This is a genomic window from Geobacillus sp. BK01, assembly GCF_052220245.1.
GTDB lineage: Bacteria > Bacillota > Bacilli > Bacillales > Anoxybacillaceae > Geobacillus.
The window spans coordinates 1-54,976 of record NZ_JBQPTH010000015.1 but is presented as its reverse complement, the minus strand read 5'-3'; the positions used below and the strand labels follow the sequence as shown (position 1 = coordinate 54,976).

At 51.0% G+C, this 54,976-nt stretch carries 69 protein-coding genes, 1 rRNA gene and 2 other annotated features (1 of these 72 cut by a window edge); all 70 genes read right to left on the bottom strand.

Features of this window, described 5'->3' with window-relative positions; all coding sequences use genetic code 11:
• Nucleotides 1–989, bottom strand: the 5' portion of a protein-coding gene (locus ACTVDO_RS13480) for an Mrp/NBP35 family ATP-binding protein (RefSeq protein ID WP_020958391.1). 28 nt of this gene lie to the left of the window's left edge; only the first 989 of its 1,017 coding nucleotides appear in the window; it begins with the start codon at nt 987–989; its stop codon lies beyond the left edge, outside the window.
• A gap of 180 nt (nt 990–1,169) precedes the next feature.
• Nucleotides 1,170–1,886: an N-acetylmuramoyl-L-alanine amidase CwlD gene (cwlD, locus tag ACTVDO_RS13475; protein ID WP_020958390.1), complete on the bottom strand. Its 717-nt coding sequence runs from the start codon at nt 1,884–1,886 to the stop codon at nt 1,170–1,172.
• Between the two features lie 66 nt (nt 1,887–1,952).
• Nucleotides 1,953–2,393: a YbaK family protein gene (locus ACTVDO_RS13470; protein WP_020958389.1), complete on the bottom strand. Its 441-nt coding sequence runs from the start codon at nt 2,391–2,393 to the stop codon at nt 1,953–1,955.
• A 123-nt stretch (nt 2,394–2,516) separates the two neighbouring features.
• Nucleotides 2,517–2,909: a 30S ribosomal protein S9 gene (rpsI, locus tag ACTVDO_RS13465; RefSeq protein WP_020958388.1), complete on the bottom strand. Its 393-nt coding sequence runs from the start codon at nt 2,907–2,909 to the stop codon at nt 2,517–2,519.
• A gap of 22 nt (nt 2,910–2,931) precedes the next feature.
• Nucleotides 2,932–3,369, bottom strand: a complete 438-nt coding sequence (rplM, locus tag ACTVDO_RS13460; protein ID WP_020958387.1) for a 50S ribosomal protein L13 — start codon at nt 3,367–3,369, stop codon at nt 2,932–2,934.
• A gap of 331 nt (nt 3,370–3,700) precedes the next feature.
• Nucleotides 3,701–4,462, bottom strand: a complete 762-nt coding sequence (truA, locus tag ACTVDO_RS13455; RefSeq protein ID WP_020958385.1) for a tRNA pseudouridine(38-40) synthase TruA — start codon at nt 4,460–4,462, stop codon at nt 3,701–3,703.
• 12 nt (nt 4,463–4,474) lie between these two features.
• On the bottom strand, nt 4,475–5,272 hold the full coding sequence (locus ACTVDO_RS13450; RefSeq protein WP_020958384.1) for an energy-coupling factor transporter transmembrane component T family protein: 798 nt from the start codon (nt 5,270–5,272) through the stop codon (nt 4,475–4,477).
• Nucleotides 5,265–6,137 carry an energy-coupling factor ABC transporter ATP-binding protein gene (locus ACTVDO_RS13445; protein ID WP_020958383.1) on the bottom strand — a complete coding sequence of 291 codons (873 nt, stop codon included), beginning with the start codon at nt 6,135–6,137 and terminating at the stop codon, nt 5,265–5,267. The genes ACTVDO_RS13450 and ACTVDO_RS13445 overlap by 8 nt, the downstream gene beginning before the upstream one ends.
• Nucleotides 6,113–6,952, bottom strand: coding sequence for an energy-coupling factor ABC transporter ATP-binding protein (locus ACTVDO_RS13440; protein WP_442901694.1), 840 nt, complete (start codon nt 6,950–6,952; stop codon nt 6,113–6,115). The genes ACTVDO_RS13445 and ACTVDO_RS13440 overlap by 25 nt, the downstream gene beginning before the upstream one ends.
• Nucleotides 6,953–7,070: 118 nt before the next feature.
• Nucleotides 7,071–7,433: a 50S ribosomal protein L17 gene (rplQ, locus tag ACTVDO_RS13435; protein ID WP_020958381.1), complete on the bottom strand. Its 363-nt coding sequence runs from the start codon at nt 7,431–7,433 to the stop codon at nt 7,071–7,073.
• A gap of 112 nt (nt 7,434–7,545) precedes the next feature.
• The gene (locus tag ACTVDO_RS13430; protein WP_020958380.1) at nt 7,546–8,490 is read right to left on the bottom strand and encodes a DNA-directed RNA polymerase subunit alpha; all 945 of its coding nucleotides are present in this window, start codon (nt 8,488–8,490) and stop codon (nt 7,546–7,548) included.
• Nucleotides 8,491–8,661: 171 nt separating this feature from the next.
• On the bottom strand, nt 8,662–9,051 hold the full coding sequence (rpsK, locus tag ACTVDO_RS13425; RefSeq protein WP_008881919.1) for a 30S ribosomal protein S11: 390 nt from the start codon (nt 9,049–9,051) through the stop codon (nt 8,662–8,664).
• A 25-nt stretch (nt 9,052–9,076) separates the two neighbouring features.
• A complete protein-coding gene (gene rpsM / locus ACTVDO_RS13420) occupies nt 9,077–9,442 on the bottom strand; it encodes a 30S ribosomal protein S13 (protein WP_020958379.1) in 366 nt (121 codons plus the stop codon).
• A 21-nt stretch (nt 9,443–9,463) separates the two neighbouring features.
• The gene (gene rpmJ / locus ACTVDO_RS13415; RefSeq protein WP_003247619.1) at nt 9,464–9,577 is read right to left on the bottom strand and encodes a 50S ribosomal protein L36; all 114 of its coding nucleotides are present in this window, start codon (nt 9,575–9,577) and stop codon (nt 9,464–9,466) included.
• Between the two features lie 34 nt (nt 9,578–9,611).
• A complete protein-coding gene (infA, locus tag ACTVDO_RS13410; protein ID WP_008881922.1) occupies nt 9,612–9,830 on the bottom strand; it encodes a translation initiation factor IF-1 in 219 nt (72 codons plus the stop codon).
• 207 nt (nt 9,831–10,037) lie between these two features.
• The gene (gene map, locus ACTVDO_RS13405; protein ID WP_020958378.1) at nt 10,038–10,778 is read right to left on the bottom strand and encodes a type I methionyl aminopeptidase; all 741 of its coding nucleotides are present in this window, start codon (nt 10,776–10,778) and stop codon (nt 10,038–10,040) included.
• Complete coding sequence (locus ACTVDO_RS13400) at nt 10,775–11,428, bottom strand: adenylate kinase (RefSeq protein ID WP_020958377.1); 654 nt, start codon at nt 11,426–11,428, stop codon at nt 10,775–10,777. Before ACTVDO_RS13400 ends, map begins: the two co-directional genes overlap by 4 nt.
• Before the next feature lie 43 nt (nt 11,429–11,471).
• Entirely contained in the window at nt 11,472–12,764 is a 1,293-nt protein-coding gene (secY, locus tag ACTVDO_RS13395) for a preprotein translocase subunit SecY (protein WP_020958376.1), read from the bottom strand.
• The gene (gene rplO, locus ACTVDO_RS13390) at nt 12,764–13,204 is read right to left on the bottom strand and encodes a 50S ribosomal protein L15 (protein ID WP_020958375.1); all 441 of its coding nucleotides are present in this window, start codon (nt 13,202–13,204) and stop codon (nt 12,764–12,766) included. Before rplO ends, secY begins: the two co-directional genes overlap by 1 nt.
• A gap of 25 nt (nt 13,205–13,229) precedes the next feature.
• Complete coding sequence (gene rpmD / locus ACTVDO_RS13385) at nt 13,230–13,418, bottom strand: 50S ribosomal protein L30 (RefSeq protein ID WP_020958374.1); 189 nt, start codon at nt 13,416–13,418, stop codon at nt 13,230–13,232.
• 13 nt (nt 13,419–13,431) lie between these two features.
• Nucleotides 13,432–13,932 carry a 30S ribosomal protein S5 gene (gene rpsE / locus ACTVDO_RS13380; protein ID WP_020958373.1) on the bottom strand — a complete coding sequence of 167 codons (501 nt, stop codon included), beginning with the start codon at nt 13,930–13,932 and terminating at the stop codon, nt 13,432–13,434.
• Nucleotides 13,933–13,951: 19 nt separating this feature from the next.
• A complete protein-coding gene (gene rplR, locus ACTVDO_RS13375; RefSeq protein ID WP_442901693.1) occupies nt 13,952–14,314 on the bottom strand; it encodes a 50S ribosomal protein L18 in 363 nt (120 codons plus the stop codon).
• A 33-nt stretch (nt 14,315–14,347) separates the two neighbouring features.
• Entirely contained in the window at nt 14,348–14,884 is a 537-nt protein-coding gene (gene rplF / locus ACTVDO_RS13370; RefSeq protein WP_020958371.1) for a 50S ribosomal protein L6, read from the bottom strand.
• Nucleotides 14,885–14,916: 32 nt separating this feature from the next.
• A complete protein-coding gene (gene rpsH, locus ACTVDO_RS13365; RefSeq protein WP_020958370.1) occupies nt 14,917–15,315 on the bottom strand; it encodes a 30S ribosomal protein S8 in 399 nt (132 codons plus the stop codon).
• 33 nt (nt 15,316–15,348) lie between these two features.
• On the bottom strand, nt 15,349–15,534 hold the full coding sequence (locus tag ACTVDO_RS13360; RefSeq protein WP_003247599.1) for a type Z 30S ribosomal protein S14: 186 nt from the start codon (nt 15,532–15,534) through the stop codon (nt 15,349–15,351).
• 29 nt (nt 15,535–15,563) lie between these two features.
• Nucleotides 15,564–16,103, bottom strand: coding sequence for a 50S ribosomal protein L5 (rplE, locus tag ACTVDO_RS13355; protein ID WP_020958369.1), 540 nt, complete (start codon nt 16,101–16,103; stop codon nt 15,564–15,566).
• Nucleotides 16,104–16,130: 27 nt separating this feature from the next.
• Nucleotides 16,131–16,442, bottom strand: coding sequence for a 50S ribosomal protein L24 (rplX, locus tag ACTVDO_RS13350; RefSeq protein WP_020958368.1), 312 nt, complete (start codon nt 16,440–16,442; stop codon nt 16,131–16,133).
• Nucleotides 16,443–16,478: 36 nt separating this feature from the next.
• Nucleotides 16,479–16,847, bottom strand: a complete 369-nt coding sequence (gene rplN, locus ACTVDO_RS13345; protein WP_020958367.1) for a 50S ribosomal protein L14 — start codon at nt 16,845–16,847, stop codon at nt 16,479–16,481.
• Nucleotides 16,848–16,896: 49 nt separating this feature from the next.
• A complete protein-coding gene (rpsQ, locus tag ACTVDO_RS13340) occupies nt 16,897–17,160 on the bottom strand; it encodes a 30S ribosomal protein S17 (protein ID WP_020958366.1) in 264 nt (87 codons plus the stop codon).
• Nucleotides 17,161–17,182: 22 nt separating this feature from the next.
• Nucleotides 17,183–17,383 (bottom strand): 50S ribosomal protein L29, encoded by a 201-nt coding sequence (rpmC, locus tag ACTVDO_RS13335; RefSeq protein ID WP_020958365.1) that lies wholly within the window; start codon nt 17,381–17,383, stop codon nt 17,183–17,185.
• Nucleotides 17,383–17,808: a 50S ribosomal protein L16 gene (rplP, locus tag ACTVDO_RS13330; protein WP_011229627.1), complete on the bottom strand. Its 426-nt coding sequence runs from the start codon at nt 17,806–17,808 to the stop codon at nt 17,383–17,385. The genes rpmC and rplP overlap by 1 nt, the downstream gene beginning before the upstream one ends.
• 2 nt (nt 17,809–17,810) lie before the next feature.
• Nucleotides 17,811–18,467, bottom strand: a complete 657-nt coding sequence (gene rpsC / locus ACTVDO_RS13325; protein WP_020958364.1) for a 30S ribosomal protein S3 — start codon at nt 18,465–18,467, stop codon at nt 17,811–17,813.
• Nucleotides 18,468–18,470: 3 nt separating this feature from the next.
• Complete coding sequence (gene rplV / locus ACTVDO_RS13320) at nt 18,471–18,812, bottom strand: 50S ribosomal protein L22 (RefSeq protein WP_020958363.1); 342 nt, start codon at nt 18,810–18,812, stop codon at nt 18,471–18,473.
• 19 nt (nt 18,813–18,831) lie between these two features.
• On the bottom strand, nt 18,832–19,110 hold the full coding sequence (gene rpsS / locus ACTVDO_RS13315; RefSeq protein ID WP_003247570.1) for a 30S ribosomal protein S19: 279 nt from the start codon (nt 19,108–19,110) through the stop codon (nt 18,832–18,834).
• 33 nt (nt 19,111–19,143) lie between these two features.
• Nucleotides 19,144–19,974: a 50S ribosomal protein L2 gene (gene rplB, locus ACTVDO_RS13310; RefSeq protein ID WP_020958362.1), complete on the bottom strand. Its 831-nt coding sequence runs from the start codon at nt 19,972–19,974 to the stop codon at nt 19,144–19,146.
• Between the two features lie 27 nt (nt 19,975–20,001).
• Nucleotides 20,002–20,289: a 50S ribosomal protein L23 gene (gene rplW, locus ACTVDO_RS13305; protein WP_020958361.1), complete on the bottom strand. Its 288-nt coding sequence runs from the start codon at nt 20,287–20,289 to the stop codon at nt 20,002–20,004.
• Nucleotides 20,289–20,912 (bottom strand): 50S ribosomal protein L4, encoded by a 624-nt coding sequence (gene rplD, locus ACTVDO_RS13300; protein WP_020958360.1) that lies wholly within the window; start codon nt 20,910–20,912, stop codon nt 20,289–20,291. Before rplD ends, rplW begins: the two co-directional genes overlap by 1 nt.
• A gap of 29 nt (nt 20,913–20,941) precedes the next feature.
• Entirely contained in the window at nt 20,942–21,577 is a 636-nt protein-coding gene (gene rplC, locus ACTVDO_RS13295; protein WP_020958359.1) for a 50S ribosomal protein L3, read from the bottom strand.
• A 25-nt stretch (nt 21,578–21,602) separates the two neighbouring features.
• The gene (gene rpsJ / locus ACTVDO_RS13290; RefSeq protein ID WP_008881945.1) at nt 21,603–21,911 is read right to left on the bottom strand and encodes a 30S ribosomal protein S10; all 309 of its coding nucleotides are present in this window, start codon (nt 21,909–21,911) and stop codon (nt 21,603–21,605) included.
• Between the two features lie 383 nt (nt 21,912–22,294).
• Nucleotides 22,295–23,482: an elongation factor Tu gene (tuf, locus tag ACTVDO_RS13285; protein WP_020958358.1), complete on the bottom strand. Its 1,188-nt coding sequence runs from the start codon at nt 23,480–23,482 to the stop codon at nt 22,295–22,297.
• A gap of 123 nt (nt 23,483–23,605) precedes the next feature.
• Nucleotides 23,606–25,684 carry an elongation factor G gene (fusA, locus tag ACTVDO_RS13280; protein WP_442901692.1) on the bottom strand — a complete coding sequence of 693 codons (2,079 nt, stop codon included), beginning with the start codon at nt 25,682–25,684 and terminating at the stop codon, nt 23,606–23,608.
• A gap of 185 nt (nt 25,685–25,869) precedes the next feature.
• The gene (rpsG, locus tag ACTVDO_RS13275) at nt 25,870–26,340 is read right to left on the bottom strand and encodes a 30S ribosomal protein S7 (protein WP_020958356.1); all 471 of its coding nucleotides are present in this window, start codon (nt 26,338–26,340) and stop codon (nt 25,870–25,872) included.
• A 40-nt stretch (nt 26,341–26,380) separates the two neighbouring features.
• Complete coding sequence (gene rpsL, locus ACTVDO_RS13270) at nt 26,381–26,803, bottom strand: 30S ribosomal protein S12 (protein ID WP_020958355.1); 423 nt, start codon at nt 26,801–26,803, stop codon at nt 26,381–26,383.
• A gap of 90 nt (nt 26,804–26,893) precedes the next feature.
• On the bottom strand, nt 26,894–27,142 hold the full coding sequence (locus tag ACTVDO_RS13265) for a 50S ribosomal protein L7ae-like protein (RefSeq protein ID WP_020958354.1): 249 nt from the start codon (nt 27,140–27,142) through the stop codon (nt 26,894–26,896).
• Between the two features lie 134 nt (nt 27,143–27,276).
• A complete protein-coding gene (gene rpoC, locus ACTVDO_RS13260; protein ID WP_020958353.1) occupies nt 27,277–30,876 on the bottom strand; it encodes a DNA-directed RNA polymerase subunit beta' in 3,600 nt (1,199 codons plus the stop codon).
• A gap of 112 nt (nt 30,877–30,988) precedes the next feature.
• Nucleotides 30,989–34,561, bottom strand: a complete 3,573-nt coding sequence (gene rpoB / locus ACTVDO_RS13255; RefSeq protein WP_020958352.1) for a DNA-directed RNA polymerase subunit beta — start codon at nt 34,559–34,561, stop codon at nt 30,989–30,991.
• 405 nt (nt 34,562–34,966) lie between these two features.
• A complete protein-coding gene (locus ACTVDO_RS13250; RefSeq protein ID WP_020958351.1) occupies nt 34,967–35,569 on the bottom strand; it encodes a class I SAM-dependent methyltransferase in 603 nt (200 codons plus the stop codon).
• Nucleotides 35,570–35,675: 106 nt separating this feature from the next.
• Nucleotides 35,676–36,044 (bottom strand): 50S ribosomal protein L7/L12, encoded by a 369-nt coding sequence (gene rplL, locus ACTVDO_RS13245; RefSeq protein WP_020958350.1) that lies wholly within the window; start codon nt 36,042–36,044, stop codon nt 35,676–35,678.
• A 49-nt stretch (nt 36,045–36,093) separates the two neighbouring features.
• Nucleotides 36,094–36,594 (bottom strand): 50S ribosomal protein L10, encoded by a 501-nt coding sequence (rplJ, locus tag ACTVDO_RS13240; protein WP_020958349.1) that lies wholly within the window; start codon nt 36,592–36,594, stop codon nt 36,094–36,096.
• A gap of 51 nt (nt 36,595–36,645) precedes the next feature.
• Nucleotides 36,646–36,797, bottom strand: a sequence feature (ribosomal protein L10 leader region).
• Between the two features lie 46 nt (nt 36,798–36,843).
• Nucleotides 36,844–37,545, bottom strand: a complete 702-nt coding sequence (gene rplA, locus ACTVDO_RS13235; protein WP_020958348.1) for a 50S ribosomal protein L1 — start codon at nt 37,543–37,545, stop codon at nt 36,844–36,846.
• Between the two features lie 201 nt (nt 37,546–37,746).
• Complete coding sequence (gene rplK / locus ACTVDO_RS13230; RefSeq protein ID WP_008882034.1) at nt 37,747–38,172, bottom strand: 50S ribosomal protein L11; 426 nt, start codon at nt 38,170–38,172, stop codon at nt 37,747–37,749.
• Between the two features lie 240 nt (nt 38,173–38,412).
• A complete protein-coding gene (nusG, locus tag ACTVDO_RS13225) occupies nt 38,413–38,946 on the bottom strand; it encodes a transcription termination/antitermination protein NusG (RefSeq protein ID WP_020958347.1) in 534 nt (177 codons plus the stop codon).
• Nucleotides 38,947–39,059: 113 nt separating this feature from the next.
• Nucleotides 39,060–39,242, bottom strand: a complete 183-nt coding sequence (gene secE / locus ACTVDO_RS13220; protein ID WP_020958346.1) for a preprotein translocase subunit SecE — start codon at nt 39,240–39,242, stop codon at nt 39,060–39,062.
• A 40-nt stretch (nt 39,243–39,282) separates the two neighbouring features.
• The gene (rpmG, locus tag ACTVDO_RS13215; protein ID WP_071990863.1) at nt 39,283–39,432 is read right to left on the bottom strand and encodes a 50S ribosomal protein L33; all 150 of its coding nucleotides are present in this window, start codon (nt 39,430–39,432) and stop codon (nt 39,283–39,285) included.
• A 106-nt stretch (nt 39,433–39,538) separates the two neighbouring features.
• Nucleotides 39,539–40,222 (bottom strand): RNA polymerase sporulation sigma factor SigH, encoded by a 684-nt coding sequence (sigH, locus tag ACTVDO_RS13210; RefSeq protein WP_020958345.1) that lies wholly within the window; start codon nt 40,220–40,222, stop codon nt 39,539–39,541.
• Between the two features lie 36 nt (nt 40,223–40,258).
• Nucleotides 40,259–40,771: an NYN domain-containing protein gene (locus ACTVDO_RS13205; protein WP_020958344.1), complete on the bottom strand. Its 513-nt coding sequence runs from the start codon at nt 40,769–40,771 to the stop codon at nt 40,259–40,261.
• A 3-nt stretch (nt 40,772–40,774) separates the two neighbouring features.
• A complete protein-coding gene (gene rlmB / locus ACTVDO_RS13200) occupies nt 40,775–41,512 on the bottom strand; it encodes a 23S rRNA (guanosine(2251)-2'-O)-methyltransferase RlmB (RefSeq protein ID WP_020958343.1) in 738 nt (245 codons plus the stop codon).
• Nucleotides 41,512–41,934, bottom strand: coding sequence for a Mini-ribonuclease 3 (locus tag ACTVDO_RS13195; RefSeq protein ID WP_020958342.1), 423 nt, complete (start codon nt 41,932–41,934; stop codon nt 41,512–41,514). Before ACTVDO_RS13195 ends, rlmB begins: the two co-directional genes overlap by 1 nt.
• A 3-nt stretch (nt 41,935–41,937) precedes the next feature.
• A complete protein-coding gene (gene cysS, locus ACTVDO_RS13190) occupies nt 41,938–43,347 on the bottom strand; it encodes a cysteine--tRNA ligase (RefSeq protein WP_020958341.1) in 1,410 nt (469 codons plus the stop codon).
• The gene (gene cysE, locus ACTVDO_RS13185; protein ID WP_256380470.1) at nt 43,325–44,017 is read right to left on the bottom strand and encodes a serine O-acetyltransferase; all 693 of its coding nucleotides are present in this window, start codon (nt 44,015–44,017) and stop codon (nt 43,325–43,327) included. The genes cysS and cysE overlap by 23 nt, the downstream gene beginning before the upstream one ends.
• A 43-nt stretch (nt 44,018–44,060) precedes the next feature.
• Nucleotides 44,061–44,297, bottom strand: a binding site (T-box leader).
• Between the two features lie 77 nt (nt 44,298–44,374).
• Nucleotides 44,375–45,844, bottom strand: coding sequence for a glutamate--tRNA ligase (gene gltX, locus ACTVDO_RS13180; RefSeq protein WP_020958339.1), 1,470 nt, complete (start codon nt 45,842–45,844; stop codon nt 44,375–44,377).
• Between the two features lie 196 nt (nt 45,845–46,040).
• Nucleotides 46,041–46,523 (bottom strand): 2-C-methyl-D-erythritol 2,4-cyclodiphosphate synthase, encoded by a 483-nt coding sequence (gene ispF, locus ACTVDO_RS13175; protein ID WP_020958338.1) that lies wholly within the window; start codon nt 46,521–46,523, stop codon nt 46,041–46,043.
• A 14-nt stretch (nt 46,524–46,537) separates the two neighbouring features.
• Nucleotides 46,538–47,224, bottom strand: a complete 687-nt coding sequence (gene ispD, locus ACTVDO_RS13170) for a 2-C-methyl-D-erythritol 4-phosphate cytidylyltransferase (RefSeq protein WP_020958337.1) — start codon at nt 47,222–47,224, stop codon at nt 46,538–46,540.
• Nucleotides 47,225–47,245: 21 nt separating this feature from the next.
• A complete protein-coding gene (locus ACTVDO_RS13165) occupies nt 47,246–48,340 on the bottom strand; it encodes a PIN/TRAM domain-containing protein (RefSeq protein WP_442901691.1) in 1,095 nt (364 codons plus the stop codon).
• A 204-nt stretch (nt 48,341–48,544) separates the two neighbouring features.
• Nucleotides 48,545–49,918, bottom strand: a complete 1,374-nt coding sequence (gene radA / locus ACTVDO_RS13160; protein ID WP_020958335.1) for a DNA repair protein RadA — start codon at nt 49,916–49,918, stop codon at nt 48,545–48,547.
• 76 nt (nt 49,919–49,994) lie between these two features.
• Entirely contained in the window at nt 49,995–52,430 is a 2,436-nt protein-coding gene (gene clpC, locus ACTVDO_RS13155) for an ATP-dependent protease ATP-binding subunit ClpC (RefSeq protein WP_442901690.1), read from the bottom strand.
• Nucleotides 52,427–53,518, bottom strand: a complete 1,092-nt coding sequence (locus ACTVDO_RS13150; RefSeq protein ID WP_020958333.1) for a protein arginine kinase — start codon at nt 53,516–53,518, stop codon at nt 52,427–52,429. Before ACTVDO_RS13150 ends, clpC begins: the two co-directional genes overlap by 4 nt.
• A gap of 4 nt (nt 53,519–53,522) precedes the next feature.
• Nucleotides 53,523–54,071, bottom strand: a complete 549-nt coding sequence (locus ACTVDO_RS13145; RefSeq protein WP_020958332.1) for a UvrB/UvrC motif-containing protein — start codon at nt 54,069–54,071, stop codon at nt 53,523–53,525.
• Nucleotides 54,072–54,085: 14 nt separating this feature from the next.
• Entirely contained in the window at nt 54,086–54,547 is a 462-nt protein-coding gene (ctsR, locus tag ACTVDO_RS13140) for a transcriptional regulator CtsR (RefSeq protein WP_020958331.1), read from the bottom strand.
• Nucleotides 54,548–54,828: 281 nt separating this feature from the next.
• Nucleotides 54,829–54,945, bottom strand: a 5S ribosomal RNA gene (gene rrf / locus ACTVDO_RS13135).
• Nucleotides 54,946–54,976 lie beyond the last annotated feature (31 nt).

Here is a 54,976-nt window from a genome sequence, read left to right as displayed (position 1 = left end):
ATATCCATATAAATGCTCCCAATCGGGTGATCCTCGGCATAAACGGACGGGGCAAAATCGTCGTCATTCCAATCCGGTTGCTGAAGCGGTAGCTGTCCTAACAGCTCTGTTTGCAGTTCTTTTGCCAGCTTTTCTCCACCGCCCTTGCCAAAGACATATTCCCTCTCGCCTGTTTTCCGGCTTTCATAATATGACATATTTTCGATTACACCGATAATCTCATGCTCGGTACGCAGCGCCATGGCTCCAGCGCGGGCAGCGACAAACGCGGCAGTTGGGTGTGGGGTTGTAACAATAATTTCTTTGCACGACGGCAGCATCGTATGTACGTCCAACGCGACGTCGCCGGTGCCTGGAGGCAAGTCAAGCAACAGGTAGTCTAAATCGCCCCATTCGACTTCTTTAAAAAAGTTGTTGAGCATTTTTCCAAGCATCGGGCCGCGCCAAATAACCGGGGCATTGTCCTCGACGAAAAAGGCCATCGAAATGACTTTTACCCCAAACCGTTCAACCGGTATGATCTTATCGCCCCTTACTGTCGGGCGCTCGGTGATTCCCATCATGTCCGGTACGCTAAATCCGTAAATATCGGCGTCGATTAACCCGACTTTTTTACCGAGCCGGGCGAGCGCGACCGCCAAATTGACAGAGACGGTCGATTTCCCGACCCCTCCCTTGCCGCTGGCAATGGCGATATACGTCGTTCCTTGTTTGTTCTCGCTATATTCCTCAACGACTTCCCGCGGCAGTTCGGCAAACCGCAGTCCGACAGAGGCGGCGCCTGCCTCTTTCAGTTGCTGGACGATCGCCGTTTGTACGCGGAGCTGGTCAGGCGTGCCGGTTTTGGCGAGCGCGATTTTTACGCTGACATGATTTTTTTCTTCCTTGATTTTAATTTCTTGAATGGCGTTCGTTTCCTTAAACGTTTTGTTTAAAAATGGATCTTCCATCTTTTCAAGAATGGCTCGCACTTCGTTTTCCGTCAGCATCGTATTCACCAACCTTTTTCAAATCAATGACTGTTTCTATATATTTACTATACCATAAACTGCTGGGAAACCGCCATCTTCGGCTTTCCCCCATTTACTCAACGGCAGTGGAGATTCCCGTTTCCCTTTGGCGAACCATGTTTCGTTACCGCTGCCGCCGCCCCCCACAAAAAAACCCCGCTATTCGCGAGGCGTGTGTTCGTTGGAAAAGTAACGCAACACTCCTTTGTAAATTGAAGCAGCGAGTTGCGTCTGGTAATGGTCAGAGGCGAGCAATTCCCGCTCGTCTGGGTTCGATAAAAACCCGACCTCAACAAGCGCACCGGGCTTTTTCGCGTATTTCAGCAAATAGACCGTATCGATCATTTTCGCCACCCGATGGGTGTTTTCCAAGTTGCGCCGCAGCTCGGCTTGGATAAATTTCGCCAACCGTTCATTTTCAATGAACGAACCGTAGTAAAACGTCTGCGCTCCCCGCCAGCGTGGGGATGGAATGGCATTTAAATGAATGCTGATGAATAGATCGGCATTGGACTCATTAATGAATGCTGTTCGTTCATGCAAGTCCTCTGTTTTCCGTCGGCTGTAGCCGCGTGTTGACGGACTTGCCAAATCGCGGTCCGTCTCCCGTGTCATCAGGACGAGCGCTCCTTGCTGCTGCAGGTAGTCGCGCAGCTTTTTCGCCACGTTGAGAGCGATCTCCTTTTCCAGCACCTCGCCGCCGACAGCTCCGCCGTCCGGCCCGCCATGGCCGGGGTCTAGTACGATAATTCTCCCGGACAGTGGAAGGTTCCACGGTTTTGTCGATGTGAGATCGGAAAATAAAGATGGGAATAACAAAACCCCCGCCATGGCAGTCGCAACAAAGGCGACAAGCCACTTCCACTTTTTTTTCATCGTTTCTCCCCCCGCGCGTTTCCCTTCTCTATCTTATATGGGACAAGGTGCGGGAATAGAACTCATTTAGTGAAGTTTTAGACGGCGCCGTTTTTTTCCCCGTTCAAATCCTTCGGTCCACCAACCGCCGATATATTGCTCACAGGCATAATAGAGCGACTGGCTGAGTAAATCGTCGTCAATATTGCCCCAAAAGCAGAGAAAGTCAAACAGCGTGTCAACCAAATATTTCTCCTCTTGAACGCAACGTCGACGCACGCTGTCGGCCGGTTCCCCATAATAGCCGAACCGGCTGTAATGGGCACCGAGCAAGTACGCTTCAATAGCCAGGTCAATACAGCCTTCCTCGACAACAGACGGGAAAATCCGATACGTATGGTAGAAAGGGACAAAATGTTCCAACACTTTGGCCCGCAGTTTCTCGAGCGACAATTCCCGCAACATTTTCCGCTCATAGCGAAGCTGCTTTTCCTGCCTTTTTTCCGCTAATGAAGTAATGACTGCCATCGTGTTTCACGCTCCTTTACGATGTAGTGTTTAACGATCAAACACAAACATGCGCGTTGGGCAAAGGCAGAAATAAGCAAAAAACCCAGCCAAATTGGCTGGGTCGAAATAGGCACATATAGGTTAGCGTTTCGAGAACTGCGGAGCGCGGCGAGCGCCTTTGAGCCCGTATTTTTTCCGCTCTTTCACACGGGCATCACGCGTCAGCAGGCCAGCGCGCTTCAATACCGCACGGAATTCCGGATCCACTTCAAGCAGCGCGCGGGCAATACCGTGGCGAATGGCACCCGCTTGGCCGGCAAATCCGCCGCCTTGGACGTTCACTAAAACGTCATAACTGCCGAGCGTTTCCGTTAAGACGAGCGGCTGTTTGACCATTTCAATGAGCGCTTCCGACGGAATGTATTCACGAATGTCTTGTTTATTGACGATGATGCGTCCATCGCCCGGGACGAGGCGGACGCGAGCCACCGAGCTTTTGCGACGACCTGTACCGTAATATTGTACTTGTGCCAAAATAAATACCCTCCCTTGTCAATTATCCACGAAGTTCGTATGCTTCCGGTTTTTGCGCTTGATGCGGATGTTCGCTTCCGCGATAAACGTGCAGTTTTTTGAACATTTGGCGGCCAAGGCTGCCTTTTGGAAGCATGCCGCGCACTGCCCGTTCAATCATTTGTTCCGGATAGTTCGTGCGCATTTCGAGCGCTGTTCTGACTTTCAAACCGCCCGGGTGCAGGCTATGGCGATAATACAGCTTTTTCGTTAGTTTTTTCCCAGTCAGTTCAACCTTATCAGCATTGATGACGATCACATGATCCCCGCAGTCGACATGCGGAGTGAACGTCGGTTTATGTTTGCCGCGCAACAGCGCCGCTACTTCGCTAGCTAAACGTCCCAACGTTTTGCCAGCTGCGTCGACAACGTACCATTTACGCTCTACTTCATTCGGTTTCGCCATGTAAGTCGTACGCAATGTAGTTCCCTCCTAAACAAAAAATGAACGAGTAAGTTGGTTGTTTATTTCAACACGATTGCTGTCCGGGGCTAATCGTGGAAAATACATGCCATATGATATGATAGCTTGACGACGCGCCAATGTCAAGAAAATGTTACACGAGGATTCGTTGTCATGGAACCCCCACTTATCCAAGTGGAAGGGGCCCGTTTCTCCTTCGGGGGCAGTGCGCGCCAAATAAGGTTTCCCCATCTCACGAGGACATTCGGCTTCCTTCCCATTGGGAACGACAGGCAGCGCCCATCCTCTCGAGATAAGGAGCTTTTGGCTAATTTCGGCATCCCTCAGCTCATAACGGAAAATTTTCGTGGTCATAGTACACACGCCATAAATACAGCCCTTCGGCCGGTGCGGTTGGGCCGGCAAGCCGCCGGTCTTTCGCTGCAAGCAATGCCTCGATGTCAGCCGGAGGCCGTTTTCCTTGCCCGATTTCAAGTACCGTGCCGACGATGATGCGCACCATATTGTACAAAAAGCCGTTGCCGACAAAACGAAACTGAAGCATCGGGCCATCTGCTTCAATTTCGGCTTGGTAAATGGTACGCACGCGGTCTTCGATTACCGTTTTGGCCGAACAAAAGCTCGTAAAATCGTGTGTCCCTTTGAACAAGCCGACCGCCTCGTTCATGGCCTCTACATGGAGCGGGTACGGATACCATGCGCAATAATGGCGGCGGAACACGTCGCGCTCGGCGGCGGTCCAGACGTTATAGCGGTACTCTTTCGCTTTGGCGGAAAAACGGGCGTGAAACGTGCTGTCTGTCTCGTCTACCGAACGGACGGCGATATCATCCGGAAGCTGGGCGTTTAACGCCTTTTTCCACTGCTCAGGAGAAAGAGAAAGCGGCGTATCGAAATGAATGACTTGCCCGTAGGCGTGAACGCCGGCGTCCGTCCTCCCGGAAGCCGCGATGCGCACGTCATTCCCTTTATGCATCCGTTTAAGCACTCCCTCAAACTCGCCTTGCACCGTCCGTTTTCCCGGCTGAACTTGATAGCCGGAAAACTGCGTGCCATCATACGCTACTACGCATTTCATCCGTCGTGTCATGGCGGTCCTCCGCTACGAGCGTAATAAAAAGAGCAATGCAGCCAACAGCGCGGTCGCGGCTAAAAATGCCGTGTCCAACGGCTTCCAGGCGAGCTGCCGGAATTTTGTTCGCCCTTCTCCACCGCGGTAGCCGCGCGCTTCCATCGCCGTCGCCAGCTCATCGGCCCGTTTGAACGAACTAATAAACAGCGGTACGAGCAGCGAAACGATCGCTTTCACCCGTTCAGAAAAACGGCCGCCGGAAAAATCAACGCCGCGCGCTGCCTGCGCTTTCATAATTTTTTCTGTCTCTTCCATAAGTGTCGGGATGAAGCGAAGCGAAATCGCCATCATTAAGGCGAGTTCATGGACGGGCACACGCATTTTTTTAAGCGGCCCAAGCAAGCTTTCGACGCCATCAGTCACTTCAATCGGCGTTGTCGTCAGTGTCAGCATCGTTGTCATGAGCACAAGCAGCAAAAACCGTATGGAAATAAAGATTCCTTGCCGAATGCCGCCTTCATAAATGGACAGCGCGCCAATCCGGTAGAGGACATCCCCTTCTTTCGTCATCAATACATGCAATAACAACGTAAACAACACAACCCATAAAATCGGCTTTAGGCCGCGCATAATGAACGAAAGCGGGATGCGCGACAGCGCTGCAAAAGCAAGCGTAAACAACGATAACACCACATACGTCACCGCATTGTTCGCCAAAAAGACGATCAGGACGTAGGCAAATACGATCAGCAGCTTCGCCCGTGGGTCTAAACGGTGGATCAGCGAATGGCCGGGCACGTATTGCCCGATAATCAACTGATTAGTCATGGACGCTCACCTTAGAGAACAGTTGCCGGATGGCGTCCACCGTCTGTTCGATCGTCAGGCATGGCGATGAAATGGTGACGCCAAACCGTCTTTCTAGCTCCTGCTTCAATTTGACTGTTTCCGGTACACTTAACCCGATGGCATCAAGCCGCTCGGCATCGTAAAAAATGTCTTCCGGCGTCCCTTGGCCCCATACTGTTCCTTCGTGCATCACGATGATTTGATCAGCGTATTGGGCGGCATCTTCCATACTATGAGTGACCAACACGGTGGTTAGCTGTTTTTCGCAATGAAGACGATAAAACATCTCCATAATCTCTTTGCGCCCGCGCGGGTCGAGTCCGGCAGTTGGTTCATCAAGCACGATCACTTCCGGCTCCAGCGCCAGCACGCCGGCAATGGCGACGCGCCGCATTTGCCCGCCGCTTAAATCGAACGGCGATTTGACGAGCACATCTTCGTTCAGTCCGACGAGCTTGATGAGTTCCTTTGCCTTTCGTTTCGCTTCTTCCTCGGGCACACCGAAATTGAGCGGGCCAAAACAAATATCTTTCTCGACCGTTTCTTCAAACAGTTGATGTTCCGGGAACTGAAACACAATCCCGACTTTTTTGCGCAACGGTTTGAGCTGCTTCGGCCGTTTGCTGCTGGTAATCGTCTCTTGGCCGATTTTCACCGTGCCGCCTGTCGGCTGCAGCAAGCCATTTAAATGCTGAAGGAGTGTCGACTTGCCCGAGCCGGTATGGCCAACAATGGCGACATACTCCCCGTCCCGAATCGCCACATTCACATCATACAGCGCCCGGCGGGCGAACGGCGAACGGGCATTGTACACATGCTCTACTTTTTCGAATACAATGTCCATAGCTCCTCGACCAACTCCTCCGTCGTGAAGTATCCCGTCCGAAGCGGGATGCCTTGTTCTCGCAAGCGGCTACCCATTTTTACAGCAAACGGCAAGTCAAGCCCGATACGCTCAAGCTTGTTTCCAAGCCGGAAAACGTGTTCCGGCGTCCCTTCTGCCATGACTTCTCCTTTGTTCATGACAATAATGCGGTCTGCTTTCGCCGCCTCTTCCAAATCATGCGTGATCGATACCACTGTGATGCGTCGTTGGCGGTTCAGGCCGCGCACCGTATCGAGTACTTCCTTCCTCCCGCGCGGATCAAGCATCGATGTCGCTTCATCCAAAATGATCATATCGGGGCGGAGCGCCAAAATGCCGGCGATGGCCACGCGCTGCTTTTGCCCGCCGGAAAGCCGGTGCGGCTCGTGCTCAAGAAACGGCTCCATATGCACCTGGCGGACGGCTTCACGGATGCGCTCAACCATTTCATCGCGCGGAATGCCGTTGTTCTCAAGGGCGAAAGCAATATCGTCTGCGACAGTCGTCCCTACAAATTGGTTATCCGGATTTTGAAACACCATACCGACGCGGCGGCGTACCTCCCAAACATTCGTTTCATCGAGGGGGCGCCCGAACAGGCGAATGGCGCCCCGCTCCGGCTGAAGCAGGCCGATTAGCAGCCGGGCAATGGTCGACTTGCCGGATCCGTTATGGCCGACAATCGCCAACCACTCTCCGCGCTCGGCTTGGAAGCTAACGTTTTGCACCGCATACTCCGATTGGTTCGGATAACGGAAATACACTCCTTCGATCGAAAGGATCGGTTCGGCCATAATGGTTTCTCCTTGCCTCGTCACGTTCTCAACTGTCTCTTGCTAACGGGTAGTAAACAAAAAAAGGGCATAGATCCAGTTCAAACGAAACTGTCTCGCCCTTGTTGAAATGAAACCGTTACACAAGTTCAATAATGACCATCGGCGCCCCGTCTCCGCGGCGAGGACCAAGTTTCATAATGCGCGTATAGCCGCCTTGGCGATCTTGGTAGCGCGGCGCAATATCGCTGAACAGCTTTTGCAGCGCGTCTTGACCGGTTTCACTGTTGGCGACTTCCTTGCGAATAAAAGCCGCTGCTTGACGGCGGGCATGCAAATCGCCGCGTTTGCCGAGCGTGATCATTTTTTCGATGACCGAGCGCAATTCTTTTGCCCGTGCCTCAGTCGTTTCGATGCGTTCATTGATGATTAAGTCTGTCGTTAAATCGCGAAGCAATGCTTTTCGTTGAGAAGTCGTGCGTCCTAATTTTCTGTACGACATCGAATGTCCCTCCCTTTTAAAATAATGTGTTCCTCATTGCCGTCATGATCGGTTGACACCGAAGAAATCTATGGCTAAAGCGCGTTTCCGCTTTGCCAGCGGAGGCTGGCGCTTAATCGTCTTTACGCAGGCTGAGCCCCAACTCGGCCAATTTCGCCTTCACTTCTTCCAGCGATTTGCGGCCGAGGTTGCGCACTTTCATCATATCTTCTTCCGTTTTTTGCGTCAGCTCCTGAACGGTGTTAATGCCGGCACGTTTCAAGCAGTTGTAGGAACGGACAGAAAGATCGAGTTCCTCGATCGTCATTTCGAGCACTTTTTCTTTTTGGTCGTCCTCTTTCTCTACCATGATCTCGGCATTTTGCGCTTCATCCGTCAGGCCGACAAAAATGTTTAAGTGCTCGGTTAAAATTTTCGCCCCAAGGGAAATGGCCTCTTTCGGCCCAATGCTTCCGTCGGTCCACACGTCAATCGTCAGTTTGTCATAGTCTGTCACCTGACCGACCCGTGTGTTCTCGACTTGATAGGAAACTCGGGAGACCGGCGTATAAATGGAGTCGATCGGAATCACGCCGATTGGCTGATCTTCGCGCTTGTTCGCTTCAGCCGGGACATACCCACGCCCCCGTCTCGCGGTCATGCGTATGCGCAGGCGACCGCCTTCCGCCAGCGTAGCAATATGAAGGTCCGGGTTTAAAATTTCTACATCGCTGTCATGAGTAATATCGGCAGCCGTGACAACTCCCTCACCCTGCACATCGATTTCCAACGTTTTCTCTTCGTCCGAGTAAATTTTCAATGCTAACTTTTTAACATTCAAAATGATGGCTGTCACATCCTCGACGACGCCCTCAATCGTTGAAAATTCGTGCAGTACACCGTCGATTTGCACCGATGTCACAGCCGCACCAGGGAGTGAAGACAATAGGATACGACGTAAGGAGTTCCCTAAGGTTGTACCATATCCACGCTCAAGCGGTTCGACCACGAATTTGCCGTATTTGGCATCTTCGCTCAGTTCGACCGTTTCAATTTTCGGCTTTTCAATTTCAATCATCGGTTATTATACCCTCCTTCAAAACGTCGAGACCCCGACCAAACGGTACACGCCTAATAACATTCCCCCATGAATCTATATCTACGCTTGCCGGCGGACGAAGCCGGCTTCCCTGTTAAGGTCTTTATCATATCCCATTATTGACAATGGTTCACATTCTATACAGGGACGTTACACGCGGCGACGTTTTGGCGGACGGCATCCATTGTGCGGGATTGGAGTGACGTCTTTGATTGCCGTAATTTCCAATCCGGCTGCCTGCAATGCCCGAATCGCTGCCTCACGGCCAGCCCCAGGACCTTTCACGTTCACTTCGACCGTTTTCATGCCATGTTCCATCGACGCTTTCGCTGCTGCTTCCGCTGCCATTTGCGCCGCAAACGGCGTCGATTTGCGCGAACCTTTGAACCCTAATGCGCCAGCGCTCGACCAAGCAATGGCGTTGCCATGAACGTCCGTAATCGTGACGATCGTGTTGTTGAAAGTCGAACGAATATGGGCGATGCCTGTATCAATATTTTTTCTTACCCGGCGTTTGCGAGTATTTGTTCTACGTGCCATTCGTCAAATGACCTCCTTTGCGTGATTATTTTTTCTTGTTTGCTACCGTACGGCGCGGACCTTTACGTGTGCGGGCGTTGTTTTTCGTGTTTTGACCGCGAACCGGCAACCCGCGGCGATGACGGAGACCGCGATAGCAGCCGATTTCCATTAACCGTTTAATATTGAGCGATACTTCACGGCGCAAATCGCCCTCTACTTTTAAACGGCCAACGATTTCGCGAATGCGGCCCAATTCTTCTTCCGTTAAGTCACGAACGCGCGTGTCCTCCGATACGCCTGCTTCTTCTAAGATTTTTTGCGCCGTCGGTTTACCGATCCCATAAATGTATGTTAATGAAATGACTACCCGTTTATCGCGCGGAATGTCGACACCTGCAATACGTGCCATCGTTGTACACCTCCTTGGAAATTACCCTTGACGTTGTTTATGTTTTGGATTTTCACAAATGACCATGACTTTGCCGCGTCTGCGAATAACTTTGCATTTTTCGCAAATCGGTTTAACAGATGGTCTCACTTTCATGTTATTTACCTCCCTATTAAACGGAGTGCATTCTTTATTTATACCGATACGTAATCCGTCCACGCGTTAAATCATACGGCGACAATTCCACCGTCACTTTATCGCCAGGCAAAATGCGAATGAAGTGCATGCGGATTTTGCCGGATACATGGGCCAACACGGTATGCCCATTTTCTAATTCTACACGAAACATCGCATTTGGCAATGTTTCAATGACGGTTCCTTCCACTTCAATTACATCGTCTTTAGCCATCGAGCGGCTCTCCCTCCTTCGAATGGGTAACATTGTGTTACGCAAAACCGAACGGACATAAGGTGGACGATGTCCACAGTGATCGGGAAGGTTGATAACCGGCCGCCTTGATCGCCGAATCGGCTGAGCGGCCTGGGCAATCACAAACGCTGAAAAAGGGCTTGCCGATCTGCCCCGACGCCCAGAGGCTGCACTGTCTGCATCCGTTCACGTTAAAATGTCATAACCTTGTTCCGTGATCACAATCGTATGTTCAAAATGGGCACACCGTTTTCCGTCCACCGTGACGACGGTCCAATCGTCAGCCAATGTTTTCACATAACGGCTGCCGGCATTGACCATCGGCTCGATGCATAGCGTCATCCCCGGCCGCAAAATCGGCCCTTTATTCGGTGGACCATAATGCGGGATTTGTGGGTCTTCATGTAAGTGTTGACCAATTCCGTGCCCGACATACTCACGAACGACGGAAAAATGGTGTGCTTCGACGTACGTTTGAATCGCATGGGAAATGTTCGTCAAACGGGCACCTGGCTTCGCCTCTGCAAGCCCAACATACAACGATTGTTCCGTCACGTCAAGCAGCCGCCTTGTCTCGGCGTCAATCTCCCCAACCGGATACGTCCAAGCCGAGTCGGCATGGTAGCCTTCGTACTGGGCGCCTACATCGACCGTAATAATGTCGCCTTCGCGCAGCATGCGATCACCAGGAATCCCGTGCACGAGTTCCTCATTTACCGAGGCGCAAATGCTTCCCGGAAACCCTTGATAGCCTTTAAACGACGGAATGGCGCCACGGGAACGAATCATTTCCTCCGCGATGGCGTCCAGTTCCTTTGTCGTTACCCCGGGGCGAATATGCTTTTTCAACTCTTCCAAGGTAAGAGAAACGATTTTTCCCGCCTCGCGCATAAGAGAAATTTCATGCGCGGTTTTATAAATGATCATCGGGCAAGTCCCCCGAGCAATTCACAAATATCAGCGAACACTTTTTCCATTTCTTGCTCGCCATTAATGTGGCGCAAGTAGCCTTTTTGCTCGTAGAAGTCAAGCAACGGCTTCATTTGTTTTGTATTGACCTCAAGACGGTTCGCAACTGTCGCTTCGTTATCATCAGCGCGCTGATACAGCTCGCCCCCGCATTTGTCGCATACCCCCGGTTGGGCCGGCGGGTGAAAAACAAGATGGTATGTCGCCCCGCAATTGCGGCAAATTCGTCTGCCTGTGAGACGCTCCATTAGTACGTCTTGGCGAACATCGATATGGATGACATAGTCGAGCTTGCGGCCAATTTCAGCCAGCATTGTTTCCAACGCCTCCGCTTGAGCGACCGTACGCGGGAATCCGTCAAGCAAAAAGCCATTTTGGCAATCGTCTTTGCTCAGCCGTTCACGGACGATGCCAATCGTTACCTCATCCGGAACAAGGTCGCCGCGATCCATATACTGTTTCGCCTGCAACCCTAGCGGGGTCCCTTCTTTCATCGCAGCCCGAAACATATCCCCGGTTGAGATGTGCGGAATTCCATAGGTTTCGACGATTTTTTCGGCTTGCGTGCCTTTGCCGGCACCTGGCAGCCCCATCAGCACTAAATTCATCCTATACTCCCCCTACTAGCAAGAGGTGCCACTCTTGCCCTCTTTATTTGATGAATCCTCGGTAATGGCGTTTTACCAGCTGGCTTTCAAGCTGCTTCATCGTTTCAAGGGCCACACCGACAACGATGAGCAAGCTCGTACCGCCGATTTGTGCGGAAGGTGGCAAGTTCGCAAAGTTCACGAAAAACACCGGCAGCACGGCAATGACCGCTAAAAAGACCGAACCGACCAGCGTCAATCGGTATAAAATTCTCGTTACGTACTCCTGAGTGTTTTTCCCTGGACGAATGCCCGGGATGTACCCGCCTTGCTTTTTCAAATTTTCCGCCATCTGCTCCGGGTTGACTTGAACAAACGCGTAAAAGTACGTAAACGCGATAATAAGCACGACATAGATCGTCATGCCAACCGGATGAGTATAGTCAAACGTTCGGCGAATCCACAATGTTACGTCATTCGTACCAAAAAACGATGCAATCGTCGGTGGTGCAATCAAAAATGATACGGCAAAAATGACCGGAATGACCCCGGCTGGATTCACTTTAAGCGGCAAATGAGTCGAATGGCCACCGACCGGGTTTCGGCCTTCAAGCCGCTTGGCATATTGAATCGGAATTTTCCGGAACGCCTGCTGAATGTAGATGACGCCAACAATAACGGCAACAACTGCCAGCGCTACGAGCAACAGCCGGACGATGCGCAAAAACAAATCTTCCCCGACATTTTCAAATTGCTGAGCATAAATTTGATTCAAAATCGTCGGAATACCGGAGACGATCCCTGCAAAAATAATGATCGAGATGCCGTTCCCGACGCCTTTGGCGGTGATCTGTTCACCGAGCCACATTAAAAAGGCTGTGCCAGCGGTCAAAACAACCGCGATCAGCAAATATGTGCCAATGCCCGGATTTTGAATGAGCATCCCGCCGGCCAAGTTGTTGAAGCCGTACGACATGCCGAGCGCTTGGATAAACCCAAGCACAATCGTAAAATAGCGGGTAAACTGAGCTAATTTACGTCGGCCCATCTCACCTTGCTTTGACCATTCCGTGAATTTTGGAACGACGTCCATTTGCAATAGCTGGACGATAATCGATGCCGTAATGTAGGGCATAACCCCCATGGCAAAAATTGAAAAGTTTTGCAGCGCCCCGCCGCCAAAAATGTTCAGGACGCCGAACGCATTCAATTCATCTTGCAGTTTGAGCACATCAGTGTTCACGCTCGGAACAGGGATGAATGTTCCGATGCGGAACACAATTAGCATAAGAAGAGTGAAAATGATTTTGTTTCGAATATCACTGACGCGCATAAAGTTGGAGATTGTCCGAAACATTAAATCACCTCAGTTTTACCGCCAGCCGCCTCAATGGCCTCTTTCGCCGATGCCGAGAATTTATGCGCTTTAACCGTTAATTTTTTCTCGATTTGGCCTTTGCCTAAAATTTTCACACCCGACTTCAGCTTGCTGATTACACCTGTTTCAAGCAACAATTCCGGTGTAACTTCCGTGCCATCTTCGAATACGTTCAGTTTATCTAAGTTGACCACTGCATATTCTTTCCGGTTGATGTTCGTGAATCCACGTTTCGGCAAACGACGGAATAAAGGTGTTTGGCCCCCTTCAAAACCAAGGCGAACTCCTCCGCCGGAGCGGGCTTTTTGACCTTTATGACCACGGCCGGACGTTTTGCCGTTCCCCGAACCGATCCCACGGCCGACACGGACAGCTTTTTTCCGTGAACCCGGCGCTGGTTGCAATTCATGAAGTTTCATGGCGAAGCACCTCCTTATGATCTCATTATTCTTCAATTTCTTTTACTTTCACAAGGTGAGCGACTTTGTTGATCATCCCGCGGATGGCAGGGTTGTCATGATGAACAACCGTTTGGTGCATTTTCCGCAAGCCGAGTGTTTTGACGGTAATGCGCTGATCTTCCGGACGGCCAATCACGCTGCGCGTGAGGGTAATCGCCAATTTTTTTGCCATGATCGTTCCCTCCTTATCCTAACAGTTCCTCGACTGTTTTGCCGCGCAATTTTGCTACGTCTTCGGCGCGTTTTAATTGTTTTAATCCATCGAACGTTGCGCGCACCATATTGATTGGCGTGTTCGAGCCGATCGATTTCGACAAAATGTCGCTGATGCCCGCCAGTTCTAATACAGCACGGGCCGGACCACCGGCGATCACCCCGGTACCTTCAGAAGCCGGTTTTAAGATGATTTGTCCCGCACCGAAATGACCGATCACTTCATGAGGAATTGTCGTGCCCACGATCGGCACTTCCATTAAGTTTTTCTTTGCATCTTCAATCGCTTTACGGATCGCTTCCGGAACTTCTTGCGCTTTCCCTGTGCCAAATCCGACATGACCATTTTTATCGCCGACGACGACGAGAGCCGAAAAGCGCAGGCGACGTCCGCCTTTGACGACTTTTGTTACACGGTTTACCGCGACTACACGCTCTTCTAATTCAAGTTTATTTGGATCGATACGACGCATCGTTGTCCCTCCTTTTTAATTAGAATTCCAAGCCGGCTTCACGGGCGGCATCAGCCAATGCTTTCACCCGTCCATGATACAAATAACCGCCACGGTCGAACACGACTTGTTTAATGCCTTTTTCCAACGCCCGTTGCGCGACAAGCTCGCCTACTTTTTTCGCCGCATCAATGTTGTTCGTGGAATCCAAGCCGAACTCTTTATCCAATGTTGAGGCGCTGACAATCGTTGCTGATTTCGTATCATCAATAATTTGCGCATAAATATGTTTGTTTGAACGGAACACGCTCAACCGCGGACGTTCAGTCGTGCCGACAATTTTTTTGCGGATGCGCGCGTGTCTTTTTCTACGGACCGCATTTCGGTCAGCTTTTGTAATCATCGAATGTCACTCCTTTCGCTTCGCTATGCCGCGTTATTTACCAGTTTTTCCTTCTTTCCGTCGTACAAGCTCACCTTCGTAACGAATCCCTTTGCCTTTATACGGCTCCGGTGGACGTACGGCACGAATGTTGGCTGCCAGTTCGCCGACGCGTTGTTTGTCTGCCCCTTTGACGATGACTTTCGTTGCTGCAGGCACTTCGATTTCGAGTCCTTCTTCCGGCTCAATTTCTACCGGATGGGAGTAACCGACGCTCAAGACAAGCTTTTTCCCTTGTTTCGATGCACGGTAACCGACACCAACCAACTCGAGTCCTTTTTCATAGCCTTTTGAGACGCCCTCGACCATGTTAGCAAGCAAGCTGCGCGTCGTACCATGGAGCGCGCGGTGTTGCTTTTCATCACTCGGGCGCGCAACCGTAATCACATTGTCTTCAATATTGATCATAATATCCGGGTGGAACGTACGGGTTAATTCCCCTTTCGGTCCTTTGACCGTAACGGTATTGCCGTTCACAGTAACGGTGACACCGGCAGGAATTTCAATTGGTTTTTTGCCGACACGTGACATGTCAAACACACCTCCATTCTTGAGCGGATAAATTACCAAACGTAAGCGACTACTTCGCCGCCCGTGCCTTTTTGCCGTGCTTCTTTGTCTGTTAAAATGCCTTGTGACGTCGAGAGAATGGCGATCCCTAAGCCGTTTAAGACGCGCGGCACTTCATGGGCTTTGACATAGACGCGCAGCCCCGGTTTGCTGATGCGTTTCAGTCCGGTAATGACGCGTTCGTTGTTCGGACCGTATTTCAAGAAAATGCGGAGAATACCTTGCTTGTTGTCTTCGATATATTCTACATCACGAATAAACCCTTCGCGCTTTAAAATTTCGGCGATTTCCCGCTTGATTTTCGAAGCCGGTACTTCGAGTTTTTCGTGACGCACCATGTTCGCATTGCGGATGCGAGTAAGCATATCAGCAATTGGATCTGTCATCACCATTTTGTTTTACCTCCTTCCCAATCAATGGGTTGATTACCAGCTGGCTTTTTTAATGCCTGGAAGTTGACCTTTATATGCGAGTTCACGGAAACAAATACGGCAAAGTTTAAATTTGCGATAAACCGAATGCGGGCGGCCGCAGCGCTCGCAGCGGGTGTACGCTCTTACTTTAAACTTCGGCGTCCGTTTTTGTTTCGCGATCATCGATTTTTTAGCCACGATTTCGCCTCCCTTGCGTTATGGGATCATTATTTTTGGAATGGCATGCCGAGCAACGTTAACAGTTCACGCGCTTCTTCGTCCGTGTTGGCCGTCGTGACGATCACGATATCCATGCCGCGCACTTTGTTCACTTTATCGTAGTCGATCTCTGGGAAAATGAGCTGCTCTTTAATGCCGAGCGTATAGTTACCGCGCCCGTCAAACGCTTTTTTCGATACCCCGCGGAAGTCACGCACACGCGGAAGCGAGACCGAGATCAATTTGTCAAGAAATTCATACATCCGTTCGCCGCGCAATGTGACTTTCGCACCAATCGGCATTCCTTGGCGGAGACGGAAGCCGGCAATCGATTTTTTCGCGCGCGTCACAACCGGTCGTTGACCCGCGATCAATGTGAGTTCTTCGACGGCGCTGTCTAATGCTTTCGGGTTTTGTACCGCGTCGCCGACACCCATGTTAATGACGACCTTTTCGATTTTTGGCACTTGCATGATCGATTTATAGTTGAACTTGCTCATGAGAGCAGGCACGACTTCGTTTACATACTTCTCTTTTAGGCGGTTCATAAAAGTACCTCCTTTCCTGCGTCACGGTTATTTATCTAAAATCTCTCCGGATTTTTTCGCATAGCGCACCTTTTTGCCGTCAATCACTTTGTAGCCGATGCGTGTTGGCGCACCCGTTTTCGGGTCTAACGGCATCACTTTGGAAACGTGGATTGGCGCTTCTTTTTCAATAATGCCGCCTTGTGGATTCGCTTGCGACGGTTTCGCGTGCTTTTTCACGATGTTGACGCCTTCGACGATGACGCGGTTTTTCTTTGGAAATGCCGCCAGGATGACGCCTTGTTTGCCTTTGTCTTTGCCGGAGATTACTTGCACTTTATCACCTTTTTTTACATGCATCGCATTCGCACCTCCTTGAAACGTGATTCCGTTCCATTAAATAACTTCCGGAGCTAAAGAAATGATTTTCATAAAATCTTTCTCGCGCAATTCGCGGGCAACCGGTCCAAAAATCCGCGTACCGCGCGGGCTTTTGTCATCACGGATGATGACGCAGGCGTTTTCGTCAAAACGGATGTACGAACCGTCCGAACGGCGCACCCCGCGTTTCGTGCGGACGACGACTGCTTTCACAACTTGACCTTTTTTAACAACGCCACCTGGCGTCGCATCTTTAACCGTAGCGACAACGACATCGCCGATGTTCGCGTAACGGCGGCCCGAACCTCCGAGCACTTTAATGACAAGCACTTCGCGTGCGCCAGAGTTATCAGCTACTTTTAAGCGAGATTCTTGTTGAATCATCGACGAAACCTCCTTTCGGAATTATCTCCCCGAACTAAGTAAAGAACGATTATAGAACAACAGCCTTTTCGACGACTTCTACTAAACGGAAACGTTTCGTTGCCGACAGTGGGCGAGTTTCCATAATTTTAACGATGTCGCCGACTTTGGCAATATTTTGTTCATCATGTGCTTTATATTTTTTCGAGTATTTGACGCGTTTGCCGTATAACGGATGTTTTTTGTACGTTTCAACTAAAACGGTAATCGTTTTGTCCATTTTGTCCGATACGACCCGTCCGACGTACACTTTGCGTTGATTGCGTTCGCTCATTCCGCAAACCTCCTCTCAAACATTATTTATTGGCAGCAAGCTCGCGTTCGCGAATGATCGTTTTCATACGGGCGATGTCCTTGCGCACTTGGCGGATGCGCGCCGTGTTTTCCAGTTGGCCTGTCGCCAGCTGGAAGCGAAGGTTGAACAGCTCTTCCTTCAACGCTTGAATTTTTTGCTCGATTTCGGCAGTGGTCAAATCACGGATTTCTTTCGCTTTCATTACGCTTCACCACCAGTTTCTTCACGTTTTACAAATTTGCATTTGATCGGAAGTTTGTGAGAAGCCAAACGCAACGCTTCACGTGCCACTTCCTCGGAAACACCGCCCACTTCAAACATTACTTTGCCTGGTTTGACAACCGCGACCCAACCTTCCGGCGCCCCTTTACCGGAACCCATCCGCACTTCAAGCGGTTTGGCTGTATACGGCTTGGATGGGAAAATGCGAATCCATACTTTCCCGCCCCGTCTCATGTAACGGGTCATCGCCCGACGGGCTGCCTCAATTTGCCGGTTCGTAATCCAAGCCGATTCTAATGCTTGCAATCCGAATTCACCGAAATGAACTTCCGTACCGCCTTTCGCGCGGCCTTTCATCCGCCCGCGATGTTCACGGCGATATTTGACGCGTTTTGGCATTAACATGATTATTTTCCTCCTTCCTCAGCCTTTTTCTTTGTCGGAAGGACTTCCCCACGGTAAATCCATACTTTCACGCCGATTTTTCCGTACGTTGTATCCGCTTCTGCCGTCGCATAGTCAATGTCAGCGCGCAGCGTATGGAGTGGAACCGTCCCCTCGCTGTAATGTTCCGAACGAGCAATATCGGCACCGCCCAAACGGCCGGAAACCATCGTTTTAATCCCTTTCGCCCCAGCCCGCATCGCACGTTGAATCGCTTGTTTTTGCGCACGGCGGAACGAAACGCGGTTTTCCAACTGACGAGCGATGTTTTCGGCAACAAGTTTCGCGTCCAAATCCGGTTTTTTAATTTCGACGATGTTAATATGGACACGCTTGCCGGTTAATTGCGCGAGCGCTTTGCGGAGCGCTTCAACTTCCGAGCCGCCTTTCCCGATGACCATGCCCGGTTTCGCCGTATGGATCGTCACATTGACACGGTTGGCTGCACGTTCAATTTCCACATGGGAAACGGCCGCGTCTTGAAGGCGTTTGTTAATGTATTCGCGCACTTTTAAGTCTTCGTGCAACAGATCTGCATAGTCTTTTTCCGCATACCATCTCGATTCCCAGTCACGAATGATGCCGATGCGCAGACCGATCGGGTTGACCTTTTGACCCACGAATTATCCCTCCTTCTTTTCTGAAACGACGATTGTAATATGGCTTGTGCGTTTATTAATGGCGCTTGCCCGGCCCATCGCACGCGGACGGAAACGTTTGAGCGTCGGACCTTCGTCTACGTACGCCTGGGAAACGACCAAGTTGTTAATGTCCATGTCGTAGTTATGTTCAGCGTTGGCAACAGCCGATTTCAATACTTTTTCAATGATCGGGGAAGCGGCTTTCGGCGTATGACGTAAAATCGCGAACGCTTCGCCGACTTCTTTCCCGCGGATCAAATCAATGACTAAGCGTGCTTTACGAGGAGCGATGCGAACGGTTCTCGCAATAGCTTTAGCTTGCATGTTTCAGAACCTCCTCTCATTACCGTTTTGTTTTCTTGTCATCGCCGGCATGGCCGCGGAACGTGCGCGTCGGCGCAAATTCACCCAATTTGTGCCCGACCATGTCTTCTGTAATATATACCGGTACATGTTTGCGGCCATCATATACGGCGATCGTATGACCGACAAACTGCGGGAAGATCGTCGAACGGCGAGACCATGTTTTAATCACTTGTTTTTGCCCAGTTTCATTGAGCTTTTCAATTTTTTTCATCAAATGTTCATCACAAAACGGACCTTTTTTCAAGCTGCGACCCATAAGTGAACCTCCCTTCTTAATTGCGCTCGTTCATTACTTTTTGCGGCGACGGACGATGAATTTATCCGATTTGTTTTTCTTTTTGCGTGTTTTGTATCCGAGCGTCGGTTTGCCCCAAGGTGTCATCGGTGACTTACGCCCGATTGGCGCTTTCCCTTCCCCACCACCGTGCGGGTGGTCAACCGGGTTCATAACCGAACCGCGAACCGTTGGACGGATGCCTAACCAGCGAGCACGTCCTGCTTTCCCAACATTCACAAGTTCGTGTTGCTCATTGCCAACTTCGCCGACTGTTGCACGGCATTTTCCTAAAATCATGCGCACTTCACCAGAAGCGAGGCGGATGATAACGTATTTGCCCTCTTTCCCGAGCACTTGTGCTGATGTGCCGGCTGCACGCACTAATTGTCCGCCACGGCCCGGTTTTAGCTCAATGTTATGGACGAGCGTACCGACTGGAATGTTTTCGAGCGGCAGTGCATTGCCGACTTTAATGTCTGCATCCGGACCCGACATGATTTCCATGCCGACTTTCAAGTTTTTCGGTGCGAGAATGTAACGTTTCTCCCCGTCTGCATAGTTGATGAGCGCGATGTTCGCCGAACGGTTCGGATCGTATTCAATCGTAGCAACGCGTCCAGGAATTCCGTCTTTGTCGCGCTTAAAATCGATAATCCGGTATTGGCGTTTATGGCCACCGCCTTGATGGCGAACCGTAATTTTCCCTTGATTGTTGCGGCCTGCTTTTTTCTTTAACGGAGCAAGCAACGATTTTTCCGGCTGATCCGTCGTAATTTCCGAGAAATCAAGCACCGTCATGCCACGACGGCCGTTCGATGTCGGTTTATACTTTTTAATCGCCATCGTAATGTCCCTCCTTCGCGTTTAGTCTTACACTTCAAACAGTTCGATTTCTTTGCTGTCCGGCGTCAGCGTAACGATCGCTTTGCGGCGGCGGTTCGTATAACCGCTGTAACGGCCAACGCGTTTAAATTTCCCTTTATAGTTCATGATGTTGACTTTTTCGACTTTGACGCCAAAAATTTTCTCTACCGCGTCTTTCACTTCCGTTTTGTTCGCTTTGACGTCGACTTCAAACGTATATTTCCGTTCCCCGACCAAATTCATCGTATTTTCCGTGATGATGGGGCGCTTAATAATGTCGCGAGGGTCTTTCATTATGCAAGCACCTCCTCTACTTTCTCCACGGCCGCCTTCGTCATGACAAGTTTGTCATGGTTCAACACGTCAAGCACGTTGATGCCGTTGGCAGAAACGACTTTGACGCCCGGGATGTTGCGCGCCGACAAATAAACGTTCTCATTCAATTCGTCGGTTACAATGAGCGCCTTCCGGTCAACCGCGAGGTTAGTTAAAATTTTCACCATTTCTTTCGTTTTCGGTGCTTCAAGTGACAGTTGATCCAATACAACAATGTCGTTTTCGAGCACTTTCGAGGATAACGCCGATTTAATCGCTAAACGGCGGACTTTCTTCGGCAATTTGTAGCTGTAGCTGCGCGGAACCGGACCAAAGACCGTACCGCCGCCTCGCCATTGTGGAGCGCGAATCGAACCTTGGCGGGCGCGTCCAGTCCCCTTTTGACGCCAAGGCTTGCGGCCGCCGCCGCTCACTTCAGCGCGGTTTTTCGTTTTATGCGTTCCTTGGCGCATCGAGGCGCGTTGCATAATGACTGCTTCGAACAATACGTGTTTATTCGGTTCAATCCCAAAAACGGCATCGTTTAATTCGATTTCTCCGATCGTCTGTCCGTTTTGGTTATATAATGCTACTTTTGGCATTACGTAGTTCCTCCTTTCTTGGCCAAATGTTATTTCGCCTTCGCTTTAACGGCGCTTTTCACGATGACTAATCCTTTTCTCGGGCCCGGTACGTTGCCTTTAATGAGCAACAGGTTGCGTTCCGGGTCGATTTTGACAATTTTTAAGTTTTGAATCGTGACGCGTTCGCCGCCCGTACGGCCTGGCAAGTTTTTCGTTTTAAATACGCGGTTTGGCGCGATCGCCCCCATCGAACCTGGACGGCGATGGTAACGGGAGCCGTGAGCCATTGGTCCACGCGATTGGCCATGGCGTTTAATGACCCCTTGGAACCCTTTCCCTTTGGAAACGCCTGTGACATCGACGATGTCGCCTTCACTGAAAATGTCCACTTTCACTTCTTGGCCCACTTCATACTCATCAACGTTGGCGCCGCGAATTTCACGAATGAAGCGCTTAGGTGCCGTGTTTGCTTTGGCAGCATGGCCGATTTGCGGTTTGTTGGCGCGCTTGACGCTCAAATCTTCAAATCCTAATTGAATCGCTTCGTAACCGTCGTTTTCGACCGTTTTCTTTTGCAGCACAACGTTCGGCGTCGCTTCGATGACGGTTACCGGAATCAAATCGCCGTTTTCCGCAAATACTTGCGTCATACCGATTTTTCTTCCTAAGATTCCTTTCGTCATTTGTCACACCTCCTAGTCAATTGAATTAAAGTTTAATTTCAATATCAACGCCCGACGGCAAATCTAACCGCATTAACGAGTCAACGGTTTGCGGAGTCGGATTAATGATGTCGATCAAACGTTTATGTGTCCGCATTTCAAACTGTTCACGGGAGTCTTTGTATTTGTGAACGGCACGCAAAATGGTATAAACCGTTCTTTCCGTCGGCAACGGGATCGGACCCGATACCTTTGCCCCAGAACGTTTTGCGGTTTCGACGATTTTCTCCGCCGATTGGTCTAAAATCCGATGATCATAAGCTTTTAACCGAATACGAATTTTTTCTTTTGCCATTTGGTTTTCCCTCCTTCTTCGCCTATTTTCAAAAATAGACTTCTCCGCGGAAATTTCCTGCACATGGCCGTGGCAAAGCGGCCGGGTGTGTCAGCAACCTTCCGCTTCATCGCAGTCAAAGACCAACATTTGATATTATACTCGTATGTAAGCGAGATTGCAAGTGATTTCTTCGCTTTTCCCACACTTCTTCATTATACATAGCGGCCGCCTCATTTTCAATACACCTCCTGGCCGAGGAAAGATGAAAAGCCGCTGTCCATAAAAAATACATCGTTAGGCCGCTGTGGCCCACGAAGATTGATATACATGTCCCCTAAGAATGAACGTTGGCAAGCAAAAGAAAAAGGATGCCCGATTGATGGACATCCTTTTCACAACAATTACTCAATGATCTCCGATACAGAACCAGCGCCAACCGTGCGGCCGCCTTCGCGGATCGAGAATTTCGTTCCTTCCTCGATCGCGATCGGGGCGATCAGTTCAACTGTCATTTCAATGTTATCGCCAGGCATAACCATTTCCACGCCTTCCGGAAGCGTGATGATGCCCGTTACGTCCGTTGTACGGAAGTAGAATTGCGGGCGGTAGTTCGAGAAAAACGGAGTATGGCGTCCGCCTTCTTCTTTCGTCAAGACGTAAACTTGCGCTTTAAATTTCGTATGCGGCGTGATCGAGCCCGGTTTCGCCAATACTTGGCCGCGCTCAACTTCGTCACGGGATACACCGCGGAGAAGCGCACCGATGTTGTCCCCAGCTTCTGCTTGGTCAAGAAGCTTGCGGAACATTTCCACACCCGTAACCGTCGTCGTTTTCGGTTCATCCGAAAGACCGATGATTTCAACCGGATCACCGACTTTCAACGTACCGCGTTCAACACGGCCCGTCGCAACCGTACCGCGGCCCGTGATCGAGAAGACGTCCTCAACCGGCATCATGAACGGTTTGTCTACTTCGCGTTGCGGAGTCGGGATATACTCGTCAACCGCGTTCATCAGTTCAACGATTTTTTCTTCCCATTGCGGGTCGCCTTCAAGCGCTTTTAATGCCGAACCTTTGATGACCGGCACTTCGTCGCCCGGGAAGTCGTATTCAGAGAGAAGGTCGCGAACTTCCATTTCAACGAGTTCGAGCAATTCTTCGTCATCCACCATGTCGCATTTGTTCAAGAACACAACGATGTACGGAACACCGACTTGGCGGGAGAGAAGAATGTGTTCACGCGTTTGCGGCATCGGGCCGTCAGCAGCCGATACAACAAGGATCGCACCGTCCATTTGCGCCGCGCCCGTGATCATGTTTTTCACGTAGTCAGCGTGGCCCGGGCAGTCAACGTGCGCATAGTGACGGTTGTCTGTTTCATACTCAACGTGAGCCGTCGAAATCGTGATTCCGCGTTCACGCTCTTCCGGAGCCGCGTCGATTTGGTCGTACGCTCTCGCTTCCGCTTTTCCTTGTTTTGCAAGAACAGTCGTGATCGCAGCTGTCAACGTCGTTTTCCCATGGTCAACGTGGCCGATTGTGCCGATGTTGACGTGCGGTTTCGTACGCTCAAATTTCGCTTTAGCCATGAGAAAGATCCTCCTTAAAATAAAATATGGATTGATATAGTTAAGTAAGTATAGGATGCTTGGGAACAAAATGTTCCCAAGTCTTACATAAGTATTTATAGCGAAACTAGCAAGAGAAATCAATTACTCGCCTTTATTTTTTTTGATAATTTCATCGGCGATGTTTTTCGGAACTTCTTCGTAATGGTCAAATACCATTGAGAACGTTCCGCGCCCTTGCGTGTTCGAACGGAGCGATGTTGCATAGCCAAACATTTCGGCCAGCGGCACCATTGCGCGAACGACTTGGGCGTTTCCGCGCGCTTCCATCCCTTCGACACGGCCGCGGCGAGAGGTGATGTCACCCATAATGTCGCCGAGGTATTCCTCAGGGATGACAACTTCGACTTTCATGATCGGTTCAAGGAGAACCGGGTCACATTTTGTTGCTGCATTTTTCAGCGCTAAGGAAGCAGCTATTTTGAACGCCATCTCACTCGAGTCGACATCATGGTAGGATCCGTCGAACAGTTTCGCTTTAATATCCACAACCGGATAACCGGCTAGGACGCCGTTTTGCATCGCTTCTTCCAGTCCGGCTTGAACGGCCGGGACGTACTCTTTTGGAACAACCCCACCGACGATGGCATTTTCGAATTCGAAGCCTTCACCGCGCTCGTTCGGCGAGAATTCAATCCAAACGTGACCGTATTGACCACGCCCACCGGACTGACGAATGAATTTGCCCTCGACTTGTGCCGATTTGCGGAACGTTTCACGGTAAGCGACTTGCGGCGCACCAACGTTCGCTTCGACTTTGAATTCGCGGCGCATCCGGTCGACGATAATGTCAAGATGCAGCTCACCCATCCCGGAAATGATCGTTTGTCCTGTTTCCGGATCGGTATGGGCACGGAATGTCGGGTCTTCTTCTTGCAGTTTTTGCAACGCCTGACCCATCTTGTCTTGGTCGGCTTTCGATTTCGGTTCGATCGCCACCGAAATAACCGGCTCTGGGAATTGCATCGACTCTAGGATGACAAGGTTTTTCTCGTCACATAGAGTATCGCCGGTCGTCGTATCTTTTAAACCTACCGCCGCGGCAATGTCGCCGGCATATACCGTCGAGATTTCCTGGCGGTGGTTCGCGTGCATTTGCAGCAGGCGGCCGATCCGTTCGCGCTTCCGTTTCGTCGAGTTCATCACGTACGAACCGGAATCAAGCGTTCCGGAGTAGACGCGGAAGAACGTCAGCTTCCCGACGTACGGGTCAGTCATAATTTTGAATGCCAACGCCGAGAACGGAGCATCGTCGCGCGCTTCACGCGTTACTTCTTCTTCCGTATCCGGAATGGTGCCGCGAATGGCCGGGATGTCTATCGGAGACGGCAAGTAGTCAACAACGCCGTCAAGAAGCAGCTGAACGCCTTTGTTTTTAAAGGCCGAACCACAGAAGACCGGATAGAATTCAACGCTGATCGTCGCCTTACGGATGGCAGCTTTCAGCTCTTCTTTCGTAATTTCTTCCCCTTCCAAATATTTCATCATCAGCTCTTCATCGAGTTCCGCAACCGCCTCAATGAGTTTGCCATGATATTCTTCAGCCAGATCGCGGTAGTCTTCCGGAATTTCGATGCGTTCGATGTTTTTGCCAAGGTCGTCGTGGTAATGGTATGCACACATTTCCACGAGGTCAATAATGCCGGTGAATTGGTCTTCAGCGCCGATCGGCAACTGCACCGGATGAGCATTCGCTTGCAAACGGTCATGGAGCGTTTTTACCGCATACAAGAAGTCCGCACCGATTTTGTCCATTTTGTTGACGAATACAATCCGCGGAACACCATATGTAGTCGCTTGACGCCAAACTGTTTCCGTTTGCGGCTCGACACCGGATTGGGCGTCAAGAACTGTAATGGCTCCGTCCAACACGCGCAGCGAGCGCTCAACCTCAACCGTGAAGTCGACGTGCCCCGGCGTGTCGATAATGTTGATGCGATGGCCTTTCCATTGAGCCGTTGTCGCCGCCGACGTAATCGTAATCCCGCGCTCCTGCTCTTGCTCCATCCAGTCCATCGTGGCTGCGCCTTCATGCACTTCCCCGATTTTATGAACGCGGCCTGTGTAGAACAGTATCCGTTCCGTCGTCGTCGTTTTCCCGGCGTCAATGTGCGCCATGATCCCTATGTTGCGAGTGTTTTCTAAGGAGAACTCTCTTGCCATAGTGGTTATTTTCTCCTTCCTTACAAAATAAAATATAAGTAGATGGCGTCGCCATCTATGGCGCAATCCTCTTTGTGTTAGAGAAGTTATATACACGCAGCCGAAAGGGCCACAATATATAGGAATATAGGTGAACAGGCAACATGAGTCGTGCCTTCTCACCTATTTCCTTTGAGCAGCGCCTATTACCAACGGTAATGAGCAAACGCTTTGTTCGCTTCAGCCATTTTATGCGTATCTTCGCGTTTTTTCACCGCTGCACCCGTGTTGTTGGCTGCATCCATAATCTCGTTCGCCAAGCGTTCTTCCATCGTTTTTTCACCGCGAAGGCGGGAATATTGCACGAGCCAACGCAACCCGAGGGACACGCGGCGATCCGGACGGACTTCAACCGGAACTTGGTAGTTCGCCCCACCGACGCGGCGAGCACGCACTTCCAACACCGGCATGACGTTTTTCAACGCTTGTTCAAACACTTCCATTGGGTCTTTACCCGTGCGGTCACGGATAATATCAAAAGCAGTGTAAAGAATTTTTTGTGCTTTCGACTTTTTCCCGTCAATCATCATTTTATTGATCAAACGGGTGACAAGTTTTGAATTGTAAATCGGGTCTGGCAATACGTCACGTTTAGCAACAGGGCCTCTACGTGGCATAGTTTTTCCTCCCTTCAGGAAAAAAATCCTCTTTCATTCATTATTTTTTCGCTGCTTTTGGCTTTTTCGCGCCGTATTTCGAACGGCCTTGCATCCGGTTCGCTACGCCCGCCGTATCCAATGCACCGCGGACGATATGGTAGCGCACCCCTGGCAAGTCTTTAACACGTCCGCCACGAATGAGCACGACGCTATGTTCTTGCAAGTTGTGGCCGATTCCCGGAATGTAAGCCGTCACTTCAATCCCGTTCGTCAGACGGACACGAGCGTACTTCCGGAGCGCCGAGTTCGGTTTTTTCGGCGTCATTGTGCCGACACGCGTGCATACGCCGCGTTTTTGCGGAGACGACACGTTCGTTTGTTCTTTTTTGAAGCTGTTGTACCCTTTGTTCAATGCAGGGGATTTTGACTTAAATACTTTTTTCTCGCGTCCTTTGCGGACTAATTGGTTAATTGTAGGCATTGAAAAATCCTCCTTTCACATGCATCGTTTAAGCCCACATATCCAGGTGGTTCATTGTTTATGCAAACAAAGATTTTAAAGGCGAAGCACTCAACGAAGAATCGCCACCGCAGCTGCGCCGACCTGGATCTTGCATGCCTTGCCGAGTTTTTTCATTGAATCGACTTTCGTGACTGGCACATTCGCCTCATTGGCTGCTGCCATCACTTTTTCGATGATTGGCAAGTCGGCATCTTCGGCTACGATCACTTCCGTTGCCTTCCCTTCCTTTAAAGCCCTTATCGTTTGTTTGGTTCCAATGACGACCTTCCCAGCCTGCAATACTTTTTCATAAGACATGTAACATATCCTCCAAAGTACCAGGTTGTTGGAACACCTTTATTAGACTACCACTTTCTCCGTCCGTTGTCAACTGTATTTTTTATCAAGGAAGGGCCGGCCAAGAGCCACTTAGCCGGCCGCGCTTTTTCGTTTTATTTAGACGGAACGGTGTCGCCAGCCGTTTCCTTCTTGACGGCAGGCTTTACGTTGCGGTAGCGGGCCATACCTGTTCCGGCCGGGACAAGTTTGCCGATAATGACGTTTTCTTTCAAGCCGAGCAACTCGTCCCGTTTTCCTTTGATCGCCGCATCGGTTAAGACGCGCGTCGTTTCTTGGAACGAAGCCGCCGACAAGAACGAATCCGTTTCAAGCGACGCTTTCGTAATGCCAAGCAGCACCGGGCGGGCTGTTGCCGGCCGCTTTCCTTCGCGGATAGCCTGCGTATTGACATCCGTAAACTGGTGAACATCCAAAAGCGTGCCCGGCAGCACATCCGTATCGCCGGCATCGATAACGCGCACTTTGCGCAGCATTTGCCGCACCATCACCTCAATGTGCTTATCGCTAATTTCGACCCCTTGCATCCGGTACACCTTTTGCACTTCACGGAGCAAGTATTCTTGAACGGACGTAATATCTCGTACGCGCAGCAGCTGTTTCGGATCAACCGAGCCTTCCGTTAACTCCTGGCCGCGTTCAACGTGCTGCCCTTCTTCGACTTTTAGACGTGCATTGTATGGGGCTACATACGAGCGCGTCTCGACTTCGCTTTGCACAACGATTTCGTACTGATGGTCACGGGTTTCGTTAATCGAGACAACCGTACCATCAATTTCTGAAATAACCGCTTGCCCTTTCGGGTTGCGCGCTTCAAACAGCTCTTGCACCCGCGGCAAACCTTGGGTGATATCGTCCCCGGCGACGCCGCCCGTATGGAACGTCCGCATTGTCAGCTGCGTACCCGGCTCGCCGATTGATTGAGCGGCGATAATACCGACCGCCTCGCCAACTTCAACGTCCATGCCCGTCGCCATGTTGCGACCGTAACATTTTTTGCACACACCGTGACGCGTGTTACAAGCAAAGACGGAGCGAATCCATACTTCCGTAACACCGGCCTTGACGATCTCATTCGCGATATCTTCAGTAATCATCTCATCTTTCCGGACGATTACTTTGCCCGTTTCCGGATGGTGCACCGTTTTGTGCGCATAGCGGCCGACAAGCCGTTCCTCAAGCTTGACGACGACTTCCGTACCGTCCGTTAACGCGCGCGCCAAAATGCCGCGGTCGGTGCCGCAGTCTTCTTCACGGACGATGACATCTTGCGCCACGTCAACGAGACGTCTCGTGAGATAGCCCGAATCGGCCGTTTTCAACGCCGTATCCGCCAACCCTTTCCGAGCGCCGTGCGTCGAGATGAAGTACTCCAATACCGTTAAGCCTTCGCGGAACGACGATTTGATCGGCAGCTCGATAATCCGGCCCGCCGGGTTGGCCATCAAGCCGCGCATCCCTGCGAGCTGCGTAAAGTTCGACGCGTTCCCCCGCGCTCCGGAATCGCTCATCATAAAGATCGGGTTGCGCTTATCGAGCGATTTCATCAACCGATCTTGGATTTTATCTTTCGCCGCGCTCCAAACGGAGATAACGCGTTCATACCGCTCTTCGTCGGTAATCAACCCGCGGCGGAACTGCTTCAAAACGGTGTCAACTTTCGCTTGTGCTTCATCCAAAATTTCTTGTTTTTCCGGCAAAACAACGATATCAGCAACGCCGATCGTAATGCCGGCTTTCGTTGAGTATTTGAAACCGAGATCTTTCATGCGGTCGAGCATCTTTGATGTTTCGGTAATTTTGAACCGCTTGAATACTTCGGCGATAATTTGCCCAAGCACTTTTTTCTTAAACGGCGGCACAAGTTCGCGCTTGCGGATCTCTTCGCGCACGTCGGTCCCTTTGTCAAGGAAATATTTATCCGGTGTCCGCCCTTCGATATTTTCCGTCGTCGGCTCGTTAATGTACGGGAACGACTTCGGCAAAATTTCGTTGAAAATGAGCTTCCCAACCGTCGTCAGCAGCAGTTTGTTGTTTTGTTCCTCGGTAAACGTTTCGTTTTTCAGCGAGCCGGCATGGACAGCGATGCGTGAATGGAGATGGACATAACCGTTATGGTAGGCGAGCAGCGCCTCGTCCGTATCCTTGAATACCATGCCCTCGCCGACTGCCCCCTCGCGTTCCATCGTCAAGTAATAGTTTCCTAAAACCATGTCTTGCGAAGGGGTAACGACCGGCTTTCCATCTTTCGGGTTCAAAATGTTTTGCGCCGCCAGCATCAACAAGCGTGCTTCAGCCTGTGCCTCGGCCGACAGCGGCACGTGCACCGCCATTTGGTCGCCGTCAAAGTCCGCATTGTACGCCGTACAAACGAGCGGATGAAGACGGATCGCCCGGCCTTCGACAAGCGTCGGCTCAAACGCCTGAATCCCGAGGCGGTGGAGCGTCGGGGCACGGTTTAACAACACCGGATGCTCTTTAATGACGTCTTCAAGTACATCCCATACCTCAGGGTGTACGCGTTCAATTTTCCGTTTTGCGCTTTTAATGTTATGCGCCAAGCCCCTCTCGACAAGCTCCTTCATGACGAACGGCTTAAACAGCTCGAGCGCCATTTCTTTCGGCAGCCCGCATTGATACATTTTTAAGTTCGGACCGACAACAATGACGGAACGGCCGGAATAGTCGACCCGTTTGCCGAGCAAGTTTTGCCGGAAGCGTCCTTGCTTTCCTTTCAGCATATGGGAAAGCGACTTTAATGGGCGGTTCCCCGGCCCAGTGACCGGGCGGCCGCGGCGGCCGTTGTCGATCAAAGCATCGACTGCCTCTTGCAGCATCCGTTTCTCGTTTTGAACGATAATGTTCGGCGCGCCAAGGTCAAGCAACCGTTTCAGACGGTTGTTGCGGTTAATCACACGGCGGTATAAATCGTTTAAGTCCGATGTCGCAAACCGTCCTCCATCGAGTTGGACCATCGGGCGGAGTTCCGGCGGAATGACTGGCAGTACATCGAGCACCATCCAAGCCGGGTCGTTTCCCGAGCTGCGGAACGCCTCAAGCACTTCAAGGCGTTTAATGATGCGGGCGCGCCGCTGCCCTTGCGCCGTTTTCAACTCTTCTTTCAGTGTAGTTACTTCTTTATCCAAGTCGATGTCTTGGAGAAGCTTTTTAATCGCCTCCGCCCCCATCGATGCTTGGAACGACTGGCCGTATTTCTCGCGATAGGCGCGGTATTCTTTTTCCGATAACAACTGTTTTTTCTCAAGCGGCGTATCGCCCGGGTCGGTGACGACGTAAGAAGCAAAGTAAATCACTTCCTCGAGCGCCCGTGGCGACATGTCAAGCACAAGACCCATCCGGCTCGGGATGCCTTTAAAATACCAGATGTGCGAAACGGGAGCGGCGAGCTCGATATGACCCATCCGTTCGCGGCGGACTTTTGAACGCGTCACCTCGACGCCGCAGCGGTCACAAACAACCCCTTTGTAACGGACGCGCTTATATTTGCCGCAATGGCACTCCCAGTCTTTCGTCGGGCCGAAAATGCGCTCACAAAACAGGCCGTCTTTTTCCGGCTTTAACGTCCGGTAGTTGATCGTTTCCGGTTTTTTGACTTCACCGTACGACCAAGAGCGAATTTTCTCCGGGGAAGCGAGCCCGATTTTCATATACTCGAATTTATTGACATCTAGCAAGGGGTATACCTCCCTCTTTGATCCGTCGGTTTTGCTCCAAGGCTTGTTCGCCAACCGTTCGCTTCAATGGCCGCGGGCGGGGAAATGCTCCCCGCCTTGCCGCCATTGCCGGTTACTCTTTCGTCACCGCGTCTTTTTCTTCGTCAACCTCTTCCGGCTCGATCGGCTTAACGTCGACCATAATCGCATCCGGCGCATGGTCATCGTCGTCGTCAAAGTTTTCCATGTTGATTTCTTGCTCATCACCTGTCAAAATCGTGACGTCCATCCCTAAACTTTGCAGCTCCTTAATCAACACTTTAAACGACTCCGGCACGCCCGGCTCCGGAATGTTTTCCCCTTTGACGATCGCTTCGTATGTTTTGACGCGGCCGACAACGTCGTCGGATTTAACAGTCAAAATTTCTTGCAATGTGTATGCCGCACCGTACGCTTCAAGCGCCCATACCTCCATCTCGCCGAAACGCTGGCCGCCAAACTGTGCCTTGCCGCCGAGCGGCTGCTGGGTGACGAGTGAGTACGGACCTGTTGAACGGGCATGAAGCTTGTCATCAACCATGTGGGCGAGCTTAATCATATACATAATACCGACCGACACGCGGTTGTCAAACGGTTCACCCGTCCGCCCGTCATATAGCACGGTTTTGGCATCACGCGCCATGCCGGCTTCTTCAAGAATGTTCCAAACATCTTCCTCCGTCGCTCCGTCAAAGACCGGAGAAGCGATATGCAAGCCGAGCTTTCGCGCCGCCATGCCAAGATGCAGCTCAAACACTTGCCCGATGTTCATCCGCGATGGAACGCCGAGCGGGTTTAACATGATGTCAACCGGCGTGCCATCGGGCAAGAACGGCATATCTTCTTCTGGAAGAATACGGGAAATAACACCTTTGTTCCCATGGCGACCCGCCATTTTGTCACCTTCGGAAATTTTCCGCTTCTGCACGATGTAGACGCGGACAAGTTGGTTGACGCCTGGCGGGAGTTCGTCGCCATCTTCGCGGTTAAATACTTTCACGTCAAGAACAATACCGCCGCCGCCGTGCGGGACGCGCAGCGACGTATCGCGCACCTCACGCGCTTTTTCACCAAAGATGGCATGGAGCAACCGCTCCTCGGCCGTCAATTCGGTCATCCCTTTTGGCGTCACTTTGCCGACGAGCAAGTCGCCGTCCTTTACTTCGGCGCCGATGCGGACGATGCCGCGCTCATCCAAGTTTTTCAACGCATCTTCACCGACGTTCGGGATGTCGCGCGTAATTTCTTCCGGACCGAGTTTCGTGTCGCGCGATTCCGCCTCGTATTCCTCAATGTGGACCGATGTGTACACGTCTTCTTTAACAAGGCGCTCACTCATGATGATGGCATCTTCGTAGTTGTAGCCGTCCCACGTCATAAAGGCAACGAGCACATTGCGACCAAGCGCCAGTTCACCTTTATCCATCGACGGGCCGTCAGCCAAAATTTCACCCTTTTCGACGATATCGCCTTTTTTCACGATCGGCCGTTGGTTGTAGCAAGTGCCTTGGTTGGAACGAATAAACTTCAGCAACCGATATTTATCTAGATCACCCTTGACTTCTTTGCCGTCGACCTCAATGAGTCGCCGTACCCAAATTTCCTTTGCCTCAACACGTTCGACAATGCCGCGGTGCTTGCAAATAACCGCCGCACCCGAATCTTTCGCTGAAACATACTCCATTCCTGTACCGACGATCGGCGCTTCCGGTTCTAACAGCGGCACTGCTTGACGCTGCATGTTCGCGCCCATCAAAGCGCGGTTGGAGTCGTCATTCTCCAAAAACGGGATGCATGCCGTCGCCGCGGAAACAACTTGCTTCGGCGACACGTCCATGTAGTCGACGCGGTCGCGCTTCACAACGATGTTTTCACCGCGGAAACGGGCGATGACATTTTCTTCAAGGAACGTCCCGTCTTCCGCAAGCGGCACGTTCGCTTGCGCCACAACGTAATTGTCTTCTTCATCGGCCGTCAAATAGTCGATTTGGTCCGTTACTTTTCCCGTCTCCGGATCAACGCGCCGGTACGGCGTTTCAATAAAACCGAATTTGTTCACCTTCGCATACGTGGACAATGAGTTGATCAACCCGATGTTCGGGCCTTCCGGCGTCTCGATCGGACACATCCGCCCATAATGCGAATAGTGGACATCGCGCACTTCAAATCCGGCGCGCTCGCGCGTCAATCCGCCAGGGCCAAGCGCAGAAAGGCGGCGTTTATGCGTCAACTCAGCCAACGGGTTCGTCTGATCCATAAACTGCGACAGCTGCGAGCTGCCAAAAAATTCCTTAATCGCCGCGATCACCGGGCGAATGTTGATGAGCTGCTGCGGTGTAATCGTGTTCGTATCTTGGATCGACATGCGCTCACGCACGACGCGCTCCATCCGCGACAAGCCGATGCGGAATTGGTTTTGCAACAGTTCGCCGACTGAACGGAGACGGCGGTTGCCTAAATGGTCGATGTCGTCCGTATCGCCGACACCGTGAAGCAAGTTGAAGAAATAACTGATCGAGGCAATGATGTCCGCCGGCGTAATATGTTTGACATCTTCGGCGATAAAACCGTTGCCGATGATGTTGATCACCTTTTCATTGTCTGGGTCATTCGGCGCGTAAATTTTCACCGTCTGCACCTCAATCGGACCGTCCGCCACTCCTTCAGCCGGGCGGTGCATCTGCAGTCCGACTCCTTTTTCCAAATACGGCAACAGGCGGTTCAGCATCCGGCGGTCGATGATGGCCCCAGCCTCAGCGATGACTTCTCCCGTTTCCGGATCGACGATCGTTTCTGCCAGCCGCTGGTTAAACAAGCGGTTTTTAATATGAAGTTTTTTGTTGATTTTATAGCGTCCTACACTGGCCAGATCGTATCGTTTCGGGTCAAAAAAGCGCGACGCAAGCAAACTTTTCGCGTTCTCTAGGGTTGGCGGCTCACCCGGGCGGAGACGCTCATAAATTTCGATCAACGCTTTTTCCGTGCTGTCGGTATTATCTTTTTCAAGCGTATTTCGCAAATATTCGTTATCACCAAGCAAGTCGACGATTTCTTGGTCGGAGCTGAACCCAAGCGCACGAAGAAGCACCGTAACAGGCAATTTACGGGTGCGGTCGATACGAACGTAAACGACGTCTTTCGCATCGGTTTCATATTCGAGCCATGCGCCGCGGTTCGGAATCACTGTTGCCGAATAGCCGCGTTTCCCGTTTTTATCGATTTTATCACTGTAATAGACGCTTGGCGAGCGGACGAGCTGGGAGACGATCACACGCTCCGCCCCGTTGATGATAAACGTGCCCGTTTCCGTCATCAGTGGAAAATCACCCATGAACACGTCTTGTTCTTTCACTTCGCCCGTCTCTTTATTGATGAGGCGAACTTTCACGCGAAGCGGCGCCGCATATGTAACGTCGCGTTCTTTTGCCTCTTCAACCGAATATTTTGGCTCTCCTAAGCTATAGTCGATAAATTCAAGAGAGAGATTGCCGGAAAAGTCCTCGATCGGAGAAATTTCCTTGAACATTTCCCGCAGTCCTTCATCGAGAAACCATTGGTACGAAGACGTTTGGATTTCAATCAAGTTCGGCAATTCCAGCACTTCGCTAATGCGTGCATAACTTCTTCGTTGGCGGTGTCGCCCGTATTGAACTAGTCGGCCTGTCAAGAGTGATTCACCCCTCAAATGTAGACATTAGTGAAAACCGGAAGCGGAACATCGCGTCCATCCACCTGGCTGGCCGGATAGCCGCCAAGGCAGTCTGGGCGCTCCGTCATTCCGGGGCAAAGCGCTAGGCATGCATACGGCCGGCCCCCCGCCGTCCGAACGGAAACGGCTCGGCTGTGGCACCACCGTTTCGTTAAGGGGATTCAACATGCTCCCGGCGCGAGGAAACCAGGCGTTGGATGGAGAAAAAAAGAAAATGGTTTCTATCCAGTAGAAAACCATATGTTTAGCTATTTATTGATTTTATCATTTTTTCCATTGTATCCAAAATTATACGTCATCCCCTTTACACGGGAAATGTGCATATTTAGCATTTTATAATGCTACCACAATAAAAAAACGGTGTCAACATTTTTTCGACTTTATGATATAATATCCTTTTTTCTTCGCGACGACCTCTACAGCGGCAAACCATTCATTCAGCTTTTGCAGCGCAGATGGAGCACCTTGTTTCTTTTGAATGACAACCCATAGTTCCCCATTATGGACTAGATGATCCCGACTTTGTTCAAAAATCGCATGGACAACCCGCTTGCCGGCCCGGATCGGCGGATTGGTGACAATCGCCGCAAACCGCTGTTCCCCAACTTCCGAAAACAAGTCGCTTTTATAAATCATCGCATTATGGATGCCGTTTGCTCGCCTGTTTTCTTCCGCCAGCTCTAACGCCCGCTCATTAACATCGATCATCTGGATGCGGCGGTCAGGAAACGATTTGGCTAGGGCGAGCCCAATCGGCCCGTACCCACAGCCGACATCCAACAAATCGCCGGCAACGTCCGGTTGTTGAAATGTTTCAATCAGCAAACGCGTGCCGAAATCGACCTCGCGCTTTGAGAATACTCCACTGTCGGTCGTAAAGCGGAATTCGTGCCCTCGCAATGTAAACGTCCATGTTTCCGGTTTCCGCTCCGACGTCGGTCTGGCCGAATAGTAATGTTCATTCACAACAACCCCTCCTTTGTTGGCAAGCATCATCACCCTTCATTACTATAGTGTAACAAAAAAGAGGCCGCCCCTTGCCCGGGTCAGCCCCTTTTTTATCGCGACGCCATTACTTCACTTCAACTTTCGCGCCAACTTCTTCAAGTTTTGCTTTAATTTCTTCAGCTTCCTCTTTCGAAACAGCTTCTTTGACCGGTTTCGGCGTGTTGTCAACCAAGTCTTTCGCTTCTTTCAAGCCGAGGCCAGTGATTTCGCGAACGACTTTGATGACTTTGATTTTTTGCGCGCCGGCATCAGCGAGGATGACATCAAATTCTGTTTTCTCAGCTGCTGCTTCAGCGCCAGCTGCTGCGCCGCCAGCAACAACAACCGGAGCCGCGGCCGTTACGCCGAATTCTTCTTCAATCGCTTTGACTAATTCATTTAATTCCAATACCGTCATATTTTTCACTGCTTCAATGATTTGTTCTTTCGTCATCGTCATTTCCTCCTTGTGTAATGTTCGTTATGCACATCGATATGCGCCATTACGCGCCTTGTTCTTCTTGTTTGTCGGCCACTGCCTTAACCGCAAGCGCAAAGTTGCGGATTGGGGCTTGAAGAACGCTAAGCAACATCGAGAGCAACCCTTCGCGGGACGGAAGTTTCGCCAAGGCGTCGATTTCTTCTTTGCTGGCGACGTTTCCTTCAATGACGCCGCCTTTGATTTCCAACGCCTCGTGCGTTTTGGCAAACTCGCTTAAAACTTTCGCCGGCGCTACAACATCTTCATTGCTGAATGCGATGGCGTTCGGGCCGGTAAACACCTCATTCAATCCTTCTAGGCCGATTTCCGCGAGCGCCCGGCGGGTCATCGTGTTTTTGTACACTTTGAACTCAATGCCTGCTTCGCGCAGCTGTTTGCGCAGCTCGGTCATTTCCGCCACGTTTAAGCCGCGGTAATCGACGATGACGGTCGCCTTGCTGGCACGGAATTTCTCCGCGATCTCAGCGACCACTTGTTTTTTCAGTTCAATCGCGCTCGACACGTCCTGCACCTCCTGCAAAGAAAATGGTGGAATACCACTTATACCGTTTGGCCGTTCAATAAAAAACCCCCATGCCGCGTAGACATGGAGGTATCGTTCAACGCACCGCGATCAACAGCGCATTGTCTATCGTCCACATACCTCGGTAGGAAATTAAGCCTAGAGCAGGCACCTACTGTCTACGGTACAAATGATATTCGGTTTTCAGCCAAATAGCATTTTATCAGACTAATGGATAAAAGTCAACCGTTATTGCGCAACCGCTACGGTCGTCGGGTCCACTTTAATACCAGGGCCCATCGTTGACGTAATCGTCACGTTTTTGACATACGTCCCTTTAGCCGCTGCCGGTTTGGCTTTCAAAATCGCTTCGTAAACCGTCGCAAAGTTTTCAACCAACTTTTCGCTGTCAAACGATACTTTGCCGATCGGCACGTGAATGTTACCGGCTTTGTCGACGCGGTATTCTACTTTACCAGCTTTGATTTCTTGCACCGCTTTCGTTACGTCAAACGTGACCGTGCCGGTTTTCGGGTTCGGCATTAACCCTTTCGGACCTAAAATGCGTCCGAGTTTCCCGACTTCACCCATCATGTCCGGCGTAGCGACAACGACGTCAAAGTCAAACCATCCTTGTTGGATTTTGTTAATATATTCCGTATCGCCAACATAGTCAGCGCCAGCTGCTTCTGCTTCTTTCGCTTTTTCCCCTTTCGCGAACACTAACACGCGCGCCACTTTCCCTGTGCCGTGCGGCAGAACGACAGCACCGCGAATTTGTTGGTCCGCTTTTTTCGGGTCAACACCTAAACGAAACGCGACTTCAACCGTCGCATCAAATTTTGCGACGTTCGTTTTTTTCACGAGCTCGATCGCTTCAGCAACCGGATAGGCTTTGAAGCGGTCAACGAGCTTCAACGCTTCTAAGTACTTTTTCCCTCTTTTCGGCATCTCAAAATCCTCCTCGATTGTGGTTTTAGCGGAAAAAACCTCCCACGATGAAACAACCTTCGCTTCTTTCGAAGGTGGACCATTCAGCAGACAGCCGCCTTCTGAAAGGACTGTCCTTCATTCAATCATAAAAGACCTTTTTTTGCCCATGGAGAGAGAGGTTGCGGAATACGCAACCCCCCCCCGGACAGCACGTCGGCCTTAGTCTTCAATCACGATGCCCATGCTGCGAGCCGTGCCTTCAACCATGCGCATGGCTGCTTCAATGCTCGCCGCATTCAAATCCGGCATTTTCAACTCGGCAATCTCACGCACTTTGTCGCGCTTGATCGTCGCCACTTTGTTGCGGTTCGGTTCGCCGGAGCCCGATTCGATGCCGGCCGCTTTTTTCAACAATACAGCGGCTGGCGGCGTTTTCGTGATGAATGTAAATGAACGGTCCTCAAAAACCGTAATTTCAACCGGAATGATCAACCCTGCTTGGTCGGCTGTACGGGCATTAAACTCTTTACAAAACGCCATAATATTAACACCGGCTTGACCTAACGCAGGACCTACTGGCGGCGCCGGATTCGCTTTCCCTGCAGGAATTTGCAGTTTGACGATCTTGATTACTTTTTTCGCCACGAGACACACCTCCTTAAGTCCGTGATGTGGTAATAGGGATTGCCCCTCCCACTCATTTGGCTCTATATAGAAAGAGCCGCTCCATATCTCCCGTTTCCGTCGGGAGGATCAGCGCATAAAGCACGTTTGCTCCCTTATACAGCGCGTATAAGTTCATCGCTGCATGCCTTGTCTAAAACTCAAGACATACTGACTTTAAAATATTATCACTTTTCAATAGTGATTGCAAGTTGTTTTCCATTAGATTTTTTCTATTTGCGAAAACTCCAACTCCATCCGCGTTTCGCGCCCGAACATGTCGACAAGCAGCTTCACCTTATGTTTATCAGGGTCAATCGCTTCAATTTTTCCGGTGAAATTCGCAAACGGACCTTCTTTAATCCGGACCGTCTCGCTGACCTCATAGTCGACATCAACATCAGCGAGCGGCATGCCCATCCGCTTCAAAATCATTTTTACTTCTTCCTCCATGAGCGGTGTCGGTTTCGAACCGGCTCCGCTCGAACCGACAAACCCGGTCACGCCCGGTGTGTTGCGCACGACGTACCATGAATCATCGGTCATGACCATTTCAACGAGCACATAGCCAGGAAATACTTTCCTTTTTGTCGTTTTCCGTTTTCCATTCTTAATGTCCGTTTCCGTCTCCTCTGGGACGACAACCCGGAAAATTTTATCTTGCATCCCCATTGATTCAACGCGTTTTTCCAAATTGGCTTTCACTTTATTTTCGTATCCCGAATATGTATGGACGACATACCAGTTTTTCTCCATCAGCGAGCCTCCCTAGGGCGGTTTTCATTTTGTGTTTTTGCGCAAAACAAAAACCCGTTGCCGGGTTCCATACTCGTACGATTATCTTTCATTATAGCATATCATTCGCCCGCTTATTCAAACACAAGGCGAATTAACTGCGAAATGCCGAGATCAACAACGGCAAAAAAGATGGTGAAGAACGCCACCGTGGCCAACACAACCGCCGTATAGTTGACTAGCTCCTTTCTGTTTGGCCAACTTACCTTTTTCAGTTCGCGTACGACTTCTTTAAAAAAGTTGGTTACTCGCTGCATCACTCGTACCTCCACGATTGCTCAAAACTGTCCCCACCGCTCACTTTGTTTCACGATGGGCGGTATGTTTGTTGCATGTTGGGCAAAATTTATTGGCCATTAGGCGCTCACCAAGGCGGTTTGCCTGTTTTGTAGTCGTATAGTTCCGGCTTCCACACTGCGCGCAAGCGAGCGTTACTTTTTGGCGCATAAACATTTCACCGTTCCCGTAAGATGTCCATAAAAATTTATCATATCAACGTTTCTGCTGTCAATGCCATGTTTTCGTCTGCCCTTGGCGCAGGCCGGTGCGCCGCCTATAAACTAATCTCCCGATATTCCAAATATTTCTCAAGCTTCCGTTTGACCCGTTGCAAAGCGTTATCGATCGATTTAACATGGCGGTTCAACTCTTCAGAAATCTCTTGGTACGAACGCCCATCCAAATATAGAGCAAGCACTTTCCGCTCGAGGTCGCTTAGCAGCTCTGCCATCTTCAGCTCAATATCGTCGACTTCCTCGCGGTTGACAATCAATTCTTCCGGATCTGTCGCCTGCGCGCCGGACAACACGTCCATCAGCGTCCGGTCTGATTCGTCATCGTAAATGGGCTTGTCCAAGGAAACGTAAGAATTGAGCGGAATGTGTTTTTGGCGGGTCGCCGTTTTAATGGCGGTGATCATTTGCCTTGTGATACAAAGCTCTGCAAACGCTTTAAACGAAGAGAGCTTGTCTCCTTTAAAATCACGGACTGCCTTATACAGCCCGATCATCCCTTCCTGCACGATATCTTCCCGATCAGCCCCGACTAAAAAGTATGAGCGGGCTTTGGCGCGCACGAAGTTTTGGTATTTGTGAATTAAAAAATCAAGTGCTTCTCCATCCCCTTTATGAACAAGTGCGACAAGTTGTTCATCCTCCAGCTTTTGATAGTCCCTTACCTTGTCTACTTTGAAGCATTCCCCCACGCTGATCCCCCCGACCGCATCAATCGCTAACATTTATTATACAGTACAAATTTTTACAGCGTCAACCGCTCATTTTTGCCCTCTTCGCCATTTTTCAAAAATTTCGGCAACTTTATCATTGAGCGGCATTTTTGAAATCGGGGTGCGGTATCTTATATCCCGCAGCTTTTTGGAAATGTCCCGCTCGACCGTCTCGATTTCGTATAGCAGTTCGCGCGCCGATTTGCGCAAGGCGCCTTGGCTGAACACCGTCCATTGTTCCGTATAATCAGATGTCGCTACATATACCTTTGTGCGCGCATTCATGAACGTTTTTGCCAACCGTTCAATCCGTTCATCAGCTGTTTCATGTTCTTTTGTAAAAATGACGTCGATATCGTAATGTTTATACTTTTTCTCGTTTCCTTGCACGAGGTGGGCATCAAACACGATCACAACATGATCCCCGGTGAACCCTTTGTAATCGGCCATCTTATCAATCAGCAAATCCCTTGCCGCGGCAAGATCGCCCTCCTCTTTTAACCGGCGCAACGCCGGCCATGCCCCGATGATGTTGTAGCCGTCAACGATCAAAATGTTCATCGGCTACTCTCCTAATGGATACCGTTTCCGGTACACCTCATACATGAGCAGACCGGCGGCAACGGACGCATTGAGCGAGGTGACATGCCCGCGCATCGGCAGCCGGAATAGAAAATCGCACTTTTCAAGCACTAAGCGGCTGATGCCTTTTCCTTCGCTGCCGATCACAAGCGCCAGCGGCATCGTGCCGTCAAGCATACGGTAGTCGTCTTTGGCAGACGCGTCGGTGCCGGCTATCCAAACCCCCCGCTCTTTTAGTTCGTCGATCGTCCGCGCCAAGTTCGTCACGCGCGCGACTGGAACGTGCTCAATCGCTCCAGTGGACGCCTTCGCAACCGTTGATGTCAGCCCGACGGAACGCCGCTTCGGGATGATGAGACCGTGCGCTCCGACCGCATCGGCCGTCCGCATGATGGCGCCTAAATTATGGGGATCCTCGAGCTCGTCCAACACAAGGAAAAACGGCGCCTCTTCCCGTCGAGCGGCGCGGGCGAATAAGTCATCCACCTCATAGTAGCGGTACGCCGCCGCCTGAGCGACGATCCCTTGGTGCGCCCCCTCGGCCATTTGATCAAGCTTGCGCTTCGGGACATATTGGACGAGTACGCCCCGCCGCTTTGCCCATTCGAGGACGGGCTCGACGGCATGACGCTGCGCCCCTTCGGCGATCCAAATTTTATTGATGTCGCGCCCGGATTTGAGCGCTTCAATGACCGGATTTCTGCCGATAATGTAATCCATCATTCCAACGCCCTTTCTTCCCTTTCAATAATGGCAAATGAACGGCTGATCAGCTCCTCGACCCGACGGCCGTTGTCCTGCAAAAAATGATAGCCGATCAACGCTTCGAACGCTGTACTGTGCCGGTACGTCTGAACATCCGTGTTTTTCGGGATCGTGCCGGATTTGGCGTTGCGGCCACGGCGGACGATGGCTTGCTCTTCGGCGGTCAGCGCGCCTTCATCGAGCAAAGCTAAAATGACTTTCGCCTGCGCCCGCGCTGACACGTAGCAAACCGCCCGCCGGTGCAATTCATGAGGCCGAACGCTCCCCATGGCCAGCAAGTGGCGGCGCACGTACACTTCATAAACCGCATCGCCAATATAGGCGAGCGCCAAGCCGTTTAACTGTTTGACATCACGAACGGTCTCAAACTGTGCCATCGCTTATAATCCCCGTTTCCATCTCGTTCCTTGCGGCGTATCTTCCAAAATAATGTTTTTGGCTTTCAGCTCATCGCGGATGCGGTCAGCCAACGCGAAGTCCCGATTTTTCCGCGCCTCGTTTCGCCTTTGGATCAGTGCTTCGATTTCCTCGTCAAGCAGCTCCTCTTGCTTTGGCTTTGGATCGAGGCCAAGGACGTTCATCAACTGTTCAAATTCGCGCAAAAACGCACCAATAACGGTTTCAGATGTCGTTTTTTCCTGCAAATACAAGTTTGCTTGCTTCGCCAAGTCAAACAGTACAGCGATGCCATTGGCCGTGTTGAAATCGTCGTCCATCTCACGGATGAATGATTCGCGGGCCGCAGCGATACGCGACAGCCATTCATCATCGTTGTCGGTTAAGTTCGTGCTTGCCCCGAGCCGGTGCTGCAAGTTGCCATAGGCTGTCTTCAAGCGTTCGAGCCCGCGTCTTGCACTCTCGAGCAGCTCTTCGCTGTAGTTGATCGGGTGGCGATAATGGACCGACAACATAAAGAAACGCAACACTTGCGGGTCAATCTGCCGGATGATATCGTGAACGAGCACGAAGTTGCCGAGCGACTTCGACATTTTTTCGTTGTTAATATTTAAATACCCATTGTGCAGCCAGTATTTCGCAAACGGTTTGCCGGTCAGTGCTTCCGATTGGGCGATTTCATTTTCATGGTGCGGAAACGTCAAATCTTGGCCGCCGGCGTGAATGTCGATTGTATCACCCAAATACTTGCGCGCCATCGCTGAGCATTCGATATGCCAGCCCGGCCGCCCTTTTCCCCATGGACTGTCCCAACAAATCTCTCCTTCTTTCGCCGCTTTCCAAAGGGCGAAATCGAGCGGGTCGTCTTTTTTCTCGCCGACTTCGATGCGCGCTCCAGCCTGCAATTCATCGATCGACTGATGCGACAGCTTGCCATAGCCGGAAAACTTGCGCGTCCGGTAGTAGACGTCGCCGTCCACCTCGTACGCATACCCCTTGTCGATAAGCGTCTGAATAAATTCGATAATCGTTTCGATATTTTCCGTCACGCGCGGGTGGATGTCCGCTTTTTTGCAACCAAGCGCTTGAATGTCTTCAAAATATGCGTCAATAAACCGCTCAGCGATCGCCGGCACGCTTTCGCCAAGCTCACGGGCCGCCTTAATCAGTTTATCGTCGACATCCGTAAAGTTGGATACGTACGTCACATCATAGCCGCGGAACTCCAAATAGCGCCGAATCGTGTCAAAGACGATGGCGGCCCGGGCATTGCCAATATGAATATAATTATAGACCGTCGGGCCGCACACATACATTTTCACTTTGTTCGGTTCAAGCGGCTCAAACGGTTCCTTTTTTCGCGTCAGCGTGTTATAAAGCCGGATGCTGCTCATATTCGCTCTTCCTTTCGTGTTGTTTCAATGCCTCCAGCTCGCTTTTTAGCCGGTTGATTTCCTCCTCAAGCTCCCGGAACCGGTCGGCGATCGGGTCCGGCAAATCGGTATGGTTCAAATCTTTTTTCACTTTCACCCCATCACGCACGACCACGCGGCCGGGGATGCCGACAACCGTTGAATTCGGCGGCACGTCTTTTAGCACCACCGATCCGGCGCCGATTTTCGAGTTTTCCCCGATCGTAATCGAACCGAGCACTTTCGCGCCGGCAGCGATTAAACAGTTGTCTTTAATCGTCGGATGGCGCTTCCCTTTTTCTTTTCCCGTCCCGCCTAATGTCACTCCTTGATAGACGGTGACGTTGTCGCCAATTTCGCATGTCTCACCGATTACGACTCCCATGCCGTGGTCGATGAAAAAGCGACGCCCGATTTTTGCGCCCGGATGGATTTCAATGCCGGTGAAAAAGCGGCTAATTTGTGAAACCAAACGGGCAAGAAAGAAAAATTTCCGTTTGTAAAGCGCGTGGGCGACCCGGTGCGCCCAGATGGCATGCAACCCAGAATACGTTAAAATGACTTCCAAATAGCTTCTTGCTGCCGGGTCTTGGTCGAAAATCACTTCGATGTCTTCTTTTAATGTTTTAAACATAGCGTGTCCTCCCTCCATCCCATTGATTATAATGAATAAAAAAGCGCCCCTGTGCCGAAGACACAGAGACGCTTTTGGCGCGGTTCCACTCTGTTTAGCGAAACGGATGCGCCGTTTCGCCCACTCGAGTCTGATAACGGAGATGCTCCGCTCCCCTCTACTGCAGAACGTCTCTGTTCCGGTTCGAAAGGAGGCTCCGAGGCGCATTTCAGACAACAACGGGCATAAACCGCTCCCAGCCAAGGCGGTTCTCTCTGGAATGCCGATGTTTCCTACTTCTCCTCGTCAACGCTTTGCCATTATATACGCTTGTTCAACTGATAAACTTTGTATTATTATACCACAGCCGTCAAGCAAACGTGCATAAAAGAACAGCTAAAATTTTTCTTGCAGTACCCGTTCGAGCCGTTCGATCACTTTTTCTTTGCCAAGCAGCTGGATGGCAAACGGCAGTTCCGGTCCGTGCGTTTGTCCAGTCACGGCGGCGCGAATCGGCATAAACAACTTCTTCCCTTTTTGTCCGGTTGACTTTTGCACCGCTTTGATCGCCGCTTTAATCTCATCAGCTGTAAACGCCTCAAGCTCGCGCACGTTCGCCAAAAAGGCGGAAAGCACGTCCGGCACTTGCTCTTCAGCGAGCACTTGGCGCGCTTCGTCCTCGTACTCGACTTCCTCCTTAAAGAACAGCTCGGACAGCGGGACGATCTCCGCCCCGTAACTCATTTGCTCCTGGTACAAGGCGATCAAATCGCGCGCCCATTGCTGCTGTTCGTCGCTCATGTCCGCCGGCAGGCGCCCGGCCTTCACCAAATGCGGCAAGGCCAACTCAACGAGCCGGTCCAAATCAAGTCGCTTCACATATTGATTGTTCATCCACGTCAGCTTTTTTGTGTCAAACATTGACGGCGACTTCGACAGCCGCGAAACATCAAATATGCGGATGAGTTCGTCTTTCGAAAAAATTTCTTCTTCCCCTTCCGGCGACCAGCCAAGGAGGGCAAAAAAGTTGAACATCGCCTCGGGTAAATAGCCAAGCTCTTTGTATTGCGACACGAACTGAATGATCGATTCATCACGCTTGGACAGCTTTTTCCGCTGTTCGTTGACAATCAATGTCAAATGGGCAAACTGCGGCGGCTCCCAACCGAAATATTCATACACCATCAACTGCTTCGGCGTGTTGGACAAGTGCTCTTCGCCGCGGAACACATGGCTGATTTCCATTAAATGGTCGTCAATAACAACAGCAAAGTTGTACGTCGGAATACCGTTCGCCTTTACAATGACCCAGTCGCCGATATCTTTCGATTCAAACGTCACTTTGCCACGCACTAGATCGTCAACTTCATACGTTTTCCCTTCGGGCACTTTCAGGCGGATCGTATACGGTTTGCCTTGAGCTTCAAACTCTGCAATTTGCTCCGGCGTCAAATGGCGGCATTTGCCGCTGTATTGCGGAGCGGCAATACCTGCCGCCCGCTGCTCCTCCCGTTCCCGCTCAAGTTCCTCCGGTGTGCAAAAACATTTGTAGGCATGCCCTTGTTCAATTAATTCGTTCACATACTTTCGGTAGATGTTCAGCCGCTCCGTCTGCCGATACGGCCCGTATCCGCCGTCCTTATCGACCGATTCGTCATAATCGATGCCGAGCCATTTTAAGTTTTCAAGCTGCGACTGTTCGCCGCCTTCCACGTTCCGTTCAATATCCGTATCTTCGATGCGGACGATCATTTTTCCGCCATGATGACGAGCAAACAAATAGTTAAACAGCGCTGTCCGCGCCCCGCCGATATGCAAATGACCGGTCGGGCTCGGCGCATAACGCACACGCACGTCTTTTGCCATCGTCCAACCCCTCCACTTCCATCAAAAACTTGTGCTATTATTGTACCGTTTATCGTAACAAAGTTCAAAACGGACGGCTCACCTTCCAGACGGCGCCTAAATGCCCCGAGCGAAAAAACAGGAGGCCAGAATGCCTTCGGACTGTTGCACCGCCGCTTCCCGGGCGATCTTCCGGAAGCGTCGCATCGCCAAAATGTTACACCCCGCTCTTTTGCAGCAGCACGACCACTTGAGCGGCAATGCCTTCTTCTCGCCCAGTGAACCCGAGCTTTTCTGTCGTCGTCGCCTTCACATTCACTTGCGAACGTTCGGCTTCAAGCAGCCGGGCGATCACCGCTTTCATCTCCTCAATGTGCGGTGCCATCTTCGGCTTTTGCGCGATAATGATGCAGTCCGCGTTCACTAATGCATACCCTTCTTGTCGGACGAGCGTCCATACGTGCGCCAACAACTCGGTTGAGTCCGCGTCTTTATAGCGCGGGTCAGTATCCGGGAAGTGCCGCCCGATATCGCCGGCGCCAATGGCCCCAAGACATGCATCCGCCACTGCGTGAAGCAGCACATCCGCATCTGAGTGGCCAAGCAACCCTTTCTCATACGGAATATGTACGCCGCCAATGATGAGCGGACGCCCTTCCACCAATTGATGGACATCAAACCCTTGTCCAATGCGAAACATGTCTTCACCCCCATCTACTCCGCGATGCGGCTCGCTAAAATCGCCTCGGCAAATAACAGGTCTTCCGGGGTTGTCAACTTAATGTTGCGATAATCCCCTTCCAAAATTTTCACTGGCTTGCCGAGCCGCTCAACTAGGCTGGCATCGTCTGTGCCGAGGCAACCGGCTTTTTTCGCCTCTTCGTGCGCTTCCATGATCAAAGACAGACGAAAAGCTTGTGGTGTTTGCACCGCCCACAAGCTGGAACGATCAATCGTCTGTTCGACAAATAAACCGTCCGCTTTTTTGATCGTGTCTTTTACCCGCACCGCTGGAACAGCCGCCCCATATTGAACAGCGGCATCCGCCAGCTCGTGCAAATGCCGGACGCGAACAAACGGACGGGCGCCGTCGTGAATGAGGACAATCTCCCCTCCCTTCAGCGCCTGCAACCCGTTATACACACTATGCTGCCGCTCCTCACCGCCGTTGGCGAACGCTGCTACTTTTCGAATGCAGTAGCGTTCGAGCAGTTGTTCAATCCGGCTTCGCTCAGCCGGATTGACGACAAGCACAATGCCGGTGCATCGTTCATCACCCTCGAATACTTTCAGCGTTCGGACGATGAGCGGCTCACCCCCAAGCTTAATAAATTGCTTGTTCATCCCGGCGTTCATCCGCTTTCCTTGCCCGGCCGCCAATACGATTGCTTCATAATTCATTGGACGTTTCCCCTGTTCTTGTTAAAGCGCCTTTTGCAACAGTTTCAGTTTGGCAAAAATCATTCTCCCCGCAGATGTTTGTAACACGCTGGTGACCAGGACGTCAACCCGTTTGCCGATATATTCTTTGCCGTCTTCAACAACGATCATCGTCCCATCATCCAAATAGGCGACACCTTGGTTATGTTCTTTTCCGTCTTTAATGACGTGCACATTCAGCTCTTCGCCCGGCAGCACGACCGGTTTGACAGCGTTGGCTAAGTCGTTGATATTGAGGACGCGCACATTTTGCAGCTCGCACACTTTGTTTAAATTGAAATCGTTCGTGACCACCACTCCCTGAAGCTGTTTCGCCAACTTAACGAGCTTGCTATCGACTTCCTGCACATCATTGAAATCCGCCTCGTGAATTTCCACTTTCATCGCCATCTCTTTTTGGATGCGGTTCAAAATATCCAAACCGCGGCGGCCGCGGTTTCGTTTCAATACATCGGAGGAATCCGCAATATGCTGAAGCTCCTCTAACACAAAACGGGGAATGACAAGCGGCCCTTCCAAAAACCCGGTTTGGCAAATGTCCGCGATCCGTCCGTCAATGATGACGCTTGTGTCTAAAATTTTCACCGCTCCGCCTTTAGGCGTTTCAGTTTCAACTTCTCCGCCTTTTTTCTTCGTCATTCGATTGGAAAGGGAAAATAAGTTCATCAGCTCATTCCGTTTCTTTAAACCAACGCGAAACCCTAAATAACCAAGCAGCACAGTCAAAAAAATCGGCAGCACCGTATTCAGCACTTGAATGCGAAACGATTGCAGCGGCATAACGACTAAAAACGCGATAATAAGACCAAAAATCAGCCCGAGACTGCCAAATAGCACGTCAGCAGCCGGTGCCTTTACCAGCGTCTCTTCCGCCCAGCGAATCATATCGACGACATAATCGACAAGCCAAAACGTCAGCAAAAAGAAAAGAACAGCCCCCAACACCGCCAACGTATAGGAATTATTGACAAGCGATATGCCGCTTACATTCAACAGCTCAAGCAAATCGGGCAAAAACATGGCGCCCAGCGTTCCACCCACCGCGAGAAAAAATAGTTGTACAACACGTCTGACCATCGGTTCATCTTCACCTCCCTATCTAACATTATAAACAGTTTCCAATGTTTGAAACCAATTGGAAGGCAATTTTTAACCGTTTTTGAACATTCGACATCTACTTGTAATCATGAGCAGCAGGTGCTGGCACAGCGCCCGGCTCGCTCCGGCCCCTACTATTTTTTACGTCCGTCGAAACAAAAAGGTTCAGTCATTTTATGCAGTTTATAACATCGTATGCTCAAGCGCCTCGGTCACATGCGAAACACCGATCACGTTAACGCCCACAGGCGGCTGCCAGCCAGCCAAATTGTTTTTTGGCACAATGACGCGGGAAAAACCTAACTTGACAGCCTCCTGTACGCGCTGTTCAATACGGGAAACGCGGCGTACCTCCCCGGTCAAGCCGACTTCGCCGATAATGACATCGGCCGGATTTGTCGGCCGGTCGCGGAAACTCGAGGCAATGCTGACGGCGACCGCCAAATCGATGGCCGGTTCGTCAAGCTTCACTCCTCCTGCCACTTTCAAATAAGCATCTTGATTTTGCAACAGCAGTCCGACCCGCTTTTCGAGCACAGCCATCAGAAGCGACACACGGTTATGATCAAGGCCGGTCGCCATCCGCCTCGGGTTGCCGAAGCTTGTCGGCGAGACGAGCGCCTGGATTTCCACCAATACCGGACGCGTCCCTTCCATGGCCGCCACTACCGTCGATCCGGCCGCTCCGCGCGACCGCTCTTCCAAAAACACTTCAGACGGGTTTTCCACTTCTCTTAACCCCATGTCGCGCATTTCAAAAATACCGATTTCATTCGTCGAGCCAAAGCGGTTTTTCACCGCCCGCAAAATACGGTACGTGTGATGCCGCTCGCCTTCAAAATAAAGAACAGTGTCAACCATATGCTCTAAGATGCGCGGCCCGGCGATCGCCCCTTCTTTCGTCACATGGCCGACGATAAAAATGGCGACGCCTTTTGTCTTGGCGATTTTCATCAACTCGGCAGTACACTCGCGCACTTGGGCGACGCTGCCCGGCGCTGACGTAATATCCGTCCGGTACATCGTCTGAATCGAATCAATGACGACACAGGCAGGCCGAATCGTTTCAATTGCTGTTACAATATATTCCAAATTCGCCTCCGCTAACACATACAGTTGATCAGATTCAGCGCGAAGACGTCCGGCGCGCAGCTTCACTTGCTTCGTCGATTCCTCGCCGGATATATACAACACGGTGTGTCCGGCTGCAGCGAGCTGCGCCGATGTCTGCAACAGCAACGTCGACTTGCCGATGCCCGGGTCGCCGCCAATTAAGACGAGCGAACCTGTCACAATCCCTCCACCGAGCACGCGATTGAGCTCCGCACTTTTCGTTTCAATACGCGGCTCTTGCACCGCCTGAACGGCCGTAATCGGAATCGGTTTGGCCGTTTCCGACGGCTCCGAATGAAGAAACGTCCCGCGCACAGCCGGCTTCGCCCGCTCGATTTCTTCAACGAACGAGTTCCACGTTTGACAGCCTGGACAGCGGCCGAGCCATTTGGCGGATTCATACCCACATTCCTGGCAAACAAATTTCGTTTTCTTTTTAACCATTCATCTAACCCTTTCTACAACATTGTCCGTACGAAAAAAAGGTATGGGCAGCAAGCTGCCGCATACCTTTTTTCCTTTATACGACCGCCTGTTTCGACAAGACGACAAACTCTCCGTCTTTCACATCGACAACAACTTTTTGCCCTTTGGCGATCGTGCCTTTTAATAGCTCCTCAGACAAACGGTCTTCGATATGTTTTTGCAAGGCGCGGCGCAATGGGCGGGCCCCATATTCCGGATCAAACCCTTCGGCGGCAATTTTCTCAATCGCTGCCTCAGTCAGTTCAAGATCAATATCTTGTTCCTTCAACCGCTTCACAAGCGTATCGGCCATCAGGCGGACAATTTGTTTTAGGTGATCTTTTTCGAGCGAATGGAAGACGATAATTTCGTCGATCCGGTTCAAAAACTCCGGTCGGAACGCTTTTTTCAGTTCGTCCATCACCTTACTTTTCATGTCCTGATATTGCTGGTTTCCATCTTGAATGTTAAAGCCGACGTACTTGTTCCGCTTCAAGGCGTCCGCACCGACGTTGGATGTCATAATAATAATCGTGTTGCGGAAGTCGACTGTCCGTCCTTTCGAGTCGGTCAACCGCCCGTCCTCTAATACTTGCAGCAAAATATTAAACACGTCAGGATGCGCTTTTTCCATTTCATCCAACAGAACGACCGAGTATGGCTTCCGGCGCACTTTTTCCGTCAGCTGACCGCCTTCTTCATAGCCGACATACCCTGGCGGCGACCCGATGAGCCGCGATGTTGAGTGTTTCTCCATATACTCGGACATATCAATGCGGATGAGGGCGTCTTCATCCCCAAACATTGCCTCGGCCAATGCACGGGCCAATTCCGTTTTCCCAACGCCGGTCGGACCAAGGAAAATGAACGAACCGATCGGGCGTTTCGGGTCTTTCAAACCAGCCCGGGCGCGGCGCACCGCTTTAGCAACTGCCTTAACCGCCTCGTCCTGACCGACGACGCGCGCGTGCAAAATTTCCTCCAGCTTGAGCAGCCGCTCCGTTTCCGTTTCGGCCAGCTTCGATACCGGAATGCCGGTCCAACTTGAGACAACAGCGGCGATATCTTCGACCGTTACTTCAGAGTTTTCTTGACCTTGCTTTTCTTTCCATGCCCGTTTCGTTTCCTCAAGCTCTTCGCGCAGCCGTTGTTCCATATCGCGCAGCGAGGCCGCTTTTTCAAACTCTTGGCTTTGGACAGCTGCATCTTTTTCTTTCCGCACTTCTTCGAGCTTTTGCTCCAGTTCTTTTAGTTTCGGCGGCGCCGTGAACGAACGGAGACGCACTTTTGAGCAAGCTTCGTCGATCAAGTCGATCGCTTTATCCGGCAGGAACCGGTCGGTAATGTAACGGTCGGACAGTTTGACTGCCTGCACGATCGCCTCATCGGAGATCGAGACGCGATGGTGCGCCTCATATCGGTCGCGCAACCCTTTTAAAATTTGAATGGACTCCTCAACCGTCGGCTCATCCACGTGAATCGGTTGGAAGCGGCGTTCAAGCGCGGCATCTTTTTCGATGTATTTCCGGTATTCATCAAGCGTTGTCGCACCGATACATTGCAATTCTCCGCGCGCTAGGGCCGGTTTTAAAATGTTCGACGCATCGATGGCTCCTTCCGCCCCCCCGGCGCCGATTAACGTATGGAGTTCATCGATGAACAAAATGATATTGCCAGCCTGACGAATTTCGTCCATCACTTTTTTCAGCCGGTCTTCAAATTCGCCGCGGTATTTCGTCCCAGCGACCACCGTACCCATATCAAGCGTCATGACCCGTTTATCACGCAATGTTTCCGGTACTTCATTATTGACGATTTGCTGAGCCAATCCTTCGGCGATCGCGGTTTTCCCGACACCCGGTTCACCGATCAACACCGGATTGTTTTTCGTCCGCCGGCTCAACACTTCAATCACGCGCTGAATTTCTTTGCTGCGGCCGATGACCGGATCAAGCCGTCCTTCACGGGCAATCGCCGTCAAATCACGGGCGAGGCTGTCAAGCGTCGGTGTGCTTACATGTGAGGCGCCTCCACCACCGTGGCCTGATACCGATTCATTGCTGCCGAGCAGCTGCAACACTTGTTGGCGCGCTTTGTTCAAACTCACCCCTAAGTTGTTCAACACGCGGGCAGCTACTCCTTCGCCCTCGCGGATCAATCCAAGCAAAATATGTTCCGTCCCGACGTACGAATGACCGAGCTTCCGCGCCTCATCCATCGACAGCTCAATCACTTTTTTCGCCCGCGGTGTGTAATGGATCGTATGCGACACTTCACTGCCGCGGCCGATGAGCGATTCGACCTCTTTCTGAATTTTATCCGGGCCAAGCCCGAGCGCCATAAGCGCTTTAGCGGCGATCCCTTCGCCTTCGCGGATCAGCCCGAGCAAAATGTGTTCCGTGCCAATATTGTTATGGCCGAGGCGAATGGCTTCTTCCTGTGCCAACGCCAGCACTTTTTGTGCCCGTTCCGTAAATCTGCCAAACATCATCGTTCATCACCCTCCATCTTTCTTCGTTCTTCCATCTTTAATCGTTCCCGAATTAATGCGGCCCGACGAACATCCCGTTCCTCAGGGCGGAGCGCCCCGCCGGCATATTGCTGCAGAAAGCCTGGCTGTGTTAAAATCATCAGCTCGTTTAAAATGTTACGCGAAATGTTTTGGATGTACCCTAAATCAATTCCTAAACGCACATCTGACAGGCACTGTGCCGCCTCTTTCGACTCGATGACGCGACAGTTGGCCAATATGCCGTATGAGCGGAACACCTTGTCTTCTAATTGTATGCCTAAAGTTTTCACTAATGCGTGACGGGCCGCTCTTTCTTGAGCAATCAGCTGTTGGACGATCGTGTGCAAATCCGCGACGATGTCCTCCTCCGATTTTCCAAGCGTGATTTGGTTCGAGATTTGAAAAATGTTACCCAACGCCTCGCTTCCTTCCCCATACGTGCCGCGGACGACAAGACCGAGTTGGTTGATGGCGGGGATAATGCGGTTGATCTGTTGCGTCAACACAAGCGCCGGAAGATGCATCATCACGGACGCCCGAAGCCCTGTCCCGACGTTCGTCGGGCAGCTCGTTAAGTAACCAAGCCGCTCATCAAACGCATAGTTGACGTGCCCTTCAATCCAATCGTCCAATTCGCTCGCCGCCTCAAGCGCCTCAGCAAGTTGCAACCCCGGAAATAAGCATTGGATGCGAATATGGTCCTCTTCATTGATCATAATGCTAATTTCCTCATTCTCCGAGAGCAGACAGGCGCCAAATGGCGAATCCTCAGCCAAATGTGGACTAATTAAATGCTTTTCTACTAATACCCGTTTTTCAATCGGCTGAAGCTCCGACATTTTCAACAGCTCGAACTCGCCTGTCCCTCCATATGAACGGTGGGCAAACGTCCGCTCAAACAAAGAGACGATTTGTTTTGCCTCCTCGCTGTTAAACAACGTTGGGAAGTGAAAATCGATAATATTGCGGGCCAGCCGGATGCGGCTGCTCAAGACAATGTCCGAATCTGGTCCCTCTTGACTCATCCAAGCGCTGACCGCCGTATTGAAAAATTTCTCAAACGACATACGGCTACATATCCCCCTCTCCGCGTTGGCGAAGTTCATCCTCTAAAGAGCGGATTTGATCGCGCACTTCAGCCGCCCGCTCAAATTCCTCACGGGCAACCAACTCTTGGAGCTTTTGCTTCAGCACAGCAAGCTGCTTGCGCAAATGGAGAACGCCGCCTTTCCGTTTCGGAATTTTTCCTGAATGGGCGGTATTTCCGCTATGAAGCCGTTTCAAAATCGGCGGCAAGTAGCGAGCAAACGTACGGTAACAGTCAGCACAGCCAAACCGCCCGATTTGCGTAAACTGGTGATACGTCATGTTGCACGTCTCACATTGAAGCAAGTCCGGGTTCGGAAACGCATTGGCCGTCATTTCTTTCATGGGGGCTTGGAAGTTGAGCAGCCCTGCTAACAAATTGTTGAGTGGAAAGTCATCATGACCGTAGAGCATAAACATATGGCCATGCTCTTTAGCGCATTGCTCACAAAGATGGAATTCCGCTTTTTCGCCGTTGACAATTTTCGTAAAATGCATCGTTGCCGGTCGCTGCTTGCATTCTTGGCAAATCAACGCCTCCCCCTCCCTTACTTGTATTTTAACGACGTCAACATCGCCTTTAACATACGAGCCCGCAGTTCGTCCCGCTCGGGCAAGCCAATGTATAAAACGGAGCGATCCATCACGCTTAACATTATTTTCGCTTCCCGCTCCGAAATCACCTTTTCTTCCACAAGACGTTTTACCACATCTTCGGCATTCGACTGGCTAATGCGGTGGCTAATAAGTCCAAGTAGCTGGTCAATGAGCTGAGACTCGCTTTTTGTCTTCACCTTCATAATGCGGATATAGCCTCCGCCACCGCGCTTGCTTTCGACGATATACCCTCTCTCGAGTGTGAACCTCGTATTAATGACATAGTTAATTTGGGATGGAACGCATTGGAATTTATTAGCAATCTCACTTCGTTTAATTTCGACGATATCTTGGTCGCTCATATTGAGTACTTGCTTTAAATATTGCTCAATAATGTCGGAAATGTTTGGCACTCTACCTCCCACCTTCCTCACAACCAAGCTGTTTAGCAATGAAACCAGCTGCCATCTAATAAACGGACGATCCGTAGCAAAAATCTGGGATCATCGCCTTCTTGTTGACTTTGACTATATTTGACCTTACCTTTACTATATAATGTATTATGAAAAATTGCAAGAGTTACCGGAGAAATCAAACTAACTATAGAATATCCGTTTTTTCAGCTGACGAAACATCAGGTGGCTGATAAATGAAAAAGCACGCCTTTTTTCTAAAAAAGACGTGCTTTTTTCTTGCCTAGCAGCGACCTACTCTCGCAGGGGCGCTGGCCCCAACTACCATCGGCGCTGGAGGGCTTAACTTCCGTGTTCGGGATGGGAACGGGTGTTTCCCCTCCGCTATCACCACTAGGCCATATGAGGTTGTCAGGAATTCGTTCCCTG

What these genes read in the sequence shown, in the direction of transcription:
- cwlD (WP_020958390.1), bottom strand. Translation starts at nt 1,886, where the DNA reads ATGAAAAAAAAGTGGAAGTGGCTTGTCGCCTTTGTTGCGACTGCCATG.
- ACTVDO_RS13470 (WP_020958389.1), bottom strand. Translation starts at nt 2,393, where the DNA reads ATGGCAGTCATTACTTCATTAGCGGAAAAAAGGCAGGAAAAGCAGCTT.
- truA (WP_020958385.1), bottom strand. Translation starts at nt 4,462, where the DNA reads ATGACACGACGGATGAAATGCGTAGTAGCGTATGATGGCACGCAGTTT.
- ACTVDO_RS13450 (WP_020958384.1), bottom strand. Translation starts at nt 5,272, where the DNA reads ATGACTAATCAGTTGATTATCGGGCAATACGTGCCCGGCCATTCGCTG.
- ACTVDO_RS13445 (WP_020958383.1), bottom strand. Translation starts at nt 6,137, where the DNA reads ATGGACATTGTATTCGAAAAAGTAGAGCATGTGTACAATGCCCGTTCG.
- ACTVDO_RS13440 (WP_442901694.1), bottom strand. Translation starts at nt 6,952, where the DNA reads ATGGCCGAACCGATCCTTTCGATCGAAGGAGTGTATTTCCGTTATCCG.
- rplQ (WP_020958381.1), bottom strand. Translation starts at nt 7,433, where the DNA reads ATGTCGTACAGAAAATTAGGACGCACGACTTCTCAACGAAAAGCATTG.
- ACTVDO_RS13430 (WP_020958380.1), bottom strand. Translation starts at nt 8,490, where the DNA reads ATGATTGAAATTGAAAAGCCGAAAATTGAAACGGTCGAACTGAGCGAA.
- rpsK (WP_008881919.1), bottom strand. Translation starts at nt 9,051, where the DNA reads ATGGCACGTAGAACAAATACTCGCAAACGCCGGGTAAGAAAAAATATT.
- rpsM (WP_020958379.1), bottom strand. Translation starts at nt 9,442, where the DNA reads ATGGCACGTATTGCAGGTGTCGACATTCCGCGCGATAAACGGGTAGTC.
- rpmJ (WP_003247619.1), bottom strand. Translation starts at nt 9,577, where the DNA reads ATGAAAGTGAGACCATCTGTTAAACCGATTTGCGAAAAATGCAAAGTT.
- infA (WP_008881922.1), bottom strand. Translation starts at nt 9,830, where the DNA reads ATGGCTAAAGACGATGTAATTGAAGTGGAAGGAACCGTCATTGAAACA.
- map (WP_020958378.1), bottom strand. Translation starts at nt 10,778, where the DNA reads ATGATCATTTATAAAACCGCGCATGAAATTTCTCTTATGCGCGAGGCG.
- ACTVDO_RS13400 (WP_020958377.1), bottom strand. Translation starts at nt 11,428, where the DNA reads ATGAATTTAGTGCTGATGGGGCTGCCAGGTGCCGGCAAAGGCACGCAA.
- secY (WP_020958376.1), bottom strand. Translation starts at nt 12,764, where the DNA reads ATGTTTCGGACAATCTCCAACTTTATGCGCGTCAGTGATATTCGAAAC.
- rplO (WP_020958375.1), bottom strand. Translation starts at nt 13,204, where the DNA reads ATGAAACTTCATGAATTGCAACCAGCGCCGGGTTCACGGAAAAAAGCT.
- rpmD (WP_020958374.1), bottom strand. Translation starts at nt 13,418, where the DNA reads ATGGCAAAAAAATTGGCGATTACCCTCACGCGCAGCGTGATTGGCCGT.
- rpsE (WP_020958373.1), bottom strand. Translation starts at nt 13,932, where the DNA reads ATGCGTCGTATCGATCCAAATAAACTTGAATTAGAAGAGCGTGTAGTC.
- rplR (WP_442901693.1), bottom strand. Translation starts at nt 14,314, where the DNA reads ATGATTACAAAAGCTGACCGAAATGCGGTCCGTAGAAAAAGACACGCG.
- rplF (WP_020958371.1), bottom strand. Translation starts at nt 14,884, where the DNA reads ATGTCACGTGTCGGCAAAAAACCAATTGAAATTCCTGCCGGTGTCACC.
- rpsH (WP_020958370.1), bottom strand. Translation starts at nt 15,315, where the DNA reads ATGGTGATGACAGATCCAATTGCTGATATGCTTACTCGCATCCGCAAT.
- rplE (WP_020958369.1), bottom strand. Translation starts at nt 16,103, where the DNA reads ATGAACCGCCTAAAAGAGAAGTATGTAAACGAAGTCGTGCCTGCTCTC.
- rplX (WP_020958368.1), bottom strand. Translation starts at nt 16,442, where the DNA reads ATGCATGTAAAAAAAGGTGATAAAGTGCAAGTAATCTCCGGCAAAGAC.
- rplN (WP_020958367.1), bottom strand. Translation starts at nt 16,847, where the DNA reads ATGATTCAACAAGAATCTCGCTTAAAAGTAGCTGATAACTCTGGCGCA.
- rpsQ (WP_020958366.1), bottom strand. Translation starts at nt 17,160, where the DNA reads ATGAGCGAACGCAATCAACGCAAAGTGTACGTCGGACGGGTCGTATCG.
- rpmC (WP_020958365.1), bottom strand. Translation starts at nt 17,383, where the DNA reads ATGAAAGCGAAAGAAATCCGTGATTTGACCACTGCCGAAATCGAGCAA.
- rplP (WP_011229627.1), bottom strand. Translation starts at nt 17,808, where the DNA reads ATGTTAATGCCAAAACGCGTCAAATATCGCCGTGAACATCGCGGGCGG.
- rplV (WP_020958363.1), bottom strand. Translation starts at nt 18,812, where the DNA reads ATGCAAGCTAAAGCTATTGCGAGAACCGTTCGCATCGCTCCTCGTAAA.
- rpsS (WP_003247570.1), bottom strand. Translation starts at nt 19,110, where the DNA reads ATGGGTCGCAGCTTGAAAAAAGGTCCGTTTTGTGATGAACATTTGATG.
- rplB (WP_020958362.1), bottom strand. Translation starts at nt 19,974, where the DNA reads ATGGCGATTAAAAAGTATAAACCGACATCGAACGGCCGTCGTGGCATG.
- rplW (WP_020958361.1), bottom strand. Translation starts at nt 20,289, where the DNA reads ATGAAAGACCCTCGCGACATTATTAAGCGCCCCATCATCACGGAAAAT.
- rplD (WP_020958360.1), bottom strand. Translation starts at nt 20,912, where the DNA reads ATGCCAAAAGTAGCATTATATAACCAAAACGGACAGACGATCGGAGAA.
- rplC (WP_020958359.1), bottom strand. Translation starts at nt 21,577, where the DNA reads ATGACGAAAGGAATCTTAGGAAGAAAAATCGGTATGACGCAAGTATTT.
- rpsJ (WP_008881945.1), bottom strand. Translation starts at nt 21,911, where the DNA reads ATGGCAAAAGAAAAAATTCGTATTCGGTTAAAAGCTTATGATCATCGG.
- tuf (WP_020958358.1), bottom strand. Translation starts at nt 23,482, where the DNA reads ATGGCTAAAGCGAAATTTGAGCGTACGAAACCGCACGTCAACATCGGC.
- fusA (WP_442901692.1), bottom strand. Translation starts at nt 25,684, where the DNA reads ATGGCAAGAGAGTTCTCCTTAGAAAACACTCGCAACATAGGGATCATG.
- rpsG (WP_020958356.1), bottom strand. Translation starts at nt 26,340, where the DNA reads ATGCCACGTAGAGGCCCTGTTGCTAAACGTGACGTATTGCCAGACCCG.
- rpsL (WP_020958355.1), bottom strand. Translation starts at nt 26,803, where the DNA reads ATGCCTACAATTAACCAATTAGTCCGCAAAGGACGCGAGAAAAAAGTA.
- ACTVDO_RS13265 (WP_020958354.1), bottom strand. Translation starts at nt 27,142, where the DNA reads ATGTCTTATGAAAAAGTATTGCAGGCTGGGAAGGTCGTCATTGGAACC.
- rplL (WP_020958350.1), bottom strand. Translation starts at nt 36,044, where the DNA reads ATGACGAAAGAACAAATCATTGAAGCAGTGAAAAATATGACGGTATTG.
- rplA (WP_020958348.1), bottom strand. Translation starts at nt 37,545, where the DNA reads ATGCCGAAAAGAGGGAAAAAGTACTTAGAAGCGTTGAAGCTCGTTGAC.
- nusG (WP_020958347.1), bottom strand. Translation starts at nt 38,946, where the DNA reads ATGGAGAAAAACTGGTATGTCGTCCATACATATTCGGGATACGAAAAT.
- secE (WP_020958346.1), bottom strand. Translation starts at nt 39,242, where the DNA reads ATGCAGCGAGTAACCAACTTTTTTAAAGAAGTCGTACGCGAACTGAAA.
- rpmG (WP_071990863.1), bottom strand. Translation starts at nt 39,432, where the DNA reads ATGCGCCAAAAAGTAACGCTCGCTTGCGCGCAGTGTGGAAGCCGGAAC.
- sigH (WP_020958345.1), bottom strand. Translation starts at nt 40,222, where the DNA reads ATGTTAGCGATTGATGCGGTCGGGGGGATCAGCGTGGGGGAATGCTTC.
- ACTVDO_RS13205 (WP_020958344.1), bottom strand. Translation starts at nt 40,771, where the DNA reads ATGAACATTTTGATCGTTGACGGCTACAACATCATCGGGGCATGGCCG.
- rlmB (WP_020958343.1), bottom strand. Translation starts at nt 41,512, where the DNA reads ATGGATTACATTATCGGCAGAAATCCGGTCATTGAAGCGCTCAAATCC.
- ACTVDO_RS13195 (WP_020958342.1), bottom strand. Translation starts at nt 41,934, where the DNA reads ATGGCACAGTTTGAGACCGTTCGTGATGTCAAACAGTTAAACGGCTTG.
- cysS (WP_020958341.1), bottom strand. Translation starts at nt 43,347, where the DNA reads ATGAGCAGCATCCGGCTTTATAACACGCTGACGCGAAAAAAGGAACCG.
- cysE (WP_256380470.1), bottom strand. Translation starts at nt 44,017, where the DNA reads ATGGAGGGAGGACACGCTATGTTTAAAACATTAAAAGAAGACATCGAA.
- gltX (WP_020958339.1), bottom strand. Translation starts at nt 45,844, where the DNA reads ATGGCAAAAGACGTGCGTGTGCGTTATGCGCCGAGCCCGACCGGTCAT.
- ispF (WP_020958338.1), bottom strand. Translation starts at nt 46,523, where the DNA reads ATGTTTCGCATTGGACAAGGGTTTGATGTCCATCAATTGGTGGAAGGG.
- ispD (WP_020958337.1), bottom strand. Translation starts at nt 47,224, where the DNA reads ATGAATTATGAAGCAATCGTATTGGCGGCCGGGCAAGGAAAGCGGATG.
- ACTVDO_RS13165 (WP_442901691.1), bottom strand. Translation starts at nt 48,340, where the DNA reads ATGGTCAGACGTGTTGTACAACTATTTTTTCTCGCGGTGGGTGGAACG.
- radA (WP_020958335.1), bottom strand. Translation starts at nt 49,918, where the DNA reads ATGGTTAAAAAGAAAACGAAATTTGTTTGCCAGGAATGTGGGTATGAA.
- clpC (WP_442901690.1), bottom strand. Translation starts at nt 52,430, where the DNA reads ATGATGTTTGGCAGATTTACGGAACGGGCACAAAAAGTGCTGGCGTTG.
- ACTVDO_RS13150 (WP_020958333.1), bottom strand. Translation starts at nt 53,518, where the DNA reads ATGTCGTTTGAGAAATTTTTCAATACGGCGGTCAGCGCTTGGATGAGT.